Source organism: Bifidobacterium polysaccharolyticum, from assembly GCF_016101585.1.
Taxonomy (GTDB): Bacteria; Actinomycetota; Actinomycetes; order Actinomycetales; family Bifidobacteriaceae; genus Bombiscardovia; species Bombiscardovia polysaccharolytica.
Map to the genome: position 1 here is coordinate 289,392 of NZ_JACFQG010000003.1, position 50,627 is coordinate 340,018.

The window sequence follows — 50,627 nt, forward strand, 5'->3', positions numbered from 1 at the left end:
CGGCAAGACCGCTGATGAGGTCCGTGCCGAGGGCACTCCCGAGGCCATCGTCCCGGCCAGGGTCTTCACCGGCAACAGGCCCACCACCTCCATTTTCGGCGATGCGCTGACCCCGGCAGCCCTGGGCGAGCTGATCGCCCTCTACGAGCACATCACACTGACCGAGGGCACCGTCTGGGGCATTGATTCCTTCGACCAATGGGGAGTTGAGCTGGGCAAGAAGCTGGCCCGCGAGATCACCCCGGCCATCTCCCGGGATGACCAGGCGCTGGCCGAGCAGGATCAGTCCACCAGGTCTTTGATCGCCTTCTACAGGGCCCACCGCCGCTGATGCCTAGCCGGGCCCTTGCAGGTCCGGCTCGTGATATATTATTGGACAGTTGTTTGCCGGAAGGGCAGCTGCCGCATGGGCTCCCTTCCTTTCAGGTCCAGCCGGATGTTCCGGCGGATCGGCACCCCCGACGGCAGACCGTCGGGTTCCGTTCAGGATCGCTTCCTTGTGGATTGCGGTCCATGGCATGGGTCGATGTGCGGCGGCCATGGAGGAACAGCATGAACGCGATTCAGGAATTTGACGCCAGCCACATGAAGCCTGCGGAGCAGATCCCCGACTTCCGCCCCGGCGATACCGTCGAGGTCAACGTCAATATCACCGAGGGCAACAACTCCCGTATCCAGGCTTTCACGGGCGTGGTGATCGCCCGTCAGGGCTCCGGCGTGCGCGAGACCATTCTGGTGCGCAAGGTCAGCTTCGGCGTGGGCGTCGAGCGCCGCTTCCCTCTGCACTCCCCGCAGATTGACTCCATCAAGGTGCTGCGCCACGGCCGTGTCCGCCGTGCCAAGCTTTACTACCTGCGTGGGCTGCACGGCAAGGCCGCCCGTATTGTCGAGCGGCGCGACAACAAGGCTGAGTCCGACAAGTAGGATTTTGCCGGGGCGATTCAGCCCAGACCTTGGCCGTAAACACCCGGGATGCAGTTCTCCCGGGTTTTTTCATGCTTGGGTGTGTACGCTATGAGGCATGCGGGACCTATTCTGTTAGTTAGTGTGTGGTTTTCTGCGGATGACAAGGAGTGAATATGGCCTTTCGGGATGAGGAAACGACCCCGTCAGGACTCTGGTACCCGGACGGCAGGCAGGCCACATCAGCCCCGGTGCCACCCCGTCATGCCCACGGCCACCCTGGTGGACGCGGCTCTGCCAGGGGCAGCCACCCACGTCTTGGCGAGCGTGGCTTTCTGCCCGAGTTCTTGTTCGAGCTGGTTGTCCTGCTGGTAGTGGTCTCCATCCTGCGCATTTTTTTGATCTGCAACTACATCATCCCTTCCGGCTCCATGGAGAACACCTTGGGTATCGGGGACAGAATCCTGACCACTCATAGGCTGACCAGATCCATGGTGGCTCCCCGCCGTGGGGATGTGGTGGTCTTTACTGATCCAGCTGACTGGCTCGGTGATGAATCCTCGCCCAGCTTTCGTGGCAATCACCTGGTCAAACGCCTGATTGGCATGCCCGGCGACACGGTGGCCTGCAAGGGTCATGGCGCCCCGGTCACCGTCAACGGTGTAGCCCTTGACGAAAGCTCCTACCTGCGCCCAGGGGTAGAGCCCAGCTCCTTCCCCTTCAGCATCAAGGTCGACCCTGGACATGTCTTCGTCATGGGCGACAACCGTTCCAACTCTGCAGATTCCCGCCTGCACAAGGACGACGGCCATAATGGCCTGGTTCCCATAGACAACATCAAAGGCACTGCATTGTTGACCTATTATCCGGTGGGCAGCTGGAAGCTGCTCAATAACCAGCACAAGGTCTTCGACGCCGTGCCCGACCCGAAGCAGGACTGAACCGGCTGTGAGGCGGATTCTGCCAACCCTGGCCACCGAGGCTGCCTTGGCAGACCAGGGAGCTGAGTATGTGCTGGGCCTGGATGAGGTCGGTCGGGGAGCCCTGGCGGGCCCGGCCATGGTCGGCGTGGTGGCGGTCAGGTCCTCCGACCTGCCCCATTTGAAAGTCCCTGACGGGGTGGCGGATTCCAAGATGCTGACCCCTGCGCGTCGGCTGGCCATGTACCGTGATCTGGAGGACTGGGCTGCCGGCTGGGCGGTGGGGGCCTGCTCCAACCATGAGATCGACCAGTGGGGCATCGTTCACGCCCTAGGCATCGCCGCCCTGCGTGCGCTGGCCGAATTGGAGCATGGGATGGACCTGGGGCCTGACTGCCGCCTGGCTGCCATCCTTGACGGCCCCCATGACTACATCACCCCGGCCGCCGACAGCTTTGACGCCCCCGACATCCCGGTTCTGCCCAAGGTGTCCACCCAGGTCAAGGGGGACGCCCACTGTGCCAGTGTGGCCTGCGCAGCGATCATAGCCAAGGTCACCCGTGACCAGCTCATGGTCCGGCTGGCCGCCTCGGATCCCGCCCTGGCCCCATACCAGTGGGAGCACAACAAGGGCTATGGGTCGCCTGCACACCTGGATGCCATTCGCCGCCTGGGGCCCAGCCGTCTGCATCGGGTCAGCTGGCATTTGCCTTCATCCGGTCCCGGCAGGGGCTAATATCGGAACGGTCGAAACGGCTATCGGAAGAAGGTCACATGCCCGCAGGCAGCGGCGGCAGGTCACGGTCCAAGCGCCCCTCCATGTTCGAGGTTGCCCGGCTGGCCGGTGTCTCCCACCAGACTGTGTCCAGGGTCATCAACAATTCCAAGGACGTCTCGCCGGCAACCAGGGTCAAGGTGCAGCAGGCCATCAGAAAGCTGGGCTACCGACCCAGCAACTCTGCGCGGGCCTTGGCATCCAGTCGCAGCCGAACCATCGGACTGGTGGCGGGCGGTGTCAGTCTTTTTGGACCTGTCTCATCGATCACAGCCATTGAGACCGTGGCCCGTTCCCATGGCCTGTTCATGTCGGTCATGATGGTGGACGAGTCAACCTGTACGCTTACTGGATTCCAGGAGCTCTGCGGCACCTTCCTGGAGCAGAATGTGGATGCCTTCATCTTTCTGACGCCCACCGACACCATGTTCAAGGCCGCCTGCCAGGTGGAGGTCAGCCAGCCCCGGGTCATCGTCACGTCCACGCATGGCATCACCAGCGTCGAAGAGGCCCTGAGCCGCCGGCGGGGCGATGGCCGGATAGCCCTGACCGGAATTGACCAGTGGGGTGCTGTGCAGCGCCTGGCCCGGCTGCTGGTCTCCCGGGGCCATCGACGGGTGCTGTATATGGCCGGCCCCTCTCAGTGGCGGGATGCCGCCACCCGGCTGGCCTCCTGGAAGGTGGCCTGCGCCCGCTGCCGCATACGAACGGCCGTGGTCCACGCCCGCAGCTGGGAGGCGGGGGAGTCCTACACGCTGATGAATCACCTGATCGATCAGCGGGGCATGAGCGGCACCTCCATGCCCTCAGCCGTGGTTACCGCCAACGACAACCAGGCCGTGGGCGTGGCCCGGTCCCTGCAGGAGCACGGTATCCGTATTCCCAGTGACATCAGTCTGGTGGGCTTTGACGACGTTCCCACGGTAGACAACATGTTTCCGCCGCTGGCCACGGTTCGCCCCCGCTTTGAGGATCTGGGCGTGGCCACCATGCGGCAGGTCCTGGCCCTGCTTCACCAGGGACAGCCGGTAGACTTCCCGGTCACCCACCATGGGGTGGGACTGATCCAGGCGGATGTGATTCAGCGTCGGTCCCTGGGCTACGCCGTCAAGCGCCTCTGACTACCGTCGGCCTGCATCCAGCGGGCTTGCCTGACGCTCTGGTCTCGGTTACAATTGTAACCAGAATATGTGAGCGTTAACATATCAGGCAAAGGAGCGGACATGGTTCTTGGCGAACAAGGCGTCATCGTTAGTGAATTACAGGAGGGCGCGACAAGTCTGGGCATCGAATTCGGCTCCACCCGCATCAAGGCTGTGCTGATCGACCATGACTACCGGACGCTGGCCACCGGGGACGTCGAGTGGGAGAACCGGCTGGAGGACGGCCTCTGGACCTATTCCATGGACCAGATCCATCAGGGTCTGCAGGCGGCCTATGCAGCCATGGCCGAGGACGTCCGCCGCCAGTACGGGGTGACGCTGACCAAGATAGGCGCCATGGGGATTTCAGCCATGATGCACGGCTACCTGGCCTTCGACAAGGATGGTCGGCTGCTGGTGCCCTTCCGCACCTGGCGCAACACCAACACCCGCCAGGCCCATGAGGAGCTTTCGCAGGCCTTCAAGATCAACATCCCTGAGCGCTGGTCCATTGCCCACCTCTACCAGGCCATTTTGAACGGCGAAGAGCATGTGCCCAAGGTGGCCTACATCACCACCCTGGCCGGCTACATGCACTGGAGGCTCTCCGGCCGCAAGGTCATCGGCATTGGCGATGCCTCGGGCATGTTCCCCATCGACTCCTCCCGCAAGGAGTTCGACCAGGGCCTGCTGGACATCTTTTCCCGACTGCCCCAGGTCCAGGCCCAGCCCTGGGACATCCATGACCTGCTGCCTGAGCCATTGACCGCCGGCAGCGATGCCGGCGCGCTGACCGCAGAAGGCGCCGCCCTGCTCGATCCCAGCGGTCAGCTGCAGCCCGGCGTGCCTATGGCCCCGCCCGAGGGCGACGCGGGAACCGGCATGGTGGCGACCAACGCGGTTCGTCCCCGCACCGGCAACGTGTCTGCGGGCACGTCCATCTTCGCCATGGTGGTTCTGGAACATCCCCTGCGTGATTTCCATCCAGAGGTGGATCCGGTCACCACACCGGCTGGGGATCCAGCCGGCATGAGCCATGCCAACAACTTCACCTCGGACCTGAACGCCTGGGTGGGGCTGTTCGGGGAATTCGCCAAGGCCGCCGGTCTGGATCTCAAGGGGGATGCGCTCTACGCCACCCTGTTCAACCAGGCCCTTCTGGGAGACAAGGATGCCGGCGGGCTGATCAACTACTGCTTCTATTCCGGGGAGTTCCTGGCTGGTCTGGAGGAGGGCCGGCCCGTCTTTGCCCGCGGCCCCGAGGGACGGATGACCCTGGCCAACTTCATGCGTGCCCAGCTCTTCTCGGCCTTCTCGCCGGTCACCATCGGCATGGATGTGATGACCCGCCAGGAGCATGTCCAGGTGGACACCATGGTCGGGCACGGCGGCATCTTCGCCACCCCCAAGGTGGCCCAGCGGATCCTGGCCGCCGCCTTCAACGCCCCCATCAAGGTCATGTCCACCGCTGTGGAGGGGGGCGCCTGGGGCATGGCCGTTCTGGCCGACTACCTGGGTCATGCCGACCAGACCCTGGCCGACTACCTGGATGCCAATGTCTTTGCAGGAGTCCAGTCCACAACAGAGCAGCCGGACCCGGCTGATGTGAAGGGCTTCAGAGCCTTCTTCGACCGCTTCACCAAGGGCCTGCCCATCGAGCAGGCGGCCGTGAAGACCATCCCCCTGCAGGGATGAGGCCGGGAGCTGAAAACGTCAAGCGGCCGGATCAGCGTGATCGGGCCGGGAAAAGGAGTTGCTGATGGTGTCCTTGGCTGATTATTCGCCCGAGGTGCGCGACGAGGTGAAACTGGTGCGCGAGCAGGTGGCCACCCTGCATGCGCAGCTGACCAGGTGGAATCTGGTGGTCTGGACGGCGGGCAACGTCTCGCAGCGGCTGCGCTCTGCCGATTTGATGGTCATCAAACCCTCGGGGGTGCGCTATGAGCACCTGACCCCGGGCTCCATGGTGGTCACCGATCTGGATGGCAATGTGGTTGATGGCGCTGAGGCCCCCTCCTCGGACACGCTATCCCACGCTTATATCTACCGACATATGCCCGAGGTCTATGGCGTGGTCCACACCCATTCCACCTATGCCACCGCCTGGGCGGCCACCGGCAGGGACATTCCCTGCGTGCTGACCATGATGGGTGACGAGTTCGGCGGTCCCGTGCCGGTCGGTCCCTTTGAGCTGATCGGCTCCGAGGCCATCGGCAAGGGCGTGGTCGACACCCTCAAGGATCATCCGGGCTGCCCGGCTGTGCTCATGCGCAACCATGGGCCCTTCACCGTGGGAGCCGATGCCGAGGCTGCTGTCAAGGCGGCGGCCATGACCGAAGAGGTGGCCCACACGGTCTGGGCGGCTGAGCAGATCGGCACGCCCAAGCCCATCGATCCGGCCGACATAGCCAAGCTCAACGACCGGTACCAGCACGTCTACGGCCAGCACTGAGCCGGAAAACACAAGCAAAGGAGCAAGTATGAGCATGAAAAATCCCTTCGAGGGCAAGGAGCTTTGGTTCGCCGTTGGTTCGCAGGACCTCTATGGTGAGGAGACCCTGCGTCAAGTGGGCGTCCAGGCGGCGGACATCGCCAAGTCCCTCAACGACTCTGGGCGGATCCCGGTCAAGCTGGTTCTGAAGCCCACTCTGAAGGACTCGGATTCCATCCTGAACTTCATGGTCGATGCCTCGTCGAACCCGGCCTGCATCGGCGTGGTGGCCTGGATGCACACCTTCAGCCCGGCCAAGATGTGGATCAGAGGTCTGGAGAAGCTGCGCAAGCCGCTCCTGCAGCTGAACACCCAGCATCATGTGGAGATCCCCTGGGACACCATTGATATGGACTTCATGAATCTGAACCAATCGGCCCACGGCGACCGTGAGTTCGGCTACATTCTGACCAGGCTGGGAATCCCGCGCAAGATTGTGGTCGGCCACTACACCGATCCCGAGGTTGCCGACAAGATCGGCGTCTGGGCTCGCGCCTGCGCCGGCTGGGACGCCGCCAACAACATGAAGGTCTGCCGCTGGGGCGACAACATGCGTGACGTCGCCGTCACTGAGGGCGACAAGACCGAGGCCGAGCGGGTCTTCGGCGTCTCCGTCAACACCTGGCCGGTCAACGAGCTGGTGGACCATGTCAACGCCGTCACCGACGACCAGGTCAAGGATCTGATCGAGGACTACAAGCGCAGCTATGATGTGGCTCCCGAACTCCTGGACTCCCGGTACGACTCCCTGGTGGTGGCCGCCCGCGAAGAGCTCGGCATGCGTGCCATGATGGAAGAGGTGGGTGCCACCGCTGCCGTGGACAACTTCCAGGATCTGGGAGGCCTGCGTCAGCTTCCCGGCGTGGGGGCCCAGCGGCTGATGGCCGACGGGTACGGATTCTCGGCAGAGGGCGACTGGAAGACCTCGGTTCTGATCCGGATCGGCAACGTCATGGGCTACGGGCTCAAGGGTGGCTGCTCGCTCATGGAGGACTACTCATACAACTTCGTGCCCGGCCATGAGGAGATCATGGGCGCCCACATGCTGGAGGTCTCGCCCACGCTGTTGACCGAGGGACGGCCCCGCCTGGAGATCCATCCCCTGTCTATCGGCGACAGGGAGGATCCCGTGCGCCTGGTCTTCACGGCTACGCCTTGCACCGATGCTGTGGTCGTCTCCCTGGCGGATGTGCGCGAACGCTTCCGCCTGGTCATGAATGTGGTGGATGTGGTCGAGCCCGGCGGGTCCCTGGCCAAGCTGCCTGTGGCACGTGCGCTCTGGAAGCCCCGGCCCTCGCTCAAGGTCTCGGCTGAGTGCTGGCTGCGTGCCGGCGCAGCCCACCATACCTGCATGACCACCACCGTGGGCCGTGAGGCCTGGGAGGACTTCGCGCGCATGGCTGGTGTGGAACTCGCCATCATCGACGAGAACACTGAACCTCGGCGTTTCGAGGCCGACCTGCGTGCAGCCGAGCTCTACCATCGGTTGGATAACCGGCACTGAGCGCCTGTTCCAGGAAGATAGCAAGGCCCCGCCACTGCACATGTGGCGGGGCCTTTACATATTCGGCTTGTCGGTTTGCGTTGTCACAATTTTGTCGGTACAGTGATGATTAGGCAATGGGAACAGTGGCATGTCCCAAAGTTGACATAAAGCCCACCCCCCTGAGTCGGGGAAGTGATCGGTTGGGGAGGCGAAGATGTGCCTGGCCATCCTGTGCCTATTAATACAGAAGGGAAAGCGTGCATGCACATGCAACGAGATAATGAAGGGATAAGGCTCCCTAAGCTTTTAGGCTTGGCGGTCGCCGGAGCGACGCTCCTGGCGGGCATGGTCGTTCTGCCAGCCACCCAAGCTTCAGCTGCTGACGACCAATATGGATTCAGCACAGATGATAACTTCAGACCTGGCGTTTTGGATGACAGCGTCCAGCCAACTCTGACAGTTACCAAGTACTTCTCACTGGTTGATGGGTACGCTTCAACTGGATCTGCTAATGATGCCAATAATTTTAAGGACGACAAAGATCTAGTCCCGGCTAAGGGTATTAGGTTCCGCGTCTATGAGGTTGTGCCAAAAGGCGAAAATAAGCAGATGGGCGATATAGTTGCCTCTGACGAGGAGTCTTGGACGCAAAAACCTGACACCCCGTTATACGTCGCAGATACAGACGGACAAGGTGTCATCAACCAGTGGTACAAGGGGGATAATACCGGAGTTCCTACGACGACCAAGTTGCAGTTCCCCAAAGGTGCTGGCCACTACTTCGTTATGAAGGAAGACCAGGCGGGTTCACCTGCTTTCACTGAAGGCCCGAATAAGCTCGACATGACTAAGTATACTGTTTCAACAAACGCTTTCTTTAGCTTGCCCTACGCAACCACTGGAAGTGATGCTAACAGCACTACTGGATACATCTATAACCTCCACCTCTTCCCCAAGAACAGGCACAACACGGCTTTCGCCAAGACAGTTCAAGGAGTCACAGACTCGACGACTGGTAAGGCGAAGTCCACTCGTTATGCGAAAGCAGGAGATAAGATCTCGTACAAGCTGTCGCAGACGATTTACAATGAGCCTAATAAAGACAATCGGGGCACGCCGGATGGAAAGCTCGATACGCACGAGTTGAAGGGCGCGAATGGCGATCTTCGTATCGTCGATCGTATGTCCAGCTCATTGAGCGCCAATAACGATTTCACTGTGAAGGTGAATTACAAAAATAATACTAAGAATAATACGCCTGGTTCAATAGACTTGACAAAGGATACGGATTATACTCTCTCCACTCCTACCGCGAATCCAGAAAGAATCCTGAAGACCGAAGATTCCCCGAATATGTTCCCGGACAATCCAGATAACGTCAGCTACTACCAGTTTGACTTCTTTGGCGGGTCTGCAACGAGCGGTATCATTCCTCAGCTGCAGAAAGTTCCGGCAACGGTTATGCAGCTTGATATCACCTACACTGCCACCGTTACTGGCAAGGGTGATTCGACCGGTACTGATGGTGTAGCAAACGATGCGTCTTCTGACTTTACAGAGAACACAACTTCAGACGGCAAAGCTACTGACCCGATTCATGAGCACACGAACGTCGTCAATGCGGTTCTTGTTTTTGGTTCAATTAAGAGCGAAAAGGACGGTTATGCCGCCCTTCCGGATACTCAGTATCGCCTGGTGGACGCCACTGATCAGGACAAGTACCTGGCAACTGATGGACAGTTCTATAGCGCGGGAGCTGATTTGCCAACAGGTGTCACGCTTTTTGAGGCTACGGCTAATAAGAAAGGTCTGGTAGTCTTTGCCGGTCTGCCTATCTTTGGTTCTGATACAACTACGCAGAACAAGGCTGCTACCGACACCGTCAAGGAAGGCATCAATTGGCGGGTAGTTGAGACTAAGACTCCTAAAGATTGGCGCAGTCCTGGTTTCCCGTTCAAGCAGGTTTCTTATGATAATCACAAAAATGAGACAGTAGACGATATTGTACAGAAGTATGGTCCTCACGCCACGATTGAACCTGACTATTCTCAGTTGAGCTTTGGAAACTTTGATGCACCAGCTTCAAAGGTCACTCAGAAGATTCAGTTCAACAATTCTGACATTCAAAAGTACCTGATGCATTATGCAACGGATTCTTCTGATTCGCCTCTGGCACTGCCTCTGACTGGTGGTCGCGGCATCCTGCTTCTGCTGGTTGTTGGCGCCCTGCTCATGGGTGGGGCTCTGTACGCTCGTAGTCGGCGCAACAACGCCGCCCGGGCCTGATGATGCGGTCACATTAGAAGTTATGTGAGGTGACCTGATGGCGGACGGTTCCTCCGAGAATCGTCCGCCATTTTCATACGGACCGTCGGATTCTAGATGGTTCGTACATGTCGGGGCCGTTGGTCAGGTTTTTTAGGCCAGCGGATCTGACGCAACCACGTCGTCGAAAGGCGGCCTTGGAAGGGAAGGTTTATGAAGGGAATTGCCTTGCCGAAATGCCTCACCCGCCGGGTCCTGCCCTGTCTGATTGTGGTCTTGGCCTGTTTAGGTCTGACTGCTTTCGATATGACGCCGGCGGCAGAGGCGGCGACGGTCAACCCGACACTGACGGTGCAACTCAAGAGAGGACATTCGGGTCAAGGCGGTCAGAACGACATCCTGCCGAGTGCTCCTGTATCGGCTGGAGCAGGGTATGTCTTTCGCGCCCTTAGGCTGGATGCCAGTACTCTGAAAAGCCGGGTGCAGGCACTTGACCATAACCCTGGGGCTGATAAGGCTCAAGCGGCTATCAGTAGCGAGGTGGCAGCCAACCCAGATGCTTTCAAGGATAAGAAACAACCAGCCGAATACTACGGTGTTTCTGATCAAGACGGCACCATCACCAACGCATCAGAAGCAAAATCTCAGGGAGTCTGGCTCACTGGAGCCCATCTTGATCTAGAAGCGTCCACACTGACAGGAGGAAGCCCAGCTGTTTTTGACGGGGACTACTTCAATGCCTCATATTGGCTGGTTACTTTAGTAGCGCCACCAAAGAGCGAAAAAGTGAAGGTAGATCCTGTAGTTGTGCAGTTGCCGCTCTACCGGGAGCAAGGTGAAGTCCATCCGCTTTACGAGGTAACCATTAGTCCTAAGCTCGTTGACGTGCCTCAGAATGCGTTTCCGAATGGAGATCAAAGTGGGAATGGAGCCAAGACTGTTCCTGTCGTAAGATCAGGTCCACGAAAGCTGGCCGCTACTGGCGTATCTATGGTAGCGCCTGGTATTCTGCTCCTGGTTTTGGCCGCGATGGGCCTTTACTTGGCAGTCGTCGCGCGCTCCTGGAACAAGGATCAGCGCTAGGTATTCTCACAGACATGTCGGTTTGATGTCATCACAGGATATCAGCGGCATCTGTGAGGGTGTATAAAAGACCGGCAGCATCATACAGGTGCCGCCGGTCTTTGTATGTCAAAAGCTATATATAGCTATTAACCGGAATATGCGAAATGCAGCATGAGGAAGGCTGTAGATGGATCATAATATTGACTCGGTTACTATGAGCCCAGCTCATGCCCCCGGCAACAGTGATGTTGCTTATGTGTCCATTCCTGCTGATCAAGCGGATATGCCGCCTACCTTTGCTCCTAGTTCTGAACTGCCGCCTTCCTATCCGCCCTTGAAAGCTCCCAAGGATCGCGGTGCTTCAGACCCGAATGGTTCAGATGCAATAGCAGATCCGGTGCTCGTTTCGGGCCAAGCTAAATCATTGGCCCCGATAATCGTCGTTTCAGGAAATAATCGCAAAGCAGTAGATGAGCAAGTCAATGCTGGGCAGATTGCCGTAACAGCATCCAAACAGGCCAAGAAGGATCGAAGGACAGCCAAGTCCGGCCGAGGATTCGGGCTCCTGGAGACTTTGGCCTTTCTGATTGGTCTGGGAATCTTCCTCTACCCGCTGTTGGCCGCCTATGTGAACTACTCCGAGGATGCCACTGCGGTGGATAACTACGATCAGATCGTGGATGCCCTCTCGCCAGCACAGCGCAGAGCCATGTGGCGCGATGCCAAGAAGTATGACGAGGAGTTGGGCAAGCCCACGCTGAGGGACCCCTTCAAGTACAAGGAAGTCAAGGAGCCACTGGGTCGTTACTACAAAACCCTCAATGTAGACGGCAAGGGCATGATGGCCTATGTGGAGATTCCCAAGATCAACGTCAAGCTGCCTGTGCGGCACGGCACCAGCGACCAGGTGCTTAAGGACGGCACAGGGCACATTGCTACAACCCATGTGCCTACCGACAACCGAACCATCCACTCCGTCATCACCGGGCACACGGGCGAAGTCGGCTACATGCTTTTCGATAACCTGACCCAGTTGCGCAAGGGAGACGTCTTCCAGATACGAGTGCTCAAACGGCATTTGAGCTATAAGGTAGACCAGATAAAAGTCATTTCGCCTACCGATGTCAGCGCACTGCAGCCAGTCCAGAATTCCAACTATGTGACCCTTCTGACCTGCTACCCCTATGGCGTCAACTCGCATCGTCTGATTGTGCGAGGGCACTATATCGGCGATGACGTGCCTCCTACCCAACCTGAGGGTGCGCCCATTTACATGGTCTGGGTGTTCCTGGCTCTGTTTGCAGCCTGCCTGGTGGGCTGGTACCTGCTCTCACGCAGCCGGCGCAACTGCCGTCACGACCTGGAGCAGATGGAACATCTGGAATCTCGGGCGGCAGGACCTGGGACCATGGGCGAGCCGCTGGCCACAATCATGGTCAGCCATGAGCAGGAGACCCGATCCGAAGCCACCCGCCGTCGCCGGTTGATTAAAACACGGCGAATCTGCAGCGTTCTCATGTGGTTGCTGGCTGTGCTCGGCCTCTTCTTCGCCTGGGGTTCGGTCGGGATGATGATGAGAATCGGCTTCCTGCCCGTATTCGACCTTGGCTACCACTGGTTCGATACCCATCTGATCTACTTCTTCGGTATCACCAAATTCTAGGCCTGTGCATGTGCGGACAGGTTTGACCACAGGGTCTGTTCTGTTGTAACCGGACTTTTGCCCGGCTCTAGAATGGAGCGAGCATGGCCCGGCAGACTGCTGGGCCGCGTCTGGGAAGGTTTGGACCATGACAGCAGTTCCTGACATCTTATTGTCTGACGGTAATCGCATTCCGCAGGTAGGCCTGGGCGTACTCAGGATCGACGATGATCAAACCGCTGGAGTAGTGCAATCTGCCTTGGAACTGGGGTATCATCACATCGATACGGCAGCGGGCTACCGCAACGAAGGAGGCGTGGGCCGTGGCCTCAAGGCCTTCGGTTGCCAGAGTGGTCCTGAGCGTGCCAATCTGTGGCTGACCACCAAGCTGCGTGACTCCGAACAGGGCTATGACAGCGCTCTGCGGGCCTTCGACCGCCAGCTGGCCCTGCTGGGCACTGACTATGTCGACATGTACATGATCCACTGGCCAACGCCGTTTAATTGGCGGGCTGATCAGGTTTGGCGCGCTTTCCATAGGCTGCGCGATGAAGGGCGGGTGCGGACCCTGGGCGTCTGCAACTTCCTCCCAGAGCATCTGGAACGGTTGCATGGGGAGACCGGGGAGTACCCAGCGGTGGATCAGATTGAGCTGCACCCCAGTTGGCAGCAGCGCACGGTGACGGCCTTCTGCAAGGAGCACGGCATCGCCGTCCAGGCATACTCGCCATTGGCACGCGGCGCAGACCTGACAGCCGGAGGCGGAAGGCTGGAGAAAATCGCACAGGCCCACGGGGTCACGCCGGCTCAGGTGGTACTGCGCTGGCATATTGAGAACGGGACCATCATCATTCCCAAGTCTGTCCACCGGGAAAGGCAGGCGGAGAACCTGGACCTGTTCGGCTTCAGCCTGACCCGTGAAGAGCACGCCGCCATCGATGCCATGGACTCCCCGGTGCGTGCAGGACACGACCCGATGACCTACGCCTACGCCTGACCGCTATTATGGATGATTCATGCATACAGTCGACATAGGAGGTATCGGCGGTAGATGACCGGTCCGAGACGCAGAAGATATCGGTATCGAGGCCGCAGCCGGTATGGTTCGGCACGGAGGAATCCCGCCCCGGCCCGCTTCCGTCGCGAATCGCTCACGGAACGGGTGCTGATCCTTCTGGTAGTGGCTGTGGTCCTGGGCATCACCATCGGCCTGATATTGCCAAGGGTCAATGGCGGGGTCGGACGGCTGACCGGCCGATATACGGCAACCGGCGATGCGGCCCAGACCCTGCAGGGCCTGATAGTGGACGATCACGCCCGCCCAGGCCGCCAGTATCGGCGTGAGGCTTTCGGCTTCAAGGAGACCGATGAGGACGGCAACGGCTGCAATGTGCGCGAGGATGTGCTGACCCGCGACCTGACTGACCTTCGTACCACCACTCCCGGTGGGTGCAAGGTGGCCAGCGGTCGTCTACAGGATCCCTATACCGGGCGGACCATCGAATTCGTCAGAGGCCCGAAGACCAGCTCGGCCGTACAGATCGACCATGTGGTCGCCCTGGAGAATGCCTGGCGGTCAGGGGCCAGCAAGTGGGACACGGCCCGTCGCTACCGTTTTGGCAACGATCCCTACAATCTGCTTGCCGTGGACGGTCCGGCTAACCAGGCCAAGGGGAGTGCCTCGGCCGACTACTGGTTGCCCGAGAACAAGGGATATCAGTGCTCCTATGTGGCCCGTCAGATAGCGGTCAAGGACAAGTATTCACTGAGCGTCACCAGCTCGGAAAAGCAGGCCATGCTGGCCGTTCTGCATACCTGCCCAGGCCAGCCTATCCCGCCGGACCTCTGAGCGCTGGCCTGTGGAAGGCTGACTGACAACTGGCATTTTCAATTGACATCTTGTATTACCAGCCCGTCTATCTCGCAGCTTGCGATGAATCCACCCAGATCCAGCAGGTGCCGGAGGAAGATTCTCCGGTAATCAGTCCTGGGTTTTGGAGTCGGCGGCGGAGGCTGTGAGGGCAGGGGCGTCGGTGTGAATGATGTGCATGTGGCGCAGGAGCATGCGGGTCATTTGGCGGCCGGAGCCAGCACCGTTTCCACGAACGCCGAAGTAGACCAGCAGGACCATGCCCAGGCAGATCAGTGCTGAAATGCGCAGGGCCCACTGCACGCCGAAGATGTTGGCTGCGATCTGGGTGGAGTGGCCGCCGCCCAAGGCGTTGTGGCGCAGGGTGGTGATGGTCTCCATGAGGATGACCAGGATGGGGGCTCCGACAGCGCCGGCAATCTGCCGGGCCGTGTTGGTGACGGCCGAACCAGCCGAAACGTCCTTGGGAGCCAGGTTGTTCAGGGACCAGGTGGTCAAGGGCATCAGGGTGAAGCCCATGCCGATCTGGCGGATGAACTGGCAGATGGAGACCAGGCCGATCCAGGTATTGGCGCTGATCATGCTCATGGCGATGGTGCCCAGCAGCAGGACCGAGCAACCGGTCATAGCCACGGGTCGTGCACCCCAACGGTCCAGCAGCCGGCCGCCGAAGAACTGGGCGATAGCGGTGCCGATGGCCCCTGGGAGCATGACCAGACCGCTCATGGTGGCTGAAAAGCCGCGATCCGTCTGGATATACATGGGCAGGATGACGGTGACCGAGCTGAAGGCGAAGAAGGACATGGATGCGATGATGGTGCCCACGGTGAAGTTCTTGATCCGCAGCACATGCAGATCCAGCAGGGGCTTGTCGTGGTGGAGCTGGCGAAGCACGAACCAGATGATCCCGATCAGGCCGACCAGCATGAAGGGCCAGGTCATGAAGGAGGTAATGGGGAAGTTCTCGATGTTGGTGAAGCCGAACATGAGCCCGCCGAACCCGAAGATGGACAGGGCCACCGAGAAGAAGTCAGCTTTGACGCTGGTGTCGCGCTGGCCGAAGTTGCGCAGGCCGAAGATGGACAGGAGCAGCGCCACAGCCCCGCAGATGCTCAGCGTCAGGAAGATGGAGCGCCAGCCGTTGGCGTCCGTCTGCCAGCCGCCCAAGGTCGGGCCGATGGCCGGAGCCACGCTCATGGCCAGGCCCACGGTGCCCATGGCCATGCCGCGCTTGGCCAGCGGATAGATGGAGAAGACGGTGATCTGCAGAACGGGCCACATGGTTCCCGTGCCTATGGCCTCAAGAATACGGCCCAGCAGGACCAGGGCGAAGGTCTGCGACTGCCAGCTCAGCAGCGACCCCAGGGTGAAGACGGCCATGGAGGTGATGACGATCTGCCTGGTGGAGAAGCGCTTGGTCAGGAAACCGGTCAACGGCACCATGACGCCCATGACCAGCTGGAATACCGAGGTCAGCCACTGGCCGGTGGTCAGGGTGATGTGGAACTCGTCCACAATGGTGGGCAGGGCCGAAGCCAGCTGCAGCTGGGTGAAGTTGCCCAGGAAGGTGATGACGGTCAGGATGGCCAGTGAAAGGAAGGCTTCATGGGTGAGCCTTCCGTTGACGAAGGCTCCATCCTTGCTGAGGGTCCGCCCTTGCTCGGCGAGCTCCTGCTTCCTCATGCACCACCACTTCCTTCGGGTTAGTCCTCACTGCGCATACCGCTCCCCGCGGTGCCGTCCTAGAAAGCAAATCAGGGCATACCGATACCGGTGACACTAAGAAAAGAACAAGAGAGCTAAGCGTCTGACAATGACCTTATAATATACCCGGCTGTGGATTGTGATTGGGTTTTTCCACATGGCTGACGCGGATGTGGCGACCTTGTCCGGCGGTCAGCGTTTCCAGTATGCTGTGTGAGGCGAGCTTCGGTAATGTGAATACGGAAGGGTCCAACACGGGCTGATGAGGACGGACGTTTGAAATGAAACGGCGGTCAAGGTAGGTAGCATGCACGCACATGGTCATGGTCGTGGCAGATTCCCGGCCCTCCTCATGTCCCTGGCAATGATGATTTCCCTGGCGGCCTGCGGCGACAATGTCCCCGTCGAAGGCAGCGGAACAGGCAATATGGCAGATCAGGCCCTCTTCCAGGGCGAGTTCGCCGGATCTGGCGCATCCTCCCAGCAGAGCGCTGATGAGGCCTGGATAGCCGGCTTCCGCAAGCAGCATCCTGGGGCGCGCATTTCTTACGATCCGGCAGGTTCCGGTGCTGGGGTCAACGCCTTCCTGTCGGGTTCGACCATCTGGGCCGGCACCGATGCGCCGCTGACCAGCGATCAGCTTGAGCGCTCGCGTAAGGTCTGCGGTTCCGGTACGGCCTTTGACCTGCCCGTTTACGCCACCCCGATAGCTGTGGCCTACAATCTGCCTGATTTGTGGCCCAAGGGTTCAGATGCCCATCTGCGGATGGACCCGGCTCTGATCGCCATGATATTCTCCGGAAAGGTCACCAACTGGCGGGATCCGCGCATCGCAGCGCTCAATCCGGGAGCCAATCTGCCCGACCTGGACATCACCGTGATTCATCGTTCGGACAAGTCGGGCACCACGAAAAGCTTCCTGTCCTACCTGCACGACACGGCCGGGTCCGCCTGGCCTTACCCAGCGGGTGAGAATTGGCCCAACGACCTGGGGCAGGGCGCCAAGGGCACTGCCGGAGTGGTCATGACCATGAACCAGGCACAGGGTACCTTTGGCTATGCTGACGCGGCCCAGACCACCGGTTTAGGCACCGTGGCCGTCCAGGTGGGGAAGACCTGGCAGCCGCCTACAGCCAAGACCGTGGCCAATCTGCTGGATGCGGCCCAGCGGGATCCTCAGGCCAGTCAGCCTGGCAGGGTGGTCCTGACCGTGAACCACCGCACCACCCAGGAGCACACCTATCCGATCGTCCTGGTCTCCTACGACGTGGTATGCACCGCCTATCGAGATGATCGGGACGGATCCAAGGCCCGGTTCGCCAAGGCCTGGCTGACCTATCTACTGAGCGAGCAGGGTCAGCGCATGGCCGCGGCCAATGCGGGCAGCGCCGAGCTGGGGCAGGGGCTGCGCGCCCAGGCCATGGCCTCGGTAGAGACCATCGGGGGGAAGTCATGAGCGACAAGCCGGACGAGACCGCAACCCTGAACAAGGCCAAGCGGGTGGATCGGATCTTCAAGGCCTGCGCTACAGGGGCGGGCGTCCTGATCCTACTGGCCCTGGCTGCGGTCACCCTCTTTCTGATTCTGCGCGCTTTTCCGGCCTTCACCGGAGATCCGGATTCCCGCACCCAGGCCATCCTCTCCCTGAGTGGTGGCCGGGCGAGCAGTTTCCTGGGCTATGTGGGCCCGCTGGTTTTCGGCACCATTCTGATTGCCGGCCTGGCCTTGCTCTTGGCTTTCCCTGTCTCCCTGGGCATTGCTCTCTTCATCGGCTACTACGCCCCCAACCGCCTGTCCACGCTGCTCAGCACGGTGATTGACCTGCTGGCCGCCGTGCCCTCAGTGATCTACGGGCTCTGGGGGGCTCTGGTCCTGGTTCCCAATATCACTGGTTTCTGGCGCTGGCTGTCTGTCCATTTGGGATGGATTCCGCTCTTTTCCGGACCCGTTGCTGCCCCGGCCCGGTCCGTGGCCACGGTGGCCCTGGTGCTGGCGGTCATGATCCTGCCCATCATCACCTCGGTCACCCGTGACATCCTGATCCAGGCCCCTCGACTGCAGCAGGAGGCCGCTTTGGCCTTAGGCGCCACCAAGTGGGAGATGATCCGGCTTGCGGTCCTGCCCTTCGGCCGCTCGGGCATCATTTCGGCCTCCATGCTGGGGCTGGGACGCGCCCTGGGCGAGACCATGGCGGTGCTGATGATCCTCTCACCAGGCTTCAGCTACTCCCTGCGGCTGCTGCAGGCTTCGAAAAGCCAGACCATCGCCGCCAACATCGCCGCCCAGTTCCCCGAGGCGGACTCCCAGGGCGTGGCCCTCCTGGTGGCCACCGGTCTGGTCCTCTTCATCATCACCTTCATCGTCAATTATCTGGCGCGCAGGATCACAGCAAAGGCGGGTGCATGATGGCAAGCCGAACTGATCGCGGGCCGGTCATCGATTTTGACCGCTTCAGACCAACCAGGTCCTCCATCCGGGCACGCAAGCGCAAGGACCGGCTGATGACCGTTTTGATCGGGCTCTCCTTCCTAGTCGCCCTGATCCCGCTGGTCTCGGTGCTCTGGGTCAGCCTGTCCAGGGGGGTGCGACGGTTGACACCGGACTTCCTCACCCACAACATGAGCGGGGTGGTGGGCGGCAACCCCACGCCGTCCGGAGGCTACGGCGGTATCCTGCATGCAGTAATCGGCACTCTGGAGATCACCTTTGGATCCATGGTCATATCCATTCCGGTGGGTGTCATGTGCGCGGTTTATCTGGTCGAATACGCCCATGGAGGTCGCCTGGCCAAGGCCATCGGTCTCATGGTGGATGTGATGAGCGGAATTCCTTCCATCGTGGCTGGTCTCTTCGCCTTCTCCATGTTCGCCCTTGTAGTTGGGCCAGGCACCGTAAACGGGCTGGCTGGTTCGGTGGCCCTCTCCCTGCTCATGCTGCCCACGGTGGTCAAGACCTCCGAGGATATGTTGGCCGTGGTTCCCAACGACCTGCGAGAGGCGGCCTATGCCCTGGGGGTTACCAAGCAGCGGACCATCACCAGTATCGTTCTGCGCACGGCCCTGCCTGGCATCGTCTCGGGCACCATCCTGGCTGTGGCACGGGTCATCGGGGAGACGGCGCCTCTGCTGATAGCCTCGGGTTTCATCGCCACTACCAACCCCAACCTCTTCTCCGGGAGGATGACCACCCTGCCGGTCTTCGTCTACAACGAGTATTCCCAGGGACTGGCCGTCTGCGGGCCGGGCGCTGACCCGGGATGCCTGACCGACATTCACATGCAGCGGGCCTGGGCTGCGGCCTTGGTGCTTATCCTTATCGTCCTGCTGCTCAACCTGCTGGGGCGGCTGGTCTCGCGCATCTTTGCTGTTGGGCGGACGCGTTGAGCAGCGCCATTAGAGAAACGGAGGCCGGAACATGGGCCAACGCATAGACATCAACCACCTCAACGTCTACTACGGCGACTTCCTGGCCGTCCAAGACGTAAACATGCGCATCCAGGCCAACAAGGTCACCGCCTTCATCGGTCCCTCCGGCTGCGGCAAGTCTACGGTCCTGCGCACCCTGGACCGCATGCACGAGATCACCCCGGGGGCGCATGTGAGCGGGCAGGTGCTGCTGGAAGGTCGCGACCTCTACGGGCCGGATGTGGATCCGGTCGAGGTGCGGAGGGACGTGGGCATGGTCTTCCAGAGGGCCAATCCCTTCCCGACCATGTCCATCCGGGAGAACGTCCTGGCCGGCATACGGCTCAACAAGAAGCACATCGCCAAATCCGACGCGGACGATCTGGTGGAGTGGGCCCTGCGCGGTGCCAATCTTTGGAACGAGGTCAAGGATCGCCTGGACAAGCCGGGCATCGGGCTCTCAGGCGGTCAACAGCAGAGGCTCTGCATTGCCCGTGCCGTGGCCGTGCACCCCCAGGTCCTGCTCATGGACGAACCCTGCTCGGCCCTGGATCCCATCTCCACCCTGGCTGTGGAGGATCTGATCAACGAGCTAAAACGGGACTACACCATCGTCATCGTCACCCATAACATGCAGCAGGCCGCCAGGGTCTCGGACTATACGGCCTTCTTCAACCTCAAGGCCGTAGGTCAGCCCGGCCACCTGGTGGAGATGGACGACACCACCACCATCTTCTCCAACCCGCACGAGCCGGACACCGAGCGTTACATCTCCGGTCGCTTCGGCTGAGACAGAACCGGTCTGCGCACCCGCCCGTCAGGTATCATGGTTCCGGCATCCATGGAAGGAGCGACGACATGGGAGTATTGCTGGAACCGGCCACCCTCTTGGGCATTATCCTGGTGGGTTACCTGTTCAAGCGTTTTGGCCTCTTTCGTCCGCTGGACTACCGGGTGTTGCAGACCATTGTGTTCGATCTGGTCCTGCCCGGTGCCATCATCTACTCCTTCGCCACCAACCCCCACAATCCGAGCCTGCTTCTGGTCTCGGTCTTCGCCTTCGTGGCCTCGCTGATTCCGCCACTGGCCATCTTTCTGACCAGCAGGCATCGTCCTACAGCTCAGCGGGCTTTTCTTATGCTCAACGGATCGGGTTTCAACATCGGATGCTTCTGCTTCCCTATGCTTCAGTCGCTGCTTGGCACGGCGGCCCTGGTGCCCGCCGCCATGTTCGACATCGGCAACTCGGTCATGGTCTCTGCCGGGACCAACGTCATGACCCAGGGGCTTCTGCATATTCGACCGGGCCAGTCCCTGGATCCCGAAGCAGGCGAGCCGGTCAAGCTGGATGACCCTGATGCCCGCAAACTTCATCGCAAGGCCGCAGCCATCTCCATAGCCAAGGGTTTCCTGAGCTCGCCCTCCTTCGACACCTACATGGTCATGGTGGTCTTCATGCTGACCGGGATCTCGTTGCCGGACTGGTCAGCCCAGATCACCCGTCCATTCTCGACGGCCAACGCCTTCTGCTCCATGCTTATGGTGGGCATGCTCATGGACTTGCCCGGCGGACGGGATGATGTCAAGTCAGTATTGCAGATTCTGGCCTGGCGACTGCCCTTCGGCATCCTGTTCGCGACGGCCGCATGGTATCTGCTGCCCTTCGAACCGTTGATCCGTCAGGCAGTGGCCTTGTGCTGCCTGGCTCCGACAGCGGTTTTCGCCACCATGTTCACTGACAAGGTCCTTGGCAACGCCCGACTGGCGGGATTCACCCTGGCCCTGACTGCGGTGATCGGTGCGGTGCTCATGGTCTTGGCGCATCTGCTGATGGGCGCCCTCTGAGGATTCAGTCCTTCTTGTTGTTTTTCTTATCGTCTTTGCCCTGGTCGCGGCGCTCCTGTTCCTGGCGCAGGGTGCGGCCTTCGCGGGTGCGTTGCTTGTTGACCGTGGCGGCTGCAATCCGTTCGGCGGCGCGCTCATCCTGTCCACGATCGACTTCGCTGTCGTGCACATGCTGATACTGCTTCTGATCGTCCTGGTCCCAATGATTGTTCCTGGCCATATACCCCTCCTTGAAAGTACTGCATCCGTCAGCCCATCCCCGTCTATAAGGTCGGCTTCAGGGCCGTGCAGGTATGCCGATTATAAGTTAGAGAAAAGTGTTGAGGTGGTATTGGAGCCGATAGAAGGTTGGGAACAGGGGGCTTGTAACAGAAAAAGCCGAGTGCTCGTGATATTCTTCTCTTGTCTCATCGCCAAATAAGACAATAAGGAATCGAATATGCATAAGCTATTTCGGCTTTCGGATAATAATACCACAGTCTCTACGGAAGTGGTAGCAGGCATCACCACCTTCTTTGCCATGGCCTACATCATTGTGGTCAATCCTTCGGTGCTTTCCACGGCGGGCATGCCCTGGGGTGCCGTCTTTCTCGCCACTCTGATCGCTGCGATCATCGGCACCCTGATCATGGGACTGGTGGCCAACGTGCCCTACGGCGTGGCGCCAGGAGTCGGGCTGGATGCCTTCTTCACCTTCACCGTGGTCAAGGGGCTGGGCTTCACCTGGCAGCAGACCATGTGCATGGTCTTCCTGTGCGGCCTGATCAACATCCTGGTCACGGCCACCAAGCTGCGCAAGATGATCATCCAGGCCATTCCGCCCCTGCTTCAGCACGCCATCGGCGGCGGCATCGGCGTCTTCATCGCCTATGTGGGTCTGCTCAATGTGGGCATCATCAAGTTCACACCCGACAAGACCTCGGCAGCAGGTGCCAACCCTGGACTGACCACCTTCAACACACCAGGAGTCATCCTCTTCGTCATTGGCTTGTTGCTGACCGTCTTCCTCCTGATCTTCAAGTTCAAGGGTCATTTGGGCTTCATCAACAAAGGTGCCTTTGTCATCGCCATCATCGCGGTCACGCTGCTGGGCATTCCCATGGGGGTCACCAGCATGGCCAAGTCGGTCGATCTGGGCCAGGCCTGGTCACAGCTGCCGCAGACCTTCCTGGCCATTTTCAGTCCGGAGGGCTTCCCTGCTCTCTTCTCTGACCCGGCCAAGCTGCCAGTGGTTCTGGTGACCATCTTCGCCTTCTCCCTGTCGGACACCTTCGACACCATCGGTACCTTTGTGGGCACCGGCCGGCGCTCAGGCATCTTCTCCGCCGAAGACGAGCAGGCTCTGGAAACCGGTCGTGGTTTCAGCTCCAAGATGGACAAGGCCCTGTTCGCCGATGCCACCGCAACCTCCATCGGCGCCCTCTTCGGCACCTCCAACACCACTACCTATGTGGAGTCTGCAGCGGGCATTGCAGCTGGTGGCCGAACCGGACTGACCTCGGTGGTCATCGCCGCCTGCTTTGCGCTCAGTGCCGTCTTCGCCCCCTTGATTTCGGCCGTGCCATCGGCGGCCACCGCACCCGTCCTGGTCATTGTGGGTTGCATGATGATGAGCTCCTTCGCTGAGATCGAGTGGGGCGAGCTGTCTGAGGCCATTCCGGCCTTCTTCACGGCCATCTTCATGGGCTTCGCCTACTCCATCTCCTATGGCGTGGCTGCCGGTTTCATCACCTACTGCCTGACCATGGTCTGCAAGCGCAAGGGCAAGGAGGTCCACCCCATCATCTGGGCGGTCTCGGCCCTCTTCATCCTGGACTTCGTTCTCCAGGCCGTGCTCTAGAACAGAAATTCAGCCTATCGTATCTGTCCCGATTGTGTAGGTTGTGATCTTAGCGATCTGCAGACTGGGAAGGCTGATAGGGAAAGCTAGACATGAGACCGCAGTGAAGCTCCGCCACGTGTGTAGTGGCGGAGCCTCACTTGTTCATGCTCTGATGAGAAGTGATTTTCCAAGAAGGTGTCCCTGTATCTGCTTCTGTGGGTCAGCTCTCGTTTCGATCGACCATCTTTGCTTAGTGTTTCAACGTGCTGTCGACTGGCCATCAGACCGGTGGCTGCATGTGGCGATTCCGACATGAAAGATCAAGCGACGATGCTTAAGTGAATTATGAGTGCAATAGTCTCGTCGCTGGGTTCTAGAGCCTTATCATGCTTCCATGAGATGTCTACAGTCGTGAGGTCCATGAAGTCGTTGTCTTGCTAGTAGAGAGACAGCTGGTTCCAATGGGTCATCGGGCACCGTGGAAAGATGAAATGCTTCGTTTAATCGGGGAGAGACACTGGGTCAGGGGAGCAAACCGTCAATGCACCATACGCTAATCCTTGGTCCTTGTCGACCATCCTCTTGGTCTTAGATTCAGTAAATCTGGAGAAGATGATCAAAACGGCCTGATTATTCTGGATCATTATTGGTTCGTGTAAAAAATCCCCGGCAGACTGGTGGAAGTCTGCCGGGGATTCTTGGTTTAGGCCGTGTGAAAACGGATCAGTACCAGTTGGATGCCTGGGATTGAGCCCAAGCACCACAAGGGGTCCCATAACGGCCCTGGATATAGCCCAGTCCCCAAACAATCTGGGTATGAGCATCAGTCTGCCAGTTGGGACCGGCCGAGGCCATCTTGCTGCCGGGCAATGCCTGAGGAATGCCATAAGCGCCTGATGGGTTGGATGCGTTGGTTCGCCAGCCGGACTCCTTATTCCACAGCTGCACCAGGCAGGTGAACTGGTCTTCTCCCCAGCCGCGGGAGGTGACCAGACCGTGGGCGATGCTTTGGGCTTCGCCCACAGGGACTGTAGTGGTGGTCGAGCCGGCCTGTGCGGGGGTGCCACCGCCGGTGCCCACAAGGACCACCTTGTCGACGGGGACCGTCTTGACGAAAGAGGCGAAGATGTTGCTGGTCAGATGCTTGTTGCCGGCTGCGGTGACCAGGCTAGTGGTCTCCATGACTCCGTTCTGTCCCTCCGTCTTGACCTTGGTGGTCCCCGCCGGGAGGGAGTCGGTCTTCTCTTCAATGGTGTTGAAGGGGATGGGCGACTCGTCCGTTTTGACCTGGGCGCCGGCCCGGTCGATACGGATGACGGTCTTCTCATCGACACGAGTGGTCAGAGAGGGTGTGATCTGGTCTCCAGGCTGCAGAGTGATGTCCCCGGCCTCCAGCACGGATTTGACATCGGTGAAGCCAGTGCCCAGGACCACCTTGTTCTTCCCGTTGATCTGCACACTCACATAGGAGGTGTTCGCGTTAGCGCCGCCCGCACCGTTGCGGATGGCCTGCCTGGTGCTGCCGCGGGACACCGTGTTTACATCTTGAGTGGCTGAATAGGATGTCACGCCTGACTTGGCCGAGTTTTCAGTGGATGTGTAGAAGTCGCGCGAGACGAAGCCTGCGCCAACGACCATGCCGAGAACAGTGACACCGGCAGCCAACCGCAGCCACTGACGCTTGGTCAGAGCCTTGACCGCACTCATCCGTCCTCTACGGTGGTTCGCCATTACTCTCCTCTGTTGGACCGACAGATCCTCAGTGATCAGTCGACTTAACGCTTCCTATCGACCTCATGCTTCCGGTAAGACCGAAAGGGTCACTGGACAAACACATCACTACTTTAGTGCAAATCGGCCGTGGAGCCAACTTGACCGACTCAGGCCTGTGCCGGGGTTGACAGATCGGCCTTGCGTGCCTGGTCGATCAGGTCGTCCAGATCCGAAGACCTGAGCGCACCGGCCTGCTTGAAGATAATCTGGCCCTGCTTGGTGATCATCAGCGTGGGCACCGCTTGGATGTCGGCAGCTGCAGCCAGATCCTGGTTCTGGTCGATGTCCACCTTACCGAAGACGATGTCGGAGTTGGCCTGCGAAGCCTTCTCGAAGATGGGGCCGAAGGCCTTGCAGGGTCCGCACCAGGTGGCCCAGAAGTCAATCAGCACCAGGTCGTTGTCCTTGATGGTTTGTTCGAAGTTTTCCGAAGTAATAGTCGTGGTGGCCATGATAACGCTCCTTGAAGTCGTTTGACTGTCGCGCGGGAAGCTCCCGTGCTTAGCAACCGCTTTCAATCATCAGCATTCCATCAAGGCTGGAGAAAGCGCACGAATATGCTCTGGGTGGAGATGTCCGCCGGGGTCCCGCGGGCGGTCAAGCCTGGTGCGGATAATGGAGCCATGCCAGTGCTGAACGACGAGATTCCCGATGATGACGACTTCGATGCCGATCGCGACCGTGGCGCCTTCTCACATATCACCCCAGAGGACTTCAATCGGGGTTTTTCGGGCTCGAATCCCCCCGGATGGCTGGATCGTGACTCCATCGACCGTGCTCGGCGCTGCCTGCCCATGCCCTATGTGGAGGTAGTTCCGGTTCGCGTGGACGACATGAGTGCAGTCACCCAGGTGGGTACCCTTCTGCGCGTGGATGATCAGGGCAACATCGAGCGCACCCTGATCACCGGACGGATTCTCTATCACGAGACCATCAGGGAGGCTCTGGCCAGAAACATCGCCAAGGATCTGGGCCAGTTGGCCCTGCCCATGCTGCCTGCCAGCCCGCAGCCTTTCACCGTGGCTGAGTTTTTCCCCACGCCAGGGGTTTCGGAGTACTACGATCCGCGCCAGCATGCCATCGCGCTGTGCTATCTGGTGCCGGTGGCCGGGGACTGCAAGCCCCAGGACGAGACCCTGGATGTGGAGTGGATTGATCCCAAGGGGGACATGCTGGAGCCCTTCATGAGCCAGATGCCCGGCGGGCATGGCAAGGTGCTGATGGGCGCCCTGACCTGGGCTGGTGCACTGTGAATCGCGAATCCTTGGAGGCGGGCATGACCATTGCCAATACCGTATATCGTCATGGGGAGGGGCTGCCGCTGGTCCTGGTCCATGCTTTCCCTGTGGACCACCACATGTGGGATCGGTGCGCGGCCTCGCTGATTGCTCAAGCGGATCGTGCGGGTATGACCCCCTTCTCTGTCTATGCTCCGGATATGCCGGGAGCAGGCGAATCCCCCCTGCCTGGGCCGGCTTCCTGTGGTCCGGAAGATTCCGATGGCGCCCTTCCCGGCGCATTGGATGCCATGGCTCAAGCCTTTGTGGGCATGATCGCCGCCACGGGAGCGCAGAAGGCCATCTGGGTCGGACTTTCCATGGGAGGCTATCTGGTCGAGGCCGTAGCCAGGCTTCATCCGCAGATGGTGGCCGGGCTTGCCCTATGTGACACCACCATGCTGGCTGACCGTCCGGCCTCCCGTGCCAACCGGCTGCGGATCGCCCGAACCTGTGAGGTGGAGGGGACGCTTGATCCGGTCATGCACTTCGCCAGGCCCCAGGAGGGCGATTCCACGGTCAAGCGTTCGCCAGCCTTCGTGCGGACCATGACCGAATGGATACAGTCCCAGGATCCCCGGGGCATCGCCTGGCGGGAGCGGATGGCTGCAGGCCGCCCGGATCAGAGCGATCTGGCCGGCCGCATCACGGTGCCCGTGGCCCTGGTCAGCGGCCGCTGCGATCCTTCCAGCCCTCCAAGCACCATGGAGCCGCTGGCTCAGACTATGCGTCAGGCCGGAACCGACGTTACTTTTACCGCCATTGACGACTGCGGACACTTCAGCGCCGTCGAGCATCCGGATCAGGTGGCCGCCGCCTTGCTGAACCTGGTTCGTCGCGCGGGGAGGCAGTCATGAGCGATTCCGGGACGGTCTTCTCCCCGCTGGCACTTACTGGACCCCTGCCCTTCCTGCCCTTGGCTCAGGGAGATGTGGATTATGACACGGCGTCTCGGCAGCAGCCCGGGCTGCTTGACCACCTGCTGGACCAGGACGGCACTGGGGTCATCCTGGTACGGGGCGACAGGGTGGCTGTGCCCAGGGGCAAGGGGGTTCTGGCCGGCCGAACTGGGGCCAGCATCCGTCTGGCCACCCTGCCCGCTGCATATTTGCGAGGTCCTTTGGCGGGCTCGACGGACCGGTTCGAGCTGCCCTGCTACTACCTGGGGAAGGCCGGCCAGCAGGCCTGGCTGGCCCTGGATCTGAATCTTGTCTGTGCACATCGGGCTGTCCAGGCCCCTCTTCGTGATCTGGCTCAGGCTGCGGATCAGCGCTTTGACTGGCTTGCCCTGCGTGAGTATGCCCCACATGGTCGTCCGCGCCAGGTGGGCCTGGCAACCTGTGCGGTCGCTCTGTCCATATGGCATGAACGCCAGGCCTTCTGCCCTCGATGTGGTGCACCGGTCCATCCTTGTCAGGCCGGATGGGCTCAGATTTGCCAAGGGAATGCATCAGGGGACAAACACACGCTCTTTCCCCGCATTGAGCCTGCAGTGATCATGGCTGTTGTGGACGGTCGCGATCGGCTTCTGCTCCAGCACAACCGGAAGTGGGCTCCTGGCTTTCGCTCGGTCACTGCAGGATTCGTCGAGGCTGGGGAGAATCTGGAGCATGCAGTCCGACGGGAGACCATGGAAGAGGTGGGCCTGAACCTAGGCGAGATGCGGTATCTGGGCTCCCAGCCCTGGCCCTTCCCCTCATCGCTGATGGTGGCTTTCAGAGCCAGATCCCTGAATACGAATATCCGAGTGGACGGTGAGGAGACCGATGAGGCCAACTGGTTCACACGGGAGGAATTCGGGGCTGCTCTGGCCTCGGGCCGGTTGCGCATACCCCAGGCGGCCAGTGTGGCCAGGTACATGATTGAGCAGTGGTACGGCAGCGAGCTCTGATTCATTGGGGTGGTGTTGCACCCCCGGACCTGGTCTTGCCGTAAGATATTTCAAGGACTGTAAGCAGCGAAAGGTGTGTTATGGCTATGGAGGAGCAAGAAGAGTCCCGTATCTCTGATGTCGACCAGGCTGAAACAGTGACCATGCCGCCGACGATGGGCAACGGGCCTGATCCTGTGGACCTCTTTGCCGACGAGGAAGCAGAGCGGGCCTTCGGCGCAGGTGTCAGTCATAAGGCTCCTTCGAGCGGTCATCGGGGACGTACCATCCTGGCTCTGTTGCTTTTGGCTGTGCTGATTCTGGTGGGTTGCTGGTTTGGCGTCCGTGCCTTCTTCCGCGATCGGGTGGCCCCTGGCGTCACCCTGGGAGGGCAGGTCATGATGGGCCGGACCAAGGACCAGGTCAAGCAGATCGTCGATCGACAGGTACGTGACTCCCAGGTGGAGATCAAGGGTGAAGGCACATCCGCCAGGGCGGGGCTGAAAGACCTGGGCGTAAGCGTGGATTCGGATGCAACGGTCACCAAGATCATGGATGCCAAGGGCTCCGCAGGCCTCTCCCGGCTGAACCCTTTCCACGGCGAGGCTGTGCCGCTGGTGGCCGAGCGGGATCAGCTGGCCATGGACAAGTATCTGACTGAACATTTCATCCCCCGCCAGGACCGTTCCGCTCCCTCAACCATCGTTTTCGATCAAGGTGCGCACGCCTTCCGGGCCCAGGAAGGTCGCAGCGGTAAGGCGCCTGAGTTGGGCCGCGTGCAGGATGCCGTCTCCTCCTTGATAGACAAGCCCGGCAGGCGTCTGGCCGTAGGGATGGTCTACAAGGATGTGGCCATGCCCATCAGCCTGGACACTGCCAATAAGGTGGCCTCTCAAGCCAACCAACGACTGGCCAAGGATCTGGTCATCAAGGGTGCTGATAATGACCTCATGACCATTCCTGCCGCCACCGTGGCCACCTGGGTCAAGCCAGTTACCGATCTGGACAAGGGGACCATGGAGCTGGGCTTCGATCGGCAGGCCATCAACCAGTATCTGGACCAGGAGCTGGCCCGGCAACTGAACAGGGATATGGTTACCGCCGTCAATGTCAAGAACACCAAGGGCGATGTGGTGGCCGAGACCACCAAAGGAGTGGACGGTGTCCGGGTCAAGGACGTGTCCGCCACTGCAGACTTGGTTGTCAAGGCATTGGAACAGGGCGATACGAACCCAGTACAGGCGAGCGCCGAGATCACACCCCACAAGGAGCAGACCCGTGTGGCCCGCTACGACGTGCCGGACGGCGACATGTGGATTCAGGTCAACCTCAGTGACCAGACCGCCACCGCCTACCACGGCACCACCCAGGTCAAGACCTTCCCCATATGCTCAGGCAAACCCGCTGACGGGAGATGGTCCGACACCGGCACCTTCTTCATTTATCTGCGCTATCCGGTTCAGACCATGCGCGGGGATGGCTACGTTTTGCCCAATATCACATGGGTCTCCTACTACAACGGCGATGAGGGCTTCCACACGGCCAATTGGAACTCTACCGGCATCGCCAAGGGCGACCCTGCCCTATACGGATCCCACGGCTGCATCAATATGTATGAGCAGGATGCCAAGTGGGTCTTTGACAACGCTCCGATCGGGACCATGGTCAAGGTGGTGGGACAGGCTCCGTCGGGTTCGGCCCGCTAGGAGCACTTGCTGCGGCAGACGGCCGAGTAGGCTGGAACCATGAGTGATGAACACAGTGATGGGACTTCCCGTTTGGACGTGCCCGAACACCTGCGGTATTCCCAGGATCATGTCTGGATCGACCCCAGCCAATCCCCGGCGCCCATGGGCGTGACCGAGTATGCGGCGGACCAGCTGGGAGACCTGGTTTTTCTGGACTTGCCCGAAACCGGCACACACGTCGATGCCGGCGATGAGGTCATTGAGTTGGAGTCCTCCAAGGCTGTTGAGCCGGTGGTCTGTCCAGTGGCGGGTACTATCGCCTACGTCAACAGGGCGGCCTCGGACGATCCGGAGGTCATCAACTCCGACCCCTATGGGGAAGGCTGGATAGCCAAGATCGACCTGGAAGACGATGAGCCCGACTTGATGAGCGCCGAGGAGTACGGTCAGCTGCTGAAGAGCCTGAACTGACGGTTTAGCTATGACCAGGCGATCCGGCCGCAATGGAGGGCCCCTGCGGGTCCGATCGGTCAGCACCACCTTCGATTCAGCCGCGCCCGGGGAGGACATCGAGAGCAGACCAGCTCCGGTGCGTCTGTTGCGTCGCCTGATTACTGGCGCCTTCGACCTCTGGGTGGGGTTGTCCATCAATATGACCGGGCGCCTGGGCTGGTCGGCCGACGTCCAACCCTATGTGGGCTACGGTACCGAGTCATACTCCCGGCTGATATGCCGTACCATTCTGACCGACGGCCGCAGACGCGCAGATCCCGCCATTCGGGGTATCCGCGGCCTGCTGACCGTACCCGCGCCCAGGACCAGGGTCAGGCTGGCCATTGACAGCACGGCCATCGGAAGGGTCCAGGTGGGCGATTCCTCGGTCTACGATGCCGTGGATCCAAGCCGCAGCCTGAGTGCGGATGCCGTCTTCTCCGACCGATCGGGCTACCTGGATCTGGTGGCCGAGCATCGGCTGACCCCGGGCGTGCACCGGGTCTCCTACCAGGTGCGGAGCCGCCGGCCCGTCGACGCGCCTTTATACATCGTGCCCGGTCAGACTCCTGTCGGCGTCATATCCGACGTGGACGACACCATCATGATCAGCCAGGTGCCCAATCATTGCAAGGCTGCCTGGAACCTGCTCCTGTCAGACCCGCACCGCCGGTCCTCGGTGCCGGGCATGGCCGTGCTTTACAACCGCATCCGCGATCTGGACCCCCGGATGCCTTTCTTCTACCTGTCGGCCTCGCCCTGGAATGTGGAGGGATCCATACGCGCTTTCATCCGCGACCACGGCTTTCCGGCTGGCCCCTTGCTGCTGCGAGATCTGGATCCCAGGCCCAAGACCTTCGTACCCTCCATCGTGCAGCACAAGATGGAGTTCATCCGCCAGCTCATGGCCGACTTTCCCAAGATGCGCTTCGTGCTCATGGGCGACGACGGGCAGAGCGACCCCTCCACCTTCGCCCAGGTGGTACGGCAATATCCGGGCCGCGTCCTGGCCATTGGCATCCGTCAGCTGAGTCCTCAGGAAACCGGGCTGGGAACCTTGATCAAACGCACTGCCACCCAGCCGATGCCAGTGACGGAGGTGCCGGTCTTTTACGGGACCACAGGCGCCAATTTGATGCGAACCCTGCTGCCCTATCTGCGTCGTTGTGCCCGAATATAATCGCCCCATGAGTTTTTCGGCCGTCAATCCCGTTCCTCCACGTGCACAACGCCGTCCCTCTGATCGATGCTTCCATGGGGATCACTTCGAAGATCCTTACGAGTGGATGCGCAACCGTGAGGATCCGGCCACCAAGGCCTATGTGCGTGATCAGAACCGATACTGCCAGGAACGGCTTGCCGGTCAGGAGGGTTTGCGGGCCACCCTGCTCAAGGAGTTCACCGACCGGGTGCTGCAGACCGACATGTCGGTGCCCACCCGGATGCACGGCTACTGGTACTTCTCCCGGACGCTCGAGGGCCAGGAGTATGGGGTGCAGTGCCGCCTGCCGGTGCGCGATCAGGATGATTGGGATCCTCCCGCTGTCCAGGCTGATGCGGCGCCTGGATCCATGCCGGGCGAGGAGGTCATCTTCGATGCCAACGCCGAGGCCAAGGGGCATGACTTTTTCTCCCTGGGGTGCCTGGACCTGAGCGCCGACGGCCGGTGGATGCTCTATGGACTGGACACCAAAGGCAATGAGCGCTACGACCTGCGCATCCGGGATTTGGCCGAGAACCGAGACCTGCCTGATCGGATCGACCAGGTCTCCTCCGGGGCAGTGCTGACCCCCGACGGCAGCTGGGTCTTCTACACCGGCCTGGACAAGGCCTGGCGTCCGGACACGGTCTGGAGGCATAAGGTGGGCACCTCGGCCGATAAGGATGTCATGGTTTACCAGGAGGACGATGAGCGCTTCTGGGTGGGGCTGGGCCTGAGCTATGACGAATCCGCCATGCTGATTGCCACCGGGTCCAAGACCACCAGTGAGGTGCTCATGCTGGACCTGAAGGATCCGCAGGGTGAGTTTGTGCCCTTGATCCCCCGCAAGGAGGGGGTCGAGTACGACATCAGCCTGGCCCGGTTCGAAAATGCCGGTCCGGCGGGGGAGGACCTGCCGGTGGCCGTGGTTTACCACAACGTGGACAACCCCAACTTCGAGGTGGACCTGATCGATCTGCGCAGCCACCGTCCGCCCTTCCGCCTGGGAGAGGGGGTGCGGCTGGCACAGGGCAGCCCCTATGGCTGCGAAGGCTCCGGAGATCTGTCCTCTCTGCCGCCCGAGAAGCCTTATCGGGACCCGAGCAATCCCGCCATCCTGCAGGGCGCTCGCGGGCTGGGCATCGAAGGGTTGGGCATCCACCGCAGCTTCGTGGTCCTGACCTACCGGGCCGACAGCCTGCCCCACATGGCCGTCATCGCCAAGGACCAGGCGTTGGAGGACCTGCGGGCGGGTCGGCCCTGGCGCTTCCGTGAGGTCCTGCCCGACCGGGCCAAGAACGGCATTGACCGTCTCTACAGCATCGGCCCCACGGACAACCCCTCCTACCAGGCTCCCGGGCTGCGCTACATCCGGGGCAGCTATGGAACCCCAGCCGAGTTGCGGGAGCTGGATCCGGTCCGGGGTGTGGATCGGCTGCTCAAGCGGGCTCAGGTTCTAGGCGACTTTAAACCCGAGCGCTACGCCGAGCGTCGAATTCTGGTCCGCGTCAGGGATGGGGCCCTAGTGCCGGTCTCGCTGGTCTGGCGGCGGGGCATGCATCCGGCGCTGGACGCCAGCGGGAGGACCGGGCCCGATGACACGGTCATCCAGGCTCCCGACCATCCCGAGCGCCGTTCTTGGCCGGACCAGGATCCGGACAGGTCTGCCCCCATGTTCATCACCGGGTATGGGGCTTACGAAATCAGCCAGGACCCGGGCTTTTCCACCGGTCGGCTCAGCCTGCTGGACCGGGGAGTGCTCTACGCCGTCCCACATGTGCGCGGCGGCGGGGAGATGGGCCGCGCCTGGTACGAGCAGGGCCGCCGGCTACACAAGGTCAATACCTTCTTGGACTTCATCGACGTCACTGCCGCTCTGCAGGCTCAGGGTTGGGCGGATCCCCGTCATACCGTGGCCAACGGCGGGTCGGCCGGCGGGCTTCTAATGGGGGCCGTGGCCAATATGGCCCCTCAGCTCTATGCCGGCATCGAGGCGGATGTGCCTTTTGTGGATGCGCTGACCAGCATCCTGGATCCGAACCTGCCGCTGACCGTGACCGAATGGGACGAGTGGGGAGACCCCCTGCATGATCAACAGGTCTACCGGTATATGCGTTCCTACTCGCCCTACGAGAACGTTCCTGATGCTGATAGTAGACGCCGGCTCTTCGGCGGCGACCACTTCCCTGCCATCCTGGTGACCACATCCATGAACGACACCCGCGTGCTCTACGTGGAGCCGCTCAAGTGGGTGGCCAGGCTGCAGGAGCCGCAGGTGGGGGCCGATGCGCTGATCAGAATCGAGGTCCAGGCAGGCCACGGGGGTATTAGCGGACGTTACCGGCAATGGGAGGAGCTGGCCTTCGAGAATGCCTGGTGCCTGTCCATCATGGTCCCCGAAAGCCGCTGATCCTGGTCTGTCCGGGATTCGGTCGGGGTCATGAAAGGGCCTTGGCTGGCTCGTTATGCTCGGGGTATGACAAATAGCAAGCAGAAAACATATCACATTGCGGTCATTGCCGGTGACGGCATCGGCAAGGAGATCGTACCCCAGGCACAAGCCGTCCTGGAAAAGGTGACCCGGGGCAAGGCTGATATCCGTTATGAGGATTTCGACCTGGGCGCTGAGCGTTACCTGCGCGATGGAGCCGTTTTGCCCGACGAGGATCTGGACAGGCTCAAGCAGCAGGATGCCATCCTCTTGGGGGCCATCGGCGACCCGCGGATCAAGGCCGGCATCCTGGAGCGTGGACTGCTGCTTAAAATGCGTTTCGAACTGGATCAATACGTCAATCTGAGGCCTTCCAAGCTCTACAAGGGCGTGGTGTCGCCCCTGGCCAATCCGGGAGACATCGATTTCGTAGTCGTGCGGGAGGGCACCGAGGGGCTTTACGCCGGGGCCGGCGGTTCCATTCGCCGGGGCACCCCCCAGGAGGTGGCCACCGAGGTCTCCATCAATACGGCTTACGGAGCGGAACGGGTCATCCGCTATGCCTTCCAGCTGGCCATGAAGCGTCGCCGCCGTCTGACCCTGGTCCACAAGAAGAATGTGCTGACCAACGCAGGGGACATGTGGCAGCGGCTGGTGGATCAAGTGGGCCAGGAGTATCCCGACGTGGAGCGTGAGTACCTGCACATCGACGCCTCCACCATATTCATGGTGACCGAGCCCAGCCGCTTTGACGTGATCGTGACCGACAACCTCTTCGGAGACATCCTCACCGACGAGGCGGGGGCTGTGGTGGGGGGCGTTGGTTACTCGGCCTCCGGCTGCATCAACGCCTCGGGCACCTACCCATCAATGTTCGAGCCCATCCACGGGTCCGCCCCTGACATCGCCGGTAAGGGGATTGCCAACCCCACGGCGGCCATTCTCTCGGCGGGTATGCTCCTGGATCATCTGGGCTTTGAGAGCGAGGCGGCCAGCATTGAGCGTGCTGTGGAGGACGATATCGAGCGGTCCGGCTCCACCCAGCGGAGTACGGAGCAGATTGGCAAGGATATTCTGGCCCGGCTGTAATCGGGCCGGATGGCGGCTAGACTGGAGGGCATGACTATGGATGATGCCCCTCAGCCGGGCGACCGGCAGTCCAACGATACGCCGACAGGAAATCCTGGTTTCGGCACCTCCCCATCCCCGCAGGTACCGCCTGAGCATCGGGATCCTGTCGGCGGGGATACCCCTGCCGGTGCAGCGCAGCCGGACCATTCTGGCCCAGGCGCAGCTGACGGTCGGCGGCAGACTGCGGGCTATCCAGCGGGCCATGACGTTGGCGGCGGGAATCAGAATCCGTATCAGGCCGGTCAATATCCCACTAGCCAGTATCCCCATGGCGGGTATCCGACAGGGCAGAGGTACGATGCCGGATACCCGTTTGCCCCTCAGAATGGCGGCCAAAATCCTGGAGCCTATCAGACGGGGCCCTACCGGCCTAATCAGTATCCGACCGCCGGTTATCCAACAGGTCAGCAATATCCTGCTGGGCAGTATTCAGATGGCCGTTATACTGACGGACAGTATCCTGGCGCTCAGAATCCACAAAGGCCCTATCAGCCGGGACCGGGCTATCCCGGCCAGTATCCGGCTGGTCAATACCCCCAGGGCGGGTATCCGGGCAATCAATACCCGATGGGCCAGTATCCCGGCAATCAGTATCCCGGCGGGCAGTATCCTCCCCAGACTTCCATGCCCTGGCCCTACCCGGTCATGCCCCAGGGCGGGTACCCGGGGGCAATGCCCAACGGCAGGGGAGCCTACCCGATATCGCCCACCCCGCACAGCAAGCTGGCAGCCGGGTTACTCAGCATCTTTCTGGGATGCTTCGGCGTGGGCAACTTCTACCTGGGCAGGACCGGCCGGGGCGTGGCTCAGCTCATGCTCACCCTGATCGGCTTCCCCTTCTTCTTCATCGGGCCGACCATCGCCATGATTTGGGGGCTTATCGAAGGCATCCTGATTCTGACATCCTCGGCTGGCTCCTTCTGGCATCGTGACGCTCGCGGATGGGAGCTGACGGATTGAATCCGGCCTGTCTGCGCGGCGTCGGCAAGCAGATGGGCGGCAAACTGGCGGCCGTAACCCTGACCCTGGGCCAGGGATCCGACTCGCGTCCGGTCATTTCCTCATGCAGGATTGACGGCGACTTCTTCGCTGAACCAGCCCCGTCAGCCTCTCAGGAATCCGGAGGGGTTCATGGGCCGGTATCCCGGCTGGAATCCGCAATCTGCGACCTCCCGTTGCCTTTGGACCCTGGTTTGGCTCTGGAAAAGCTGGACAGGGTCATGGCAGAAGGGGACGGTCAACGGGTAGTCGGTGTGTCCCCATGGACCCTGGTGACCGCTCTGGAGCGCGCTCTGCCTGATGGGTTGGTTATCCAAAGACAGGGGAAGTCCGACCAGCTGCCGTCAGCCTCGGACCAGACCTCTTCCAGGCGGTCTCAGACGGACGAGGCCGAATGCCGCCGCCGTTGGTCTGGCCTAAAACTGGACCTGATCAGGGACAGTCCACGTCAGCCGGTCATGCAGATGGCCATGGATCAGGCTCTTAATGATGCCGTGGCTCAGGGCCAGCTGCCACCCACCCTGCGCATCTGGAACTGGTCGGCACCGGCGGTGATCCTGGGGCGCTTCCAGTCCCTGAGCAGAGAGGTCCACGTCGAGCGGGCGCGCAGTCTGGGCTTTACCCTGGTCCGCCGCTGCACCGGCGGTGGCACCATGGTCATTCAGCCCGAGCGGGCCATTACCTATTCCCTCTATCTGCCCTTGGACTTTGTCAAAGGAACCGACCTGATCGACTCCTATCGGATCTGCGACTATTGGCTGGTCCGTGGTCTGCGAATGCAAGGGATTCGGGCTGGTTGGCAGGGCATGAATGACATCGCCTCCCCGCTGGGCAAGATGGGGGGCGCCGCTCAGAGAAGGCTGCCAGCAGGCTCCTACGGACCGGGCGGGTTGCTCCACCACACCACGCTTTCTTATTCGGTGGATGCCGATCTGATGGCCCAGGTGCTTAACGTGGACCCGGAGAAGTTCCATGACAAGGCCGTAACCTCGGTCAGAAGCCGGGTGGATCCCATCGGCAGGCAGACCAGTCTGTCCCGTCAATCCCTGATCGATGCCCTTCTGGATACCCTGCCCTCCCTGGTGGGGAATCTGCGCATCTCTAAGCCTGCGCCCGAGGTCGAGCAGCGAGCCCGCACTTTGGCCCGGCAGCGATACGGCCGTGAGGAGTGGACCGCCCAGATCGCCTGACCGGGCAAGGGGGTTGATGTGTGTGGGTATAATCGTGCTCAGTCGCGTCGAACCTGGCGTGAGGTCACAACCATACGCGAGTCGGTGCAGACCCGCCAGACATGGCAAAAAGGAGTGCGGAGTATGGCGGTTCACAAGCCCAATGAGATTCCCGATGACGGGAACGCCCTCAGGCAGACCGCCTTATTCAAACAAGTGCCCAGGCTGGACGCCGACCAGCTTTTGGGTACCATGCACGAGTCCACATACGCCAAGGGGTCCACGGTCTTTCGACAGGGTGACACCGACCACCGCATGTATCTGCTGGAGGAGGGCCGGGTCAAGCTGGTCCGCCAGTCGCCCGACCGTCGCATCCAGCTGCTCAGCATCCACGGGCGCGGGGAGATCCTGGGCGAAATTCCCGTCTTTGACCCTTCCGGCGGGCCGCGTACAGCCTCCGCCGTGGTCATGGTCAACAAGACCAAGGTGGCGGCACTGGACCACGATACCCTCTTCGACTGGCTCAACCAGCATCCCAAGGTGGCTGTGGACATGCTTCAGGTGCTGGCCCACCGTCTGCGGACCGACAACGAGCGCATCTCCGACCTGGTCTTTCTGGACGTGCCGGCCCGCCTGGCCAAGACCCTGCTGGATCTGGCCACACGCTTTGGCGAGCCCTTCGAGCAGGGGCTGATGGTCCCCTACGATCTGACTCAGGAGGAGCTGGCCCAGCTGGTCGGCGCCTCACGGGAGACCGTCAATAAGGCCCTGATGGACTTCTCCAACCGGGGATGGATCTCTCGCAAGGGCCGTACCATCATCATCTTCCAGCCTGGACCGCTGATTCGACGCTCGCGCATGTAAGCGCCACTGTTCGGTAGAGCCGACGGCCTAGGATGGAGACCATGCCCGAACAAAAGAAATCCATGTCGGTCAGGCGCTTCTTCACGCTGCTGCTGGCTTACCTCATCTTCTGCATCGCAGGTGGCGTGGTCGTCTCTGGTTTCCTGTCTCCCGTTGTCTTCGGCATCAACGCCGCTTCCAGGAATCTGATGCCTGCACTGAAGACGGACAACATCGACTTCAACGTGAACGATCTGCCGCAGCAGTCTCGCCTCTACGCCTCCGACGGGCATACGGTCATCGCCACCTTCTATGCGCAAAACAGGATTGTGGTGCCCATCAAGGACGTTTCCGGGTACATGCAGAAGGCTGTGGTAGCCCGCGAGGACCGTCGTTTCTTCGAGCATGCCGGCGTGGACACCCAGGGCGTGCTCAGGGCCTTCATCCAGACCTACATCAAGCAGGGCGACACCCAGGGCGGCTCCTCCCTGACCCAGCAGTACGTCAAGAACGTGCTCATGAGCCAGGCTGCGGAGAACAACGACCCCATCGCCGAGTACCATGCCCAGGAGGAGACCATAGCCCGCAAGATGAGGGAGATGTTGATTGCGGTGCAGATGGAGAAGAAGTACTCAAAGGCCGAGATTCTTCAAGGGTATTTGAACATCGCTCAGTTCGGCACCAACGTCTACGGGGTTGAGTCGGCGGCCAGGCGCTACTTCAGCAAGTCGGCCAAGGACCTGGATCCGGGCGAGGCCGCGACCATCGCCGCCGTGACCAAGAATCCCGCCCGCTTCGATCCCACCGTCAACGTCAAGGCATCTCAGGAGCAGCGGGACATCGTCCTGGATCTGATGCGCCAGGAGAACTACATCACCCAGCGCCAGTATGACGAGTACAAGGCCAAGCCGCTGGATCAGATGCTGCATGTGCAGTCCGCGGACGCCGGCTGCCAGGCGGCTGGGGACGCGGCCTTCTTCTGCGACTACGTGACCAAGCAAATCCTCAACTCCAAGGAGTTTGGCAAGAGCCAGGAGGAGCGCAACAAGCTCCTCAAGGAGGGCGGTCTGGACATCTACACCACAATGGACGTCAACGCCAACGCTGCAGCCATGAAGGCGGCCCGGGACACCATCCCCGTGGATGATCCGACCGGCTTTGAGGTCACGATGGCGGCCATTCGCCCGGGCACCGGCGAGGTCCTGGGCTTCGGCATCAACCGCATTTACGATGCCACCCAGAACTCCGGCGGCGGCACCCGCACGGCCATCAACTATGCAGTGGACCAGCAGGACGGCGGCGGCTGGGGTTTCCCCGTGGGCTCCTCCTGGAAGCCCATCAACATGGTGGCCTGGATGAAGGCCGGCAAGTCCATCAACCAGCCCCTGCGCACATCCACCAGCTACCCAGAGACCACATTCGCCTGCACTGAGGCTGACGGCACCCCTTACGGGTTCGGCACTGGCAGCTGGCATGTGGAAAATGCAAGCGGCGGCACCACCTCGCCGGAGACCCCCCTGCAGGCCCTGATCCGCTCGCACAACACCACCCAGGCCTCCATGGCCCAGCAGATCGGCCTGTGCAGCATAGCGGATACAGCCAAGGACATGGGCTACCACAATTCGCCCAAGGACCAGATGGACATCCACTCGGCCAACAGCTTCCAGCCGCCTATGGTGATCGGAGCGGTCCAGGCTTCCCCCCTGACCATGGCCAATGTCTTCGCCACCATTGCCGCCAAGGGCGTGGCCTGCAGCCCCATCGCCATGACCAAGGTGGTCGACAAGAACAATCGGTCCATCAAGGTGCCCAAGGCCAATTGCCATCAGGCCATTGACCCGGGCATCGCCGAGACCACCGCCTATGCCATCAACCAGGGCGTGGTCCAGCCCGGAGGTGTGGCGTCCGTGGCCCAGCTGGACGGGGGCCGCAAGACCTTTGCCAAGACGGGCACCCATGAGGACAAGTACATGCTGACCGGCGGATTCGTACCCCAGGTGGCTGCCTTCGTCACTGTGGGCAATGCGGAGGGCCAGGTCTCCTTCAACAACAAGACCATCAACGGACGGTTCTTCCACATCTGGGACGGCGTATCCATCGCCGCCCCGGCCTGGAAGGACTTCATGAACACCTACCTGGCCGCAGCCAATATTCAGCCGGACAACTCCTATGGCAATCCCGATCCTCGCTTCACCGGCGGGGTCCAGCAGTCTCAGCCATCCCAGCAGCTCCAGCAACGGTCCACGGGCAGACAGTGACAGACCTGTCGTCACGGCCAAGGGGAACAACAAGGGAACCAGAGGGGCCAGTCCGGAGCGATCACAGACGGTGGATTCGCCAGAGGACCAGGGCCTGTGCCTACAATAGTGACCATTAGGGATTCGTCAACGGGCGGACCACGAGGGGTGCGGCCGCCCGCCGGGAGAGGCAGGAACTGATGGTCCAGGAATATTCGGAGCTGGATGACAAGGCCCCTCGGGCCGACGGCCGGGTCAAGGAAGATCAGGCAATGCCAGGACCAGTGAGCGGCTCTGGCAGGCTGGATGTGTCCAAACCGATCCGGCCCTTTGAGTCGGGTGTCGCCGACGGCAGCAAGAAGTCTGGCAAGGCGATCAAATCCTTCAAGAAGGGCAAGAAGGATAAGAGAGACAACAAAAAGGCTGGGAAATCAAAGTCAGGCAGAAGGCGGGAGAGGGCCCTGCCCGCGCTCTTCCAGCCCATGGAACTGCGAGATCAGCATATCCGCAACAGGATCTGGATGCCGCCTATGGACACCTATTCGGTCCTGCGGCACGACGGAGTTCCTACCAACTTCCATTATCAGCACTATGTGTCTCGAGCCCTGGGTGGCTTCGGAGTCGTCATCGGGGAGGCCACGGCCGTAGATCCCCAGGGGCGGATCTCGCCCTGCGATGTAGGGCTGTGGAACGACGAGCAGACCAGGGCCTGGCAGGGCATCGTCCGGGATGTCAAGGCCGCTGGAGCGGTTCCTGTCGTTCAGCTCAACCACTCGGGGCGCAAGGGCTCCTCCGGATGCTCTTCCATGGGCTATATCAATGCCACTGTGCCCGTGGCCGAGGGCGGCTGGCAGCCCGTAGGCCCCAGCCCCATCGCCTTTGGGAAGATGGCGGTCCCGGTTCAGCTCTCGCGGGCTCAGATAGCCTCCATTGTGGCTGATTTTCGCTCTGCTGCGGTAAGAGCCGTTCAGGCTGGCTTCCTGGGAGTGGAGCTGCATGCCGCCCACGGCTACCTGCTCTCCCAATTCCTCGACCCCCTGATCAACCGACGCAACGATGAATACGGAGGGGACCTTTCTGGCAGGATGCGCCTGCTGATCCAGGTGACCGATGCCGTGCGCGAGGTCATTCCCTCGGGCATGCCCCTGCTGGTGCGCATGTCCGCCACTGACTGGGCCACTGGCGGATGGGGCCTGGACGAGACCATCCGTACTGCCAAGGTGCTCAAGCTGCACGGGGTGGATCTGATTGACGTTTCCACCGGGGGTCTGGTGCCAGGCGTGGAGATTCCGGCCGCCCCCAACTACCAGGTGCCTTTCTCCTATCAGGTGCGCAGCCAAGTGCTGATTCCCACCACGGCGGTGGGGCTGATCACCAAGCCCAGGCAAGCCGACCGGATTGTACGCAAGGGCTTGGCTGATGCGGTCGAGATTGGTCGAGCCAGCCTGCGTGACCCCTACTGGCCGCTCAGGGCCGCCTATAAACTGGGACTGTCCGCTCAGCAGACCCCTTACCCTGAGCCTTACAGGCGCGGGGCCTACGGCATCGCACGCTGAGAGCAGCCATGGACGCTGTTCGCGGCGGAGTAAGGACCATTGTGGTCATGCCCACCTATCAGGAGGCTGACAACATCGGGGTGACCCTTCCTCAGCTGCTTGCCTGCTGTCCTGAGGTTGATGTCCTGGTCGTAGACGACAGCTCGCCGGACGGCACTGGCGCTATGGCCGAGGATATGGCCAGCCGTGATCCTCGCGTGCATGTCATCCATCGGAATGCCCGTCGTGGGTTGGGTCCAGCCTACATACAGGGGTTCCGCTGGTCGTTGGAGCACGGCTATGACCTGATCTGCGAGATGGACATGGACGGCTCCCATCGGCCCCAGGATCTGGCCAGGATGCTGGCGGTGGCCCGAGGCCATGCACATCCGGGCCTGGTCATCGGCTCGCGCCGGGTGCGCGGAGGCCGCACTCAACATTGGCCCTGGTATCGGGATCTGATCTCGCGTGTGGGATCCTGGTATGCACGCATCGCCCTGGGGTCCTCCGTACGGGACATGACTGCCGGCCTGAGGGTCTATCGAGCGGACGTGCTGAGGCGGATCGATCTGGGAAGGGTTCGATCCAGCGGCTACGTCTTCCAGGTGGATATGCTGCGTCGAGTCCAGGCCATGGGCGTTAGCGTGGTCGAAGTGCCTATAGTCTTCGTGGAGCGGGTTCGCGGCAGCTCGAAGATGGATACGGGGATTGTTCTGGAGGCCATGGCCCAGGTAACCCTGTGGGGACTTGAGCGGTTGACTCGTCGAAACTGACATTGGGTTACATTCGTGTTCGCTTTCTTAAGCGACCCTGCAGGCATCTTTTGGAGATTTGAAGGATCAATTACGCCTTGATGAATAGATTCCTGCAAGAGCTTTGGCTGGCTTCAGGTGTATGGAAGAATGGTTCCAGCGTCGAAGAAATGTCGTTTTTTCGCCCCTGCTTGGTAATGGCGACCGCAGTCCGATTACCAGCTTGCCAATTTGGGCGAATGTGTGCGATAATGTTCGAATGATATCGTCACAACGCCAACACCTGATATTGAACCGGTTGCGTACTCGTGGCGCAGTCCGTATTACCGCCCTCTCCAAGGAGCTGGGCGTCTCAGCCATGACCATTCGCCGGGACATTGCCGACCTGGCAGACAAGGGCCTGCTCAAAAGGGTCCACGGAGGGGCCGTCACCACCAGCTCGCTTCTGGCTGAGCCGCTCTTCTCGGTCAAGTCACAGATGGACATGGGTCTCAAGGACACCATCGCCCGTCGTGCCATCGACTATGTCTCGCCGGGCGACGTCATCGCCATCGGGGGCGGGACCACGGCCTATGTCTTCGCCCAGCACCTCCTGGAGAGTCGTCAGTGCGCCGGGGTGACCCTGCTGACCAATTCCATTCCTGTGGCCGAACTGGTCCAGGCCATGGAGAGCAAGGACGTGGAGGTTATCGTCACCGGCGGCGTCATCACCCGGTCCAACTCTCTGGTAGGCCCCATTGCAGACAAGGTCATCGCCTCCTTGCGGGTAAACACGGTCTTTCTGGGCACCCACTCGGTCTCCATTCCTCGTGGCTTCCTTATGCCCAATTCCCTGGAGGCGGCTACGGATATGGCCTTGATGGACATCGCCGACCGGACCATTATCCTGACCGACCACACCAAGTGGAGCTGCACATCCCTGTCCCTGTTCGCCTCCTTCGACCAGGTGGACACCGTCATCACCGACGACCAGCTGGACCAGGAGTCGGCCGAGGCCACCCGGTCCCTTGTCAAGCGGCTGGTTCTGGTGCCGGTCAACCCCGAGGAGGGACAGGCTCAAGACGGGTCCTCCGACGGGTCCGGGCCTGAGGCCGGGGAAGCGGACCATGCCGGATGAGCGGGCAACCATTCAAAGATGCGCCGGTTGCCATAGCGGGTTGTCATGGATTGTCAATCATCACGGACGATGAAGGAGCAGCATGAAGTCAGAGCAGTATGTCCCCCAGCGGTATGTTCCCGGCGACTATGCCAGAGAGCACATCCGCATCACCCCCACCAGGCTGGCCGACGGGCGTCGGTTTTTCTACTTGGATGATGATCACGAGTATGTCTCCGGCCGCAAGACGAGACGCCTGGATGACCCTCGTCCGCTGACCGACCGGTTCGCTCCCCATCAGGATCAGGAGGGCAGGATGGTGCCCTTCCAACCGCCGCAGATGCGCCGGGATCCTCTGACCGGAGACTGGATCCCCATGGCTACGGCTCGTATGAACCGGCCCATCACCGCCGGTCCCCAGGCCACCGCCAAGGGCAACCCCCTGGCCGCCAGAAAGCCCGGAGACCCCTACCAGGATGGGGAGATTCCCGATGTGGACTACAACGTGGCGGTCTTCGAGAACCGCTTCCCCTCCATGATGCAGGTGCCCAATACGCAGGCGGCCGACCAGTCCTCCCTGGTGGACGGCAACCCCCTATGGCCGGTGCGCGAGGCCAACGGACGCTGCGAGGTGGTCTGCTTTGATCCTGACGAGCACGCGCTGCCTGCCGATCTGCCGGTTTCCCGTCTGCGGACGGTGGTGGAAGCCTGGGCCTTCCGGACTGCAGAGATCTCGGCCATGGAGGGCATCGAACAGATTTTCCCCTTCGAGAATCATGGGCAGGAGATCGGCGTCTCCCTTGCCCACCCTCATGGACAGATCTACTGCTATCCCTTCATCGCCCCCCGGCTGGAGCAGGAGTTGAGGCAGTGCGCCGACTACCGTGAACGCACCGGCGGCAACCTCTTGGCGGACATCCTCAAGGCTGAGCTGGATTCCGGTCGACGTGTCGTCTTCCGCAACGCCACCTGGGTGGCCTACGTGCCCGCCGCTGCCCGCTGGCCCCTGGAAGTCCACATGGCCCCTGTGCGCGACGGGATCCTGAGCCTGGACCAGTTGAACGACCAGGAGCGCTGGGATTTGGCCGTCATGTATTCCACCCTGCTCAAGCGAGGCAACGCCTTCTTCGACAAGGGCGACGGCAAGGGGATGGACCTGCCCTACATCGCCGCCTGGCATCAGGCCCCGCTGCACGATCCGCGGCGGGAGGACTACCGGCTCAACCTGCAGTTCTTCTCCTTCCGTCGTGCCGTGGACAAAATCAAGTATCTTGCCGGGTCTGAGTCGGGCATGGCCGCTTGGGTTTCAGACACCACCCCCGAGCGGATTGCCGACCGTTTCCGCCAGCTGGGGCCCTTGGATCTGGAGAAGGGAGAGAATCAATGACGACCACAGTCGAATTCATACAGCCCTGGACCCAGGGTGCTGACGGCCAAGGAGCCACCAAGGCCCGGGAGCTCTTCCAAAAGGTCTATGGCTTGGATCCCCAGGGCGTCTGGAGCGCCCCCGGGCGGGTTAATCTCATTGGCGAGCACACGGATTACAACGCCGGTCTCTGCCTGCCCATCGCCCTGCCCAATCGTACCTATGTGGCCGCAAGCCCCAGGACGGACAGCCGGGTCCGTCTGGTCTCCAGCATGGATCCGGAGCATCCGGTCCAGGCTGACTTGGATGGTCTTCAGGCCCGGGGAGTGAGCGGCTGGGCAGCCTATCCGGTCGGCGTGGCCTGGGCCCTGCAGCGGGATGGCTTTCCTCAGGTTCGAGGGTTCGACCTGGCCCTGGCCTCCTGCGTGCCGGTGGGATCCGGATTGAGCTCCTCGGCGGCCATGACCTGTGCCGTGGCCCTGGCCCTGGATGACCTGTTCGGTTTGGGACTGGGAGGTAACGAGGCTGGTCGGGTCAGGCTGATCCAGGCCGCCATCACTGCGGAGAACGATATGGCTGGCGCCTCCACAGGTGGCATGGATCAGAGCGCCTCCATGCGGTGTCGATCCGGTTGTGCCCTGCGGCTGGACTGCCGGCCGGAGCTGGATGCCATGAGCAACGTGCGCCAGGTTCCCTTCGATCTGCAGTCTGCGGGCCTGGAGCTGTTGGTCGTCGACACCAGGGCCCAGCACCAGCTCAACGATGGCCAATACGATCAGCGGCGGGCCACCTGTGAGCAGGCTGCGCATCTACTGGGAGTGGCCAACCTGCGCCAGGTGGCAGACCAGGTCAATGGGGCCGCAGATCCCCCGTCCGCCCTGGCTGCCCTGCTGGAGCAGCTGCCCGATGACATCATGCGTCGGCGGGTCCGTCATGTCATCAGCGAGATAGGGCGGGTGGACCGCTTCGTCGAGGCCTTCGGCAGGGGCGATTACGTCTTGGCCGGCCGCCTGTTCAACGCATCCCATGACTCCTTGAGGGACGACTACGAGGTCACCTGCCCGGAGTTGGATGAGGCTGTGGATGCGGCACGTCAGGGCGGGGCCTACGGAGCTCGCATGACCGGCGGCGGGTTCGGGGGATCCATCATCGCCCTTGCTGACGCCGGCAAGGGTTCCGATCTTGCGTGTGACATTGCGGAACGATTCGCCTCCAAGGGATTCAAAGCCCCCAGAGCCCTGATTGCCCTGCCCTCCTCGGCGGCCGCGCGCGAATCCTGAATCCAGACTGTAGACCTCTACGACCCTGCTTCTCCCGGCGCTCCTCTAAGCTGGGGGAGCGGGGTCCCGGTTTTCAGGGGTCTAGTCAAGGGCGAGGTGGATGAGGAGGACGGCCATGGACAAGGCGATCATCACGGTGGTGGGCAAGGATGCCATTGGCATCATCGGCAAGGTCTGCACAGACCTCTCCCAGCAGGGTGTCAATGTGCTGGACATTTCGCAGACCATTCTGGACGGCTTCTTCACCATGATGATGATTGTGGACTGCACCGCCTGCAGGGATGATTTCGATGCACTGAGCCAGCGGATGGAATCTTTGGGCGAGGACATCGGGGTCTCCATACGCTGCCAGCGCGAGGAGATCTTTACCAGGATGCACCGGGTCTGAGGAGGCAGCCATGATCACACGTGACGAGGTCCTGGAGACCAACGACATGATTGACCGGGAGCGCCTGGACGTGCGCACCATCACTATGGGCATCAGCCTGTTGGACTGCGCCAGCCAGGATGTGGACATGCTCTGTCGGAACATTCATCGCAGGATCGTCTCCCTGGCCGGCGACCTGGTGTCCACTGGGGACTCCATCGCCCGCGAATACGGCATTCCCATCGTCAACAAGCGCATCACCGTCACCCCCATCTCTCTGGTGGCCGCCGGAGCCTGCCACACCGTGGAGGATTATGTAACCGTGGCCAAGGCCCTGGATCGCTCGGCCCAGGAGGTCGGGGTCAACTTGATTGGTGGTTACTCGGCCCTGGTCGGCAAGGGCATGACCCCGGCCGAGCGGCTCTTGATCAAGTCCCTGCCCAGGGCGCTGAGCCAGACGGAACGGGTCTGCGCCAGCGTCAACGTGGGCTCCACCAGGACGGGCATCGATATGGATGCCGTAGCCCTTATGGGCCGGGTCGTCAAGGCCACCGCCGAGAGCACCGCCGACTCGGACAGCTCGGGCTGCACCAAGCTGGTGGTCTTCTGCAACGCCCCGGACGACAACCCCTTCATGGCCGGCGGTTTCCACGGGGTCAGCCAGGGGTCGGCCGTCATCAACGTGGGGGTTTCCGGGCCCGGCGTGGTCAAGACCGCCCTGGAATCAGCCAAGGGAGCGGACTTCGGACAGCTCTGCGAGACCATCAAGCGCACGGCTTTCAAGATCACCCGGGTGGGGCAGCTGGTGGCCCAGGAGGCCAGCCGTCGCCTGGACGTGCCTTTCGGGATCATCGATCTGTCCCTGGCGCCCACCCCTGAGGTGGGGGACTCGGTGGGCGAAGTCCTGCAGACCATGGGCCTGGAGCAGGTGGGCGCCCCAGGTACCACTGCGGCCCTGGCCATCCTCAACGATCAGGTCAAGAAGGGCGGCATCATGGCTTCCAGTTCGGTGGGCGGGCTGTCCGGGGCCTTCATTCCCGTGTCCGAGGATGCCGCCATGATCCAGGCTGCGCAAGAGGGGAGCCTGACCCTGGAGAAGCTTGAGGCCATGACCTGCGTCTGCTCGGTGGGGCTGGACATGATCCCCATCCCCGGGGACACCTCTGCGGAGTCCATTGCCGGCCTTATCGCCGACGAGGCGGCCATCGGCATGATCAACCAGAAGACCACCGCAGTCAGGGTCATTCCTGTCATCGGCAAGAAGGTGGGTGAGTGGGCCGAGTTCGGCGGGCTCATGGGCGGCGGCCCGGTCGTGCCCGTCAATACCCGCTCCTGCGCAGACTTCGTCAATCGGGGCGGACACATCCCGGCGCCCATCCACAGTTTCAAGAACTGAGCGTGCACGCATGATTCAGCGGTCGCCGGGTTCGGGTCCGAACAGGAGGATGTCGTCGGGCCGGTAGTTGACCTCGATGTAGAGCTTGCCGGCCTGGTCGACGCCGGCTTGGTTGCACAGGCGGCCCAAGACTTAGCTGATGAGTTTCGCCATAAGTGTTTCAACCAGCCCAGATCCCTGTCCGACGTGGCATCCTCCAGAGCCCGGTCAGAGGTCTGAAAGTGGCTTTGTCCACCTCGGCCGTGCTGGCCATCGCCGATTTTAGCGAAGGAGACAGCACGGCCGAGGTTTTCCTATGCACGAAGGGGCTCACGGAGCCGTGAACCATGGAACCGCAGATGGGATTTATTCAGTGTCCCAGTTTTCCCAGAGGCGTCCGTCGAAGTCCAGACGGCCCAGCTTGTTCGATGCCCAGTTCCCTTTGGACTTGAGGATTGTGACCCCTCCCACGGTGTAATCTTTTATCAGGAGGCCTTCATGGTCCCTTACCTGGTTTCCTATGGTGACTGGCCTGCCTGATGGGTCTGTGAAGGCTGTGAAGTTGTTCATATGACCTTCAGGGCTCATCTTATTCCATGATTCCACATGCAGCCCGTCGATTGTGACCCGCTTCATCCCTTCCAGAGCGTAAATCCGGATGACGCAGTTGACCATGCCTTCCACGTTCGTGTTGACGAAACTGACATCCGTCATTTCCTGCGTGGTGTCAGCCGTAGCTGTCGAATCCACGTCAATGATGGAAGGAGAAGAGTTGAAAATACAATGGTTCTTGGTCCACCGCCACCACATCCTGTTGTGGATGACATCGGTATTGCTCACCTGGATTCTGCTTATCGTCCGGGGTCCCCACCCCCACTGGAAGACCGGTCCGTTCTCCACCTTCCAGATGACATTGTTGTCGACGCTGACATCGGAGTGATAGAGCTTGATAACATCATCATTGGAATGGAGGAAGGAGTTGCGCAGACTGCTGCCCTTATAGAGTTCGAGCCCGTCCGTTTGCCAATACCAACCGCCGACCTGCTGGTAGTTGTTCACCTCCATCTGGAAATCCCCGTCTTCATTGCCATACATGACGAAACTGTGGTATGGGGGTGTCGCCACGGTGATTCCCCGCATGAGCAGGGTCTGTTTGGGGCCGGATTGGGGCGATTGGAACTGAAGCATCTTCACGCAGCTGCTCCAACAGTTCCCCTTGCCTGCAGCAAGGTGCTTGTAACCATCCGTGGTGTCGGCCTCGTAGACGTATTGCTCACCGGACAGTACCCCGTAACCGGTGATTCTGAAGTCAGTATCACTGGTTGACAGGAATTTGAAAGCCCCTTTGACATAGGCTCCGGGGGCCAGGTATATCCATCGGACGTTTGCAAGTTCGCTGCGGTATTGGCCGCCCATGTAATAAGTGCCCGGCGCGAAGTAAAGGGTGTCCACATGATCGGGCAGGCTCTCAAGCTCCTCTCTGGTCAGTTTGCCTGGCTTGGGTAAGTAGACGTTCTCGGCTTCCTTGTCCGGAACCAGGCCGTCTTCCCTGCTTGTGTCCATCTTGGGTTGGGCGAAGACCATCATGGCGTTGCGGGGTTCGGTCTCCACGCGGCTGGCCCCGCCGGCCGGGCTCATGGTCAGGTGGCCGGATCCTGCCGTGTTGTCGTTGTAGACGGTCACCTGCTGGGGCTGGAATTCCACCGAGAACCGGTAACCGGTCCGGGCGTAAGGAACAGTGATCCGTACCGTATGATCGTCCACCAGCTTTTTGTCGAAGCCCAAGCCTGTTGGTCGGATGGTCACCTGGTCGGCAGAATTGATGGTCTGGCCAGTGTCCAGACTTACCTCGATCAAGGCATCGGCTGCATACTCGAAGGTTGACCAGGACATGCTCATGTCGTTGTTGGCGGCGAACTCGGCACCGTCTTCCTCTGTGTAGCCGATTTTGGAGTTGCCTGATCGAGGCAGGCTGAGGTAAGTGAAGGAATCGAACTTATTTGCGGGGGTTTTTGCCGGGGCCACCTTCATGGAGTAGAAGGGGGACTGGCGGACGGCCTGGTCCTTGACGGGGGCGTCCGCCTGCTTTTCGGCATTATCCTGCCACCAGGTGTGGAGGGTTTCCGTATCAGCCGTCTTGGCACCTCGCGAAAAGGGGAGGCGAATGGAACCTGCGGCCGGCCCACTCGGAATCAAGGCCGCTCCTACAATGGCCAGGGCGGCCACCATAGCACCTATCGTCACTGCCAAGAGGATCCATCTATGTCCAGGTCTGTCCTCGTGATCCATCTTCTTATCCTCTTTTCCGTTCTCGGGTTCTTTCTCCATTCTGTTTATTTGTTTATTTGTTGTTGTTGAGGTTGACTCCGATGGTGTCCATGTTCTTTTGGAAGGAGTTGTAGACGTCCTGT

At 61.0% G+C, this 50,627-nt stretch carries 43 protein-coding genes (1 of these 43 only partly in view); 38 read left to right on the top strand and 5 right to left on the bottom strand.

Annotated elements, in window-relative coordinates:
* The 13 genes from pgi to H3T90_RS06750 all read left to right on the top strand — a co-directional run.
* Window positions 1-331, top strand: partial view of a glucose-6-phosphate isomerase gene (pgi, locus tag H3T90_RS06690; RefSeq protein WP_198191483.1) — the end only. 1,367 nt of this gene lie to the left of the window's left edge; 331 of the gene's 1,698 nt are visible here — the last part of the coding sequence; its start codon lies off the left edge, out of view; the stop codon is at window positions 329-331.
* Between the two features lie 221 nt (window positions 332-552).
* Entirely contained in the window at window positions 553-924 is a 372-nt protein-coding gene (rplS, locus tag H3T90_RS06695; protein WP_046322486.1) for a 50S ribosomal protein L19, read from the top strand.
* Between the two features lie 155 nt (window positions 925-1,079).
* On the top strand, window positions 1,080-1,844 hold the full coding sequence (gene lepB / locus H3T90_RS06700; protein WP_198230006.1) for a signal peptidase I: 765 nt from the start codon (window positions 1,080-1,082) through the stop codon (window positions 1,842-1,844).
* A 7-nt stretch (window positions 1,845-1,851) separates the two neighbouring features.
* The gene (locus H3T90_RS06705) at window positions 1,852-2,559 is read left to right on the top strand and encodes a ribonuclease HII (RefSeq protein ID WP_198230007.1); all 708 of its coding nucleotides are present in this window, start codon (window positions 1,852-1,854) and stop codon (window positions 2,557-2,559) included.
* Window positions 2,560-2,597: 38 nt separating this feature from the next.
* On the top strand, window positions 2,598-3,719 hold the full coding sequence (locus tag H3T90_RS06710) for a LacI family DNA-binding transcriptional regulator (protein ID WP_232350617.1): 1,122 nt from the start codon (window positions 2,598-2,600) through the stop codon (window positions 3,717-3,719).
* 102 nt (window positions 3,720-3,821) lie between these two features.
* Entirely contained in the window at window positions 3,822-5,435 is a 1,614-nt protein-coding gene (locus H3T90_RS06715) for a xylulokinase (RefSeq protein ID WP_144178046.1), read from the top strand.
* Window positions 5,436-5,499: 64 nt separating this feature from the next.
* The gene (locus H3T90_RS06720) at window positions 5,500-6,192 is read left to right on the top strand and encodes an L-ribulose-5-phosphate 4-epimerase (RefSeq protein WP_045923976.1); all 693 of its coding nucleotides are present in this window, start codon (window positions 5,500-5,502) and stop codon (window positions 6,190-6,192) included.
* A 28-nt stretch (window positions 6,193-6,220) separates the two neighbouring features.
* Window positions 6,221-7,735, top strand: a complete 1,515-nt coding sequence (gene araA / locus H3T90_RS06725) for an L-arabinose isomerase (protein ID WP_198230008.1) — start codon at window positions 6,221-6,223, stop codon at window positions 7,733-7,735.
* 243 nt (window positions 7,736-7,978) lie between these two features.
* Window positions 7,979-10,003, top strand: a complete 2,025-nt coding sequence (locus H3T90_RS06730; protein WP_198230009.1) for a pilin N-terminal domain-containing protein — start codon at window positions 7,979-7,981, stop codon at window positions 10,001-10,003.
* 192 nt (window positions 10,004-10,195) lie between these two features.
* A complete protein-coding gene (locus H3T90_RS06735; protein ID WP_110424889.1) occupies window positions 10,196-11,065 on the top strand; it encodes a hypothetical protein in 870 nt (289 codons plus the stop codon).
* 169 nt (window positions 11,066-11,234) lie between these two features.
* Window positions 11,235-12,710, top strand: coding sequence for a class C sortase (locus tag H3T90_RS06740; RefSeq protein ID WP_198230010.1), 1,476 nt, complete (start codon window positions 11,235-11,237; stop codon window positions 12,708-12,710).
* A gap of 127 nt (window positions 12,711-12,837) precedes the next feature.
* On the top strand, window positions 12,838-13,686 hold the full coding sequence (locus tag H3T90_RS06745; protein WP_198230011.1) for an aldo/keto reductase: 849 nt from the start codon (window positions 12,838-12,840) through the stop codon (window positions 13,684-13,686).
* Window positions 13,687-13,740: 54 nt separating this feature from the next.
* Window positions 13,741-14,538 (top strand): HNH endonuclease family protein, encoded by a 798-nt coding sequence (locus tag H3T90_RS06750; RefSeq protein ID WP_232350618.1) that lies wholly within the window; start codon window positions 13,741-13,743, stop codon window positions 14,536-14,538.
* 132 nt (window positions 14,539-14,670) lie between these two features.
* Here the strand turns inward: H3T90_RS06750 and H3T90_RS06755 are convergent, their stop codons facing one another.
* The gene (locus tag H3T90_RS06755; RefSeq protein ID WP_198230012.1) at window positions 14,671-16,242 is read right to left on the bottom strand and encodes an MDR family MFS transporter; all 1,572 of its coding nucleotides are present in this window, start codon (window positions 16,240-16,242) and stop codon (window positions 14,671-14,673) included.
* Window positions 16,243-16,570: 328 nt separating this feature from the next.
* On the opposite strand from H3T90_RS06755, the gene H3T90_RS06760 reads away from it, so the two are divergent.
* The 5 genes from H3T90_RS06760 (at window position 16,571) to H3T90_RS06780 (ending at window position 21,512) form a co-directional block, all read left to right on the top strand.
* A complete protein-coding gene (locus H3T90_RS06760) occupies window positions 16,571-17,719 on the top strand; it encodes a phosphate ABC transporter substrate-binding protein PstS (protein WP_198230013.1) in 1,149 nt (382 codons plus the stop codon).
* Window positions 17,716-18,669 carry a phosphate ABC transporter permease subunit PstC gene (gene pstC / locus H3T90_RS06765; RefSeq protein WP_198230014.1) on the top strand — a complete coding sequence of 318 codons (954 nt, stop codon included), beginning with the start codon at window positions 17,716-17,718 and terminating at the stop codon, window positions 18,667-18,669. The genes H3T90_RS06760 and pstC overlap by 4 nt, the downstream gene beginning before the upstream one ends.
* Window positions 18,666-19,646 (top strand): phosphate ABC transporter permease PstA, encoded by a 981-nt coding sequence (gene pstA, locus H3T90_RS06770; RefSeq protein WP_198230015.1) that lies wholly within the window; start codon window positions 18,666-18,668, stop codon window positions 19,644-19,646. Before pstC ends, pstA begins: the two co-directional genes overlap by 4 nt.
* Before the next feature lie 31 nt (window positions 19,647-19,677).
* On the top strand, window positions 19,678-20,457 hold the full coding sequence (gene pstB / locus H3T90_RS06775) for a phosphate ABC transporter ATP-binding protein PstB (protein ID WP_024627440.1): 780 nt from the start codon (window positions 19,678-19,680) through the stop codon (window positions 20,455-20,457).
* A gap of 68 nt (window positions 20,458-20,525) precedes the next feature.
* Complete coding sequence (locus tag H3T90_RS06780) at window positions 20,526-21,512, top strand: AEC family transporter (RefSeq protein WP_198230016.1); 987 nt, start codon at window positions 20,526-20,528, stop codon at window positions 21,510-21,512.
* A 4-nt stretch (window positions 21,513-21,516) separates the two neighbouring features.
* On the opposite strand, the gene H3T90_RS06785 is transcribed toward H3T90_RS06780, so the two are convergent.
* The gene (locus H3T90_RS06785; protein ID WP_046322513.1) at window positions 21,517-21,732 is read right to left on the bottom strand and encodes a hypothetical protein; all 216 of its coding nucleotides are present in this window, start codon (window positions 21,730-21,732) and stop codon (window positions 21,517-21,519) included.
* A 219-nt stretch (window positions 21,733-21,951) separates the two neighbouring features.
* On the opposite strand from H3T90_RS06785, the gene H3T90_RS06790 reads away from it, so the two are divergent.
* Window positions 21,952-23,352: an NCS2 family permease gene (locus H3T90_RS06790; RefSeq protein ID WP_046322514.1), complete on the top strand. Its 1,401-nt coding sequence runs from the start codon at window positions 21,952-21,954 to the stop codon at window positions 23,350-23,352.
* Between the two features lie 705 nt (window positions 23,353-24,057).
* Here the strand turns inward: H3T90_RS06790 and H3T90_RS06795 are convergent.
* Window positions 24,058-25,065, bottom strand: a complete 1,008-nt coding sequence (locus H3T90_RS06795) for a resuscitation-promoting factor (protein WP_121912552.1) — start codon at window positions 25,063-25,065, stop codon at window positions 24,058-24,060.
* Window positions 25,066-25,214: 149 nt separating this feature from the next.
* On the bottom strand, window positions 25,215-25,559 hold the full coding sequence (gene trxA, locus H3T90_RS06800; RefSeq protein ID WP_110412466.1) for a thioredoxin: 345 nt from the start codon (window positions 25,557-25,559) through the stop codon (window positions 25,215-25,217).
* A 171-nt stretch (window positions 25,560-25,730) separates the two neighbouring features.
* On the opposite strand from trxA, the gene H3T90_RS06805 reads away from it, so the two are divergent.
* The 19 genes from H3T90_RS06805 (at window position 25,731) to H3T90_RS06895 (ending at window position 48,237) form a co-directional block, all read left to right on the top strand.
* Window positions 25,731-26,360 carry an NUDIX hydrolase family protein gene (locus tag H3T90_RS06805; RefSeq protein WP_198230052.1) on the top strand — a complete coding sequence of 210 codons (630 nt, stop codon included), beginning with the start codon at window positions 25,731-25,733 and terminating at the stop codon, window positions 26,358-26,360.
* A 23-nt stretch (window positions 26,361-26,383) separates the two neighbouring features.
* Entirely contained in the window at window positions 26,384-27,241 is an 858-nt protein-coding gene (locus H3T90_RS06810) for an alpha/beta fold hydrolase (RefSeq protein WP_198230017.1), read from the top strand.
* A complete protein-coding gene (gene nudC / locus H3T90_RS06815) occupies window positions 27,238-28,275 on the top strand; it encodes an NAD(+) diphosphatase (protein ID WP_198230018.1) in 1,038 nt (345 codons plus the stop codon). The genes H3T90_RS06810 and nudC overlap by 4 nt, the downstream gene beginning before the upstream one ends.
* 86 nt (window positions 28,276-28,361) lie before the next feature.
* A complete protein-coding gene (locus tag H3T90_RS06820) occupies window positions 28,362-29,960 on the top strand; it encodes a L,D-transpeptidase (protein ID WP_198230019.1) in 1,599 nt (532 codons plus the stop codon).
* Between the two features lie 39 nt (window positions 29,961-29,999).
* The gene (gene gcvH, locus H3T90_RS06825) at window positions 30,000-30,413 is read left to right on the top strand and encodes a glycine cleavage system protein GcvH (protein ID WP_045935082.1); all 414 of its coding nucleotides are present in this window, start codon (window positions 30,000-30,002) and stop codon (window positions 30,411-30,413) included.
* A gap of 10 nt (window positions 30,414-30,423) precedes the next feature.
* Window positions 30,424-31,614, top strand: coding sequence for an App1 family protein phosphatidate phosphatase (locus H3T90_RS06830; RefSeq protein WP_198230020.1), 1,191 nt, complete (start codon window positions 30,424-30,426; stop codon window positions 31,612-31,614).
* Between the two features lie 7 nt (window positions 31,615-31,621).
* On the top strand, window positions 31,622-34,045 hold the full coding sequence (locus tag H3T90_RS06835) for a S9 family peptidase (RefSeq protein ID WP_198230021.1): 2,424 nt from the start codon (window positions 31,622-31,624) through the stop codon (window positions 34,043-34,045).
* 66 nt (window positions 34,046-34,111) lie between these two features.
* Entirely contained in the window at window positions 34,112-35,155 is a 1,044-nt protein-coding gene (locus H3T90_RS06840) for a 3-isopropylmalate dehydrogenase (protein ID WP_046322529.1), read from the top strand.
* 30 nt (window positions 35,156-35,185) lie between these two features.
* Complete coding sequence (locus tag H3T90_RS08925; protein WP_232350619.1) at window positions 35,186-36,157, top strand: TM2 domain-containing protein; 972 nt, start codon at window positions 35,186-35,188, stop codon at window positions 36,155-36,157.
* A complete protein-coding gene (locus tag H3T90_RS06850; RefSeq protein WP_198230022.1) occupies window positions 36,139-37,386 on the top strand; it encodes a lipoate--protein ligase family protein in 1,248 nt (415 codons plus the stop codon). Before H3T90_RS08925 ends, H3T90_RS06850 begins: the two co-directional genes overlap by 19 nt.
* A 123-nt stretch (window positions 37,387-37,509) precedes the next feature.
* Window positions 37,510-38,229, top strand: a complete 720-nt coding sequence (locus H3T90_RS06855; RefSeq protein WP_046322531.1) for a Crp/Fnr family transcriptional regulator — start codon at window positions 37,510-37,512, stop codon at window positions 38,227-38,229.
* Between the two features lie 41 nt (window positions 38,230-38,270).
* Window positions 38,271-40,466 (top strand): transglycosylase domain-containing protein, encoded by a 2,196-nt coding sequence (locus H3T90_RS06860; RefSeq protein ID WP_046322533.1) that lies wholly within the window; start codon window positions 38,271-38,273, stop codon window positions 40,464-40,466.
* 179 nt (window positions 40,467-40,645) lie between these two features.
* On the top strand, window positions 40,646-42,001 hold the full coding sequence (locus tag H3T90_RS06865) for an NADH:flavin oxidoreductase/NADH oxidase (RefSeq protein ID WP_198230023.1): 1,356 nt from the start codon (window positions 40,646-40,648) through the stop codon (window positions 41,999-42,001).
* 8 nt (window positions 42,002-42,009) lie between these two features.
* Window positions 42,010-42,753 (top strand): polyprenol monophosphomannose synthase, encoded by a 744-nt coding sequence (locus H3T90_RS06870; RefSeq protein ID WP_198230024.1) that lies wholly within the window; start codon window positions 42,010-42,012, stop codon window positions 42,751-42,753.
* Between the two features lie 220 nt (window positions 42,754-42,973).
* Complete coding sequence (locus H3T90_RS06875; protein ID WP_183122163.1) at window positions 42,974-43,849, top strand: DeoR/GlpR family DNA-binding transcription regulator; 876 nt, start codon at window positions 42,974-42,976, stop codon at window positions 43,847-43,849.
* Window positions 43,850-43,931: 82 nt separating this feature from the next.
* Complete coding sequence (galT, locus tag H3T90_RS06880) at window positions 43,932-45,215, top strand: galactose-1-phosphate uridylyltransferase (protein ID WP_198230025.1); 1,284 nt, start codon at window positions 43,932-43,934, stop codon at window positions 45,213-45,215.
* The gene (gene galK / locus H3T90_RS06885) at window positions 45,212-46,474 is read left to right on the top strand and encodes a galactokinase (RefSeq protein WP_198230026.1); all 1,263 of its coding nucleotides are present in this window, start codon (window positions 45,212-45,214) and stop codon (window positions 46,472-46,474) included. The genes galT and galK overlap by 4 nt, the downstream gene beginning before the upstream one ends.
* 115 nt (window positions 46,475-46,589) lie before the next feature.
* Window positions 46,590-46,862, top strand: coding sequence for an ACT domain-containing protein (locus tag H3T90_RS06890; RefSeq protein WP_015021435.1), 273 nt, complete (start codon window positions 46,590-46,592; stop codon window positions 46,860-46,862).
* 10 nt (window positions 46,863-46,872) lie between these two features.
* Window positions 46,873-48,237, top strand: coding sequence for a PFL family protein (locus H3T90_RS06895; RefSeq protein ID WP_198230027.1), 1,365 nt, complete (start codon window positions 46,873-46,875; stop codon window positions 48,235-48,237).
* 345 nt (window positions 48,238-48,582) lie between these two features.
* Here H3T90_RS06895 and H3T90_RS06900 read toward each other — a convergent pair whose 3' ends face one another.
* The gene (locus H3T90_RS06900) at window positions 48,583-50,460 is read right to left on the bottom strand and encodes a family 49 glycosyl hydrolase (protein ID WP_332468246.1); all 1,878 of its coding nucleotides are present in this window, start codon (window positions 50,458-50,460) and stop codon (window positions 48,583-48,585) included.
* Between the last annotated feature and the right edge of the window lie 167 nt (window positions 50,461-50,627).

Coding starts and splice junctions, on each gene's coding strand:
- H3T90_RS06820 (WP_198230019.1), top strand. CDS start 28,362: ATGGAGGAGCAAGAAGAGTCCCGTATCTCTGATGTCGACCAGGCTGAA.
- H3T90_RS06755 (WP_198230012.1), bottom strand. CDS start 16,242: ATGAGGAAGCAGGAGCTCGCCGAGCAAGGGCGGACCCTCAGCAAGGAT.
- H3T90_RS06865 (WP_198230023.1), top strand. CDS start 40,646: ATGGTCCAGGAATATTCGGAGCTGGATGACAAGGCCCCTCGGGCCGAC.
- H3T90_RS06720 (WP_045923976.1), top strand. CDS start 5,500: ATGGTGTCCTTGGCTGATTATTCGCCCGAGGTGCGCGACGAGGTGAAA.
- H3T90_RS06840 (WP_046322529.1), top strand. CDS start 34,112: ATGACAAATAGCAAGCAGAAAACATATCACATTGCGGTCATTGCCGGT.
- H3T90_RS06890 (WP_015021435.1), top strand. CDS start 46,590: ATGGACAAGGCGATCATCACGGTGGTGGGCAAGGATGCCATTGGCATC.
- H3T90_RS06805 (WP_198230052.1), top strand. CDS start 25,731: ATGCCAGTGCTGAACGACGAGATTCCCGATGATGACGACTTCGATGCC.
- H3T90_RS06860 (WP_046322533.1), top strand. CDS start 38,271: ATGCCCGAACAAAAGAAATCCATGTCGGTCAGGCGCTTCTTCACGCTG.
- H3T90_RS06780 (WP_198230016.1), top strand. CDS start 20,526: ATGGGAGTATTGCTGGAACCGGCCACCCTCTTGGGCATTATCCTGGTG.
- pstB (WP_024627440.1), top strand. CDS start 19,678: ATGGGCCAACGCATAGACATCAACCACCTCAACGTCTACTACGGCGAC.
- H3T90_RS06855 (WP_046322531.1), top strand. CDS start 37,510: ATGGCGGTTCACAAGCCCAATGAGATTCCCGATGACGGGAACGCCCTC.
- H3T90_RS06850 (WP_198230022.1), top strand. CDS start 36,139: ATGGGAGCTGACGGATTGAATCCGGCCTGTCTGCGCGGCGTCGGCAAG.
- trxA (WP_110412466.1), bottom strand. CDS start 25,559: ATGGCCACCACGACTATTACTTCGGAAAACTTCGAACAAACCATCAAG.
- araA (WP_198230008.1), top strand. CDS start 6,221: ATGAGCATGAAAAATCCCTTCGAGGGCAAGGAGCTTTGGTTCGCCGTT.
- H3T90_RS06715 (WP_144178046.1), top strand. CDS start 3,822: ATGGTTCTTGGCGAACAAGGCGTCATCGTTAGTGAATTACAGGAGGGC.
- H3T90_RS06810 (WP_198230017.1), top strand. CDS start 26,384: ATGACCATTGCCAATACCGTATATCGTCATGGGGAGGGGCTGCCGCTG.
- pstC (WP_198230014.1), top strand. CDS start 17,716: ATGAGCGACAAGCCGGACGAGACCGCAACCCTGAACAAGGCCAAGCGG.
- rplS (WP_046322486.1), top strand. CDS start 553: ATGAACGCGATTCAGGAATTTGACGCCAGCCACATGAAGCCTGCGGAG.
- H3T90_RS06735 (WP_110424889.1), top strand. CDS start 10,196: ATGAAGGGAATTGCCTTGCCGAAATGCCTCACCCGCCGGGTCCTGCCC.
- H3T90_RS06835 (WP_198230021.1), top strand. CDS start 31,622: ATGAGTTTTTCGGCCGTCAATCCCGTTCCTCCACGTGCACAACGCCGT.
- galK (WP_198230026.1), top strand. CDS start 45,212: ATGACGACCACAGTCGAATTCATACAGCCCTGGACCCAGGGTGCTGAC.
- H3T90_RS06710 (WP_232350617.1), top strand. CDS start 2,598: ATGCCCGCAGGCAGCGGCGGCAGGTCACGGTCCAAGCGCCCCTCCATG.
- H3T90_RS06790 (WP_046322514.1), top strand. CDS start 21,952: ATGCATAAGCTATTTCGGCTTTCGGATAATAATACCACAGTCTCTACG.
- H3T90_RS06895 (WP_198230027.1), top strand. CDS start 46,873: ATGATCACACGTGACGAGGTCCTGGAGACCAACGACATGATTGACCGG.
- H3T90_RS06830 (WP_198230020.1), top strand. CDS start 30,424: ATGACCAGGCGATCCGGCCGCAATGGAGGGCCCCTGCGGGTCCGATCG.
- H3T90_RS06795 (WP_121912552.1), bottom strand. CDS start 25,065: ATGGCGAACCACCGTAGAGGACGGATGAGTGCGGTCAAGGCTCTGACC.
- H3T90_RS06730 (WP_198230009.1), top strand. CDS start 7,979: ATGCACATGCAACGAGATAATGAAGGGATAAGGCTCCCTAAGCTTTTA.
- pstA (WP_198230015.1), top strand. CDS start 18,666: ATGATGGCAAGCCGAACTGATCGCGGGCCGGTCATCGATTTTGACCGC.
- nudC (WP_198230018.1), top strand. CDS start 27,238: ATGAGCGATTCCGGGACGGTCTTCTCCCCGCTGGCACTTACTGGACCC.
- H3T90_RS06745 (WP_198230011.1), top strand. CDS start 12,838: ATGACAGCAGTTCCTGACATCTTATTGTCTGACGGTAATCGCATTCCG.
- H3T90_RS08925 (WP_232350619.1), top strand. CDS start 35,186: ATGACTATGGATGATGCCCCTCAGCCGGGCGACCGGCAGTCCAACGAT.
- gcvH (WP_045935082.1), top strand. CDS start 30,000: ATGAGTGATGAACACAGTGATGGGACTTCCCGTTTGGACGTGCCCGAA.
- H3T90_RS06760 (WP_198230013.1), top strand. CDS start 16,571: ATGCACGCACATGGTCATGGTCGTGGCAGATTCCCGGCCCTCCTCATG.
- H3T90_RS06785 (WP_046322513.1), bottom strand. CDS start 21,732: ATGGCCAGGAACAATCATTGGGACCAGGACGATCAGAAGCAGTATCAG.
- H3T90_RS06750 (WP_232350618.1), top strand. CDS start 13,741: ATGACCGGTCCGAGACGCAGAAGATATCGGTATCGAGGCCGCAGCCGG.
- H3T90_RS06740 (WP_198230010.1), top strand. CDS start 11,235: ATGGATCATAATATTGACTCGGTTACTATGAGCCCAGCTCATGCCCCC.
- H3T90_RS06870 (WP_198230024.1), top strand. CDS start 42,010: ATGGACGCTGTTCGCGGCGGAGTAAGGACCATTGTGGTCATGCCCACC.
- lepB (WP_198230006.1), top strand. CDS start 1,080: ATGGCCTTTCGGGATGAGGAAACGACCCCGTCAGGACTCTGGTACCCG.
- galT (WP_198230025.1), top strand. CDS start 43,932: ATGAAGTCAGAGCAGTATGTCCCCCAGCGGTATGTTCCCGGCGACTAT.